Source organism: Propionibacterium acidifaciens DSM 21887, from assembly GCF_000426605.1.
In the GTDB taxonomy this organism is placed as follows: Bacteria; Actinomycetota; Actinomycetes; order Propionibacteriales; family Propionibacteriaceae; genus Propionibacterium; species Propionibacterium acidifaciens.
This window is the reverse complement of the sequence record NZ_AUFR01000015.1, coordinates 1-56,127: the sequence shown is the minus strand read 5'-3', so window position 1 is coordinate 56,127 and position 56,127 is coordinate 1. Positions and strand designations below refer to the sequence as shown.

Here is a 56,127-nt window from a genome sequence, read left to right as displayed (position 1 = left end):
ACATCAAAGTAGCCGAAGTCGTCAATGGTTTGCGGGGCCATTAGGTAGCGGTAGAGTTCGGGTGATTTCGGTGAGATAAAGGGATTTACAAACGGCATGGTAAATCGCTTCTTCGCGCGCCACGCTACTTCCGGGCCCACGTGGTGCTGGGCCGTGAGCCTGAGCAGCACTTTATTTCGGCCTTGGCTGATCTTGGCATGGTCACCCAACAGTGCCGCAAATTCGACCACCTCTCGATCGAGAAAAGGGTACCGTCCCTCAACCGAGGCGCCCGCAAGTACCCGGTCGCCGTGCGGCCCAAGAAGGTAGTTTCCCAGCATGACTTCATAAGATACCGCTAAGGAAGCGTTTAGATGGGACGTTCGGGTGGACAGGCTCCGGTCAAATTCCACCGTGGCGAGCGGAGCATCGGCCTTGAGTAGCGCCCCGGCAGGGCCGACGAGGACCGGGGCGAAAACCTCGCGGTAGAACTCCCACTCGACCGCTTGGGCTGGGATGAAACCGAAGGCATCACGGATCCGACCCAGACGACTGTCGTCCGGGGCTAAGCATTGCGAGGCAAGTCGGCTGTGAAGCAACTGACGGACCAAGGCTCTGATTGGCGATGGCGAATCCCAGATCCACCTGAGTTGTTGGCTCTGTTCGAAGGCCTGGTAACCTGCAAAGGCCTCGTCGGCTCCTTCTCCGGTCAGAACCACCTTACTCAGACCGCTGGCCCGGCGAGCAAGCGTGTGCAGGGCTGCAGACTCGGTTGACAGGGTTGGGGTTTCCAAGTGCCACATCAATGAGGAGAACACGTTGGCGATATCAACGTCAGTCATCACCTCAGTGACCAAGTCGACGTCCAGATGATTAGCAACCTCCGCTGCCAAGCTGGTCTCATCGAACTTGGAAGCAGTAGAGCCCGCAGAAAGTGCGATGAGCCGACCTGGAACATGTCGCCTCGCGAGCGATGTGACCAGAGCAGAGTCCACTCCGCCGCTGAGGTAGGTGACCGGTGGGTACTCACCCTGAATACAACGCCTGACCGCTCTAACCAACAGGTTATTAAGTTCCTCACGGGCCGCCTCCAAATCGAGTCGGCGACCGACATGAGTCTCAGGATAGTACAACCGCCAGTAACGTGTAAGTGTGAGCGACCCGGTCGAGTCGATCACAAGTTGGTGCCCGGCTGGCAACGCGTTGACCCCGGCGAACATAGTGTGTGGCGCGACAGTCGTGCCGAAATAGCAGAGCTGGGCCATCCCCTCTGGATCGGGCCGGGGGTTGAGCACAGTCGCAGCAAAAAGGGCCTTAGCTTCGGATGCGAAACTCAAGGTGATGCCGTTCCAAGTCCAGACCAGAGGGCAAATCCCAAACCGGTCGCGGACTAGAACCAACTTTTTGCTGCGCCGGTCATATAAGGCTATCGCGAACTGCCCCTCCAAGTGCTTGGCGAAGGAAACTCCGAACTCTTCGTAAGCATGGGCGATTACCTCCCCGTCGCAGTGTGAGGCGAGGTGGTGTCCCGACGCGTGAAGCCGCGATGATAGCTCACGATGATTGGTTATCTCGCCGTTGAAGACCACCAAGATCGATCCTGACTCATCGTTAAACGGTTGGCCGCCAAAGGGCACGTCAACGATCGCTAACCGAGCGCTACCAAGTACCGCTCCGTCGCTTCGATTTATGGTCTGCGCGTCAGGACCTCGATGAATTACCATGCCCAACATGCGAGTCGCCAGAAATTCGTCTTTGGCGCCGACACCCTCCGGTCGAAATATTCCTACGATACCGCACATGCCATATCCTTGGCTTAACCGAATATCCTTGGCTTAACTGAAAAGCTCGGTACCCTGAAATGGTCGTCCCGCGAGGGCCTCGCCCAAGTTCTGAGGTGACCGACCATCCACGATCAAAGTCTTGATTCCGGCAGAGGCAGCTCGGGCGGCGGCGTGGAGCTTCGCTGCGATGCCCCCTGTGCAGTCGTCAGCCATGTCAGTTATCCCAGATAACCGCACTAGATCGGTGACGTTGATCGACTCGTGGATTCGGTGATTGGGGGTCGTGTCGTCGTAGACTCCTGAGGCATTGACAGCAAATACAACAGTGCTGGCCTGCAGAGCGAGTGCGGCACCCACCACGATGTCATCGGAGGATAAAACCTCGTACCCGGTGTCAGTGACAACAAATCCGCCACCAACCACTGGGGTGTGACCTCGCATGATGAGCAGTTCCAACTGACGAGTCATTTCGGTATTCGGTGCGCGAGACCACTCCAGCAGTGAGATCCGGAAAGGATTTAGACCATAAAGCTCAAGCTGCCGGTAGACAGCTAACTCCAGTTCTAAGAGTAACTGGTTGACATGCGAGACCACTCTTCCCATATCATCGGACAGCATGCAATCAAGATACCCAAACTCGATTGCCGCCGGTTTGCCGAATGATCCAGTGCCGTGGGCGACGAATACAGGGCGGTCGTGGGGTAACTGAGCGCAGAGTTCAGCTAGGCGCTCCTCAAGTAGGACCGCCGAGCCATCGATCATACGAGATATCAAGCTGCCTCCTAGCTTGACCGCAATTGTCGAGCGCGAAATCATGGCTGCCTAGCTGGATCACGCTGACTTTGGTTCCAGAGGATCAGCATGTAGAAGCCACAGTCATGAACTCGCGGGCCTTCTCACGGTCGATGGTCGTCTTGCGGTCGAGTCCTCCGCAGACAGCGCCACGAACCCCCACGATGTCGGTGCCGATGGACGCCAACTGGTCGAGGTGCTGCTGCCTAATCGACCCTGCCAGTGCGACCGTCAAATCATTTTCGTGGGCTGCCGAAACGAACTCGCCGAGCTCCGCCAGATCGCAGGAGTCAAACAGAGTCTTGCCATCTTTGAAAAGGGTATCCATCATGACTAAATCAGTTTTGGCCTTGGTTGCGATCTCAACCAACTGCAGTGGGTTGAGACCATTGAAACGCCGGTAATCTGCGTAACCCGCGGTGACCACCAAGATCTCGTTATCGTTGACCCCCTTGGCGGCGCGATCCACAGCTGTCATCAACTGCACGCCCTCGTCGACCGTCGCGGGTCCATGGAGGCCAGCCTTGACGTAGGTGACACCGCAAGTCACCGCACCGCGAGCGGCCAGCGCTGCAGTGCCGGGCTTAAAGGGCAAATCTCCCAGTGTAGCACTGAAAGTCACTTCGGGATCACCGACGCGTTCGATGACTTCGCGGATCACCCACGGAAAGCTCGCGCCAAGTGACCCCTCGGCAGTATTCTTGATGTCGATAATGTCAGCGCCGCACTCGTAAGCGATAACTGCTTCGTCAGCGTCGACAGGACTGATGAGTATCCGCATTTAAGATCTCCTAGGGGTGTCGATGATAATGTGGTAATACTTATCGCAACTCTGCGAAAAGCTACCATTAATGTTTATGATAGCAGCGGTCTGACTGTGTACAACAAGGGGATGCACTGATTCGTGGCTCTTCACATTTGGGGGTGTAATCGGGGTTTGAATCTGCTAGCTTTGAGCAGGCTGCAGGTGGTATCTTGAATAAGATTGCGGAGCTCCAAGGCGATGCCTCGTAGGTGTTCTAGTCGTCCGTTGACGGCCTCGGTGGGACCGTTGGAGGTGCCGAGGCGCTCGAAGCAGACCAGGATGTCGGCCCGGCGTCTGGCCAGGGCGGTGACCTCGGTCAGCACGGTGGGGGGCTGCCTGGCTGATGGAGTCGATGAGGCTGGTCATGACCTAGCGGCTCCGGCGCCGGTCGGGGTGGCGGTAGATGCTGATCGTCTTCTGTTGGACAGCTCAGATGGCCTCGACCTCGACGTGCTCGTCGCGACGGCGGTTCCGGCGGGCGATCGGCCCCCTCGGGACGGGAGAGGCCCTGCTGCTCGTGTGTCGCGGCGCATTCGTGCTCGCGCTTGCGGGGCTCATCGGGGCCAGCTTGGCCGTCATCGCCAAGTCGGTGTCCGTCGCGGTCATCATCCTCGCGCTGTGTTTCGGACTGGGCCAGATGCTCGCCATCATGGTCCCGGCGCTGTTCAGCGGCGGTCAGTTCGCCCTCATCGCACCCGACTGGGTGAACGCGATCCTGCCCAGCGCGGTCCTCACCCGGTTGCTGGGCGGTGACTTCGCCTCGGGCACGGGTCTGCTCGACGCCCTACCGCTCACCGTCCTGTTGGCCCTGGCATGGTGCCTGCCCTTCGTCCTGTGGGGGCATCACACATTCGTGCGATCCAGCCTCTGACCAACCAGGGCCGTGGTTTCGGAAGTGGGTTGCGCGAGGAGCGACGAGCCGGAGTCCGAGCCCGCCCTGAGCGGGTGAGCCGGGTGCGACCGGTTCTGCGACGGCCTGCTGCGCTGGCATACTTGGTCGAGTTGCACCGGCATCACCCGATGCCCTCGCAGGCGCCGCGGCCCCGGTCGTCCCCGTCACGGGGCGCCGGTGGACGGCCCGCCGTGCGGCACGGCGGGCCGGTGCCAGGCCCGGTTCGCCGGACAGCAGGCAGTCGACCGCACCGGTCCTCGGCGAGCGGTCACCACACAGACGCGAAGGAAGACCACGCCCTCATGGCTGAATTCATCTACCAGATGCACGACGTGCGCAAGACCGTCGGCGAGAAGCTCATCCTCGACAACGTCACGCTGTCCTTCTTCCCGGATGCGAAGATCGGCGTCGTGGGCCCCAACGGCGCCGGCAAGTCGACCCTCCTCAAGGTGATGGCCGGCCTCGAGCCCATCAACAACGGCGAGGCCTTCCTGGCCAAGGGCGCCACGGTGGGTCTGCTCCAGCAGGAGCCCCCGCTCACCGAGGGCAGGACCGTCCTCGAGAACGTCCAGGAGGCCGTCGCCGACGTCAAGGGCATGCTCGACCGCTACAACGAGATCAGCGCCGCGCTGGCCGATCCCGACGCCGACTACGACGCCCTGCTCACCGAGCTGGGCGAGCTGCAGGAGGCCCTCGACCACCGCAACGCCTGGGACGTGGACTCCCAGCTCGAGCAGGCGATGGACGCCCTCCAGTGCCCGCCCCCCGACACGCCCGTCGACGTCCTGTCCGGCGGCGAGCGGCGCCGCGTCGCCCTGTGCAAACTGCTCCTCGAGCAGCCCGACCTGCTGCTGCTCGACGAGCCCACGAACCACCTCGACGCCGAATCCGTCAACTGGCTCGAGGGCCACCTGAAGAACTACCCGGGCGCCGTCCTGTGCGTGACGCACGACCGGTACTTCCTCGACAACGTCGTGGGCTGGATCTGCGAGGTCGACCGCGGCCGCCTCTACCCCTACGAGGGCAACTACTCGACCTACCTCGAGACCAAGCGCAAGCGCCTGCAGATCGAGGGTCAGAAGGACGCCAAGCGCGCCAAGATCCTCGAGAAGGAGCTCGAGTGGGTGCGCTCCAGCCCGAAGGCCCGCCAGGCCAAGAACAAGGCCCGCCTGGCCCGCTACGAGGAGCTCGCGGCCGAGGCCGAGCGCTTCCGCAAGATCGACACCGGCGAGATCAACATCCCGCCGGGCAAGCGCCTCGGCGCCGAGGTGCTCCGGGCCGTCGACCTGCACAAGGGCTTCGACGACCGTCTGCTCTTCAACGGCCTCGACTTCACCCTGCCACGCGCCGGCATCGTCGGCATCATCGGGCCCAACGGCGTCGGCAAGTCGACCCTGTTCAAGATGATCGTCGGTCAGGAGAGCCCCGACTCCGGCGAGCTGACGGTCGGCCAGACGGTCGAGATCAGCTACGTCGACCAGGGCCGCGCCGGCATCGACCCCGACCGGACCGTGTGGGAGGTCGTCTCCGACGGCCTCGACCACATCAGGGTCGGCGCCTTCGAGATGCCCAGCCGCGCCTACGTCGCCTCCTTCGGCTTCAAGGGCCCCGACCAGCAGAAGCCCGCCGGGGTGCTGTCCGGCGGCGAGCGCAACCGACTCAACCTGGCGCTCACGCTCAAGCAGGGCGGCAACCTGCTGCTGCTCGACGAGCCCACCAACGACCTCGACGTCGAGACCCTTCAGAGCCTCGAGGACGCCCTGCTGGAGTTCCCCGGCTGCGCCGTCGTCATCAGCCACGACCGCTGGTTCCTCGACCGCATCGCCACGCACATCCTCGCCTTCGAGGGCGACGAGGACAACGACCCGAAGTGGTTCTGGTTCGAGGGCAACTTCGCCGACTACGAGAAGAACAAGATCGCTCGGCTCGGCGAGGAGGCCGCCCGGCCCCATGCCAGCCGTCACCGCCGCCTCACCCGCGGCTGAGCTCACCGGCGCCGTCCTCCCGGCGCACCGCGCGGGCCGGCCCCTCGAGGCCGGCCCGCGTTCCGGTCCGGGGCCCAATCCCCCGCGGGCCGGGGCGATTGCTCCAACGTCACACCGTACTTCCCGGCGATGCCGCCCATCCCCCGCGGGTCGGGGCGGTTGCGGACCGATGGCGTCCGCCGCGGGCACGACGGACCCGGTCTCCGCTCCACGGTGTTATCTTGATGCCGAGATGAATGGCCGGGGCGTCGTCCCGCGACCCCCGTGCCCACACATCCCGTCCACATCCCGCGGGGCGCCCGCATCGTGCGGCCCTCCGCAGTCGACACCAGATGCCCGGGAAGAGTCAATGAGTCTGAACAGTTTCGATGCCCGCCACGATCTCGTGGTGGGGGACACCAGCTACGAGGTCTTCCGCGTGAACGCGGTCCCCGGCCACGAGCACCTGCCCTACAGCCTGAAGGTCCTGCTGGAGAACCTGCTGCGCACCGAGGACGGCGTCACGGTGAGCGCCGACGACATCAGGGCCCTGGCCGCCTGGCGGCCCGACGACCAGCCGCACCACGAGATCCAGTACTCGCCGGCCCGCGTCATCATGCAGGACTTCACCGGCGTGCCGTGCATCGTCGACCTCGCCACCATGCGCGAGGCGATGTCCGCACTCGGCGGCGACCCGGCCCGCATCAACCCGCTCAGCACCTCGCAGATGGTCATCGACCACTCGGTCATCGCCGAGCACTTCGGCACCCCGCAGGCCCTGCGGCAGAACACCGACATCGAGTACGGCCGCAACCGGGAGCGCTACCAGTTCCTGCGCTGGGGCCAGGGCGCCTTCGACAACTTCACCGTCGTTCCCCCGGGCACCGGCATCGTCCACCAGGTCAACATCGAGCACCTGGCCCGGGTCGCCTTCACCCGCGAGGTGGACGGCGTCCTGCAGGCCTACCCCGACACCTGCGTCGGCACCGACTCGCACACCACCATGGTCAACGGCCTCGGCGTCATCGGTTGGGGCGTCGGCGGCATCGAGGCCGAGTGCGCCATGCTCGGCCAGCCCGTCTCGATGCTCATCCCGCGCGTCGTCGGCTTCAGACTGAGCGGCGAACTGCCGACCGGCGCCACGGCGACCGACCTCGTGCTCACCATCACCCAGATGCTCCGCGAGCACGGCGTCGTCGGCAAGTTCGTCGAGTTCTTCGGCGAGGGCGTCGCCCGGGTGCCGCTCGCCAACCGAGCCACGATCGGCAACATGAGCCCCGAGTACGGCTCGACCATCGCCGTCTTCCCGATCGACGAGGCCACCCTCGACTATCTGCGCCTGACCGGCCGCGACGAGCAGCAGGTCGCCCTCGTCGAGGCCTACGCCAAGCTGCAGGGCCTGTGGCACGACCCGTCCCGCGAGGCCGAGTACTCCGAATACCTCGAGCTCGACCTGTCGAGCGTCCGCCCCTCGATCGCCGGCCCCAAGCGCCCCCAGGACCGCATCGGCCTCGACGAGGCACAGCGGGTCTTCCGCCGTGATGTCGCGGACCACGTGAGCGAGGCCACCCGGCCCCTCGAGACCGAGATCGACGGCCGGCCGGTGCGCCTCGACAACGGCGCCATCGGCGTGGCGGCCATCACGAGCTGCACCAACACCTCGAACCCCTCGGTCATGATCGCCGCCGGCCTGCTCGCCAAGAGGGCCGTCGAGAAGGGCCTGCGCCGCAAGCCCTGGGTCAAGACGACCCTCGCGCCCGGCTCCCAGGTGGTCACCGACTACCTCACCAAGGCCGGCCTCATCGAGCCCCTGGCCGCCCTCGACTTCGACGTCGTCGGCTACGGCTGCACCACCTGCATCGGCAACTCCGGCCCGGTCCTCCCGCAGGTCAGCACCGCCGCCAACGACAACGGCCTGGCCATCACCTCGGTGCTCTCGGGCAACCGGAACTTCGAGGGCCGCATCAACCCCGACGTCACGATGAACTACCTGGCCAGCCCGCCGCTCGTCGTCGCCTACGCGCTCGTCGGCACGATGGACGCCGACCTCACGAGGGAGCCGCTGGGCATCGGCGCCGACGGCGAGCCCGTCCGCCTGGCCGACATCTGGCCGAGCGAGGACGAGATCGAGCAGGTCGTGAGCAGCTGCATCGACCCCGAGATGTACCGGGCCGACTACGCCGACGTCTTCGCCGGCGACGAGCGCTGGCGCAGCCTCGCCACGCCCACCGGCGATCTCTTCGCCTGGGACCCGGACTCCACCTACGTGCGCCGCCCCCCGTACTTCGAGGGCATGCCCGCCGAGCCCGAACCGGTCGAGGACATCACGGACGCCCGCGCGCTCCTCAAACTCGGCGACTCCGTGACCACCGACCACATCAGCCCCGCCGGCGCCATCAGGTCGGACACCCCGGCCGGCCAGTACCTGCTCGAGCACGGCGTGGCACCGCTCGACTTCAACTCGTACGGCTCGCGCCGCGGCAACCACGAGGTCATGATGCGCGGCACCTTCGCCAACATCCGCCTGCGCAACCAGCTCGCGCCCGGCACCGAGGGCGGTTTCACGAGGGACTTCGCCAGGCCGGAGGCGCCGGTCACGACCGTCTACGAGGCCTCGCTCGACTACCGGGCGGCGGGCGTCCCGCTCATCGTGCTGGCCGGCAAGGAGTACGGCTCGGGCAGCTCGCGCGACTGGGCCGCCAAGGGCACGCTCCTGCTCGGCGTGCGGGCCGTCATCGCCGAGAGCTTCGAGCGCATCCACCGCTCGAACCTCATCGGCATGGGCGTCCTGCCGCTCCAGTTCCCCGCCGGCAGCAGCGCCGACTCGCTCGGTCTCACCGGCGAGGAGACCTTCGCGATCAGGGGCGTCGAGGGGCTCAACGACGGCTCGGTCCCGGAGACGATGACGGTCGTCGCCGCCGGACCCGACGGCTCCGAGGTGAGCTTCGACGCCGTCGTGCGCATCGACACTCCCGGCGAGCGCAACTACTACGTCAACGGCGGCATCATGCAGTTCGTGCTGCGCAACCTCGCGCGCGACTGACCCGTCGGCGCCCGGCGCATCCGGGGCCGAGCCGGGACCCCGACGACGACATCGGAAAGGTTGACACGGCGCCCGGCGCATCCGGAGCCGAGCCCCATGTCGCCGGACTGCGACATCGCCGCGACAGCCCTGCGGCATCGTGTCCGTAGGCTCGACTCAGACGGGATGAACGGGAACGGGCGGACGCTCCCCGGGCCCACTCATCCGGTCCCGCCCAGAAGAGAGATCACCGCCCCGGCGCCGCAGAACCGCGGGCGGGCCGACGAAAGGACCATGATCATGCCCCCGATGAACCGCCGCGCGAAGTCCGTCCTCTCCCTCGCCGGCGTCGTGAGCGCCGCGCTGCTGGCCTGCGGCTGCTCGCTCAGCGTCGACGACTCCTCGTCGTCCGCCACGACCGCCTCGACGTCCCAGACCACTGCGAACGCCCCGGTGTCGTCGGCGTCCACGAGCCCGCGCGACACCACCGCGAGCGGGGCGCCCGGCCAGGACGCCGGCATCACCGACCCCGACTGGCTCGACGCCCTCTCGCGGGCCGAGCTCGAGATCTCGGCCGACGACGCCGACGACATCGTGGGCGACGACCAGCTCCTGCGGGTCGCCGTCGACTGCCCGGAGGTCGAGATCACCGGCAGCAACAACACCGTCGTCGCCCGGACGGCCCCCGAGGTGACGGTGACCGGCGCCAACAACACCGTCTACGTGATGGGCGTCATGGAGGTGACGATCAACGGCGCCGGCAACACCATCGTCTGGAGCGGGGACTCCGCCCCCGAGGTGGAGCAGGTCGGTACGGACAACGTCGTCCGCCGAGCCGGGTGAGAGCCGGCCCGGCGGACCGTCGGGGCGGGCCGCGGGGCACACGACGTCCCGCCGCCCGCCCGCCAGGAGGAGCAGCCATGAGCGATGACCAGTCCAGGCGGACGGTCCTGCTCGTCGACGACGAGCAGGCCATCACCGATGCCCTGGCCCCCTGCCTGCGCCGCTGCGGATTCGTCGTCCACGTCGCCCCGGACGGCGAACGGGCCCTTCTCGTGCACGACCGGGTCCGGCCCGACATCGTCGTGAGCGACGTTCTCATGCCCCGCATGGACGGCCGCGAGCTCGTGCGCCGCATCCGCGCCAGGGGAGGGTGGACGCCGATCATCCTGCTCACCCAGATCGACGTCTCCCACGAGTGCTCGGCGGCACTCGACGAGGGCGCCGACGACTACCTGTCGAAGCCCTTCGACCCGCAGGAGCTCGTCTCCCGCATCCGGGCCGTCCTGCGCCGGGCCTCGGGCGCCCCCAGACCGCTGTCGGCCGCCGACAGGGTGACCTGCGGCGAACTCGTCGTCGACCGCGTCGCCCGCAGGTTCTTCCTCGCCGGCCGCGAGCTGTCCCTGACCCCGAAGGCCGCCATGCTGCTCGACTACCTCGTGACGCACCCCGGGGAGCTCCACACCCGTGAGCGCCTGCTCGCGGCGCTGTGGGGCATCGACTTCGCCACCTCGACCCGGGCCGTCGACCACCGCATCCGCGAGATCCGCCGCGTGCTCGGCGACGACCCGCTGGCCCCGCGGTACGTCGAGACGGTGCCCTCGGTCGGCTACCGCTTCATCGGACGGTCCCGCGCGTGAGCCCCGATCCGCTGAGCCCCGGCCGGGGCGCCGGCCAGGAGAACGTCGGCCGCGGTCGCCGGGGCCTCGTCCTGCGGCTGGTGCCCGTGCTCGTCGCCGCGCCCGCCGCGCTCGGCTGGTGGCTGGCGGGGGAGCGGCGCGCACTGGTGCTGGCGGTCGGGCTGCCGGTCGTGCTGCTCGCCGCCGGCTCGGCGCTCAGCGCCGTGCTGCTCGCCGACCGCCTGCTGCGCGCCCGTTCCGCGACCCGCGCGGAACGGGCGCGTCGCGACGCCGAGGAGGCCGCCCGCCGTGCGCACCGCCAGTTCCTGCGACGTCTCGACCACGAGCTGAAGAACCCGCTGACGGCCATGCGCGCCGCCGCGAACAGTCTCGATGACGACGGGAGCAGGGCCATCATCGACGCCCAGTCCCTGCGCATGGGACGCCTGCTCAAGGACCTGCGCAGGCTCGCCGAGCTCGAGGTCGCGCCCCTCGAGGCGGAGCAGGTCGACCTGGTCGAGACCGCCCGCGACGCGGTGGCCGCCGTCGAGCAGGACCTGGTCGTCTCCGGGCAGGGGCGCTCCTTCGCGCTGAGCTTCCCCGAGGCGCCCTGGCCGCTGCCCCCCGTGCGCGGCGACGCCGACCTGCTCTACTCGGCGGTGCACAACATGGTGTCGAACGCAGCGAAGTACACCGGCCCGGATGCCCTCATCGAGGTGCGGGGCTCCCAGACCGGGGGATTCGTTGCGCTCGAGGTGGCCGACACCGGCATCGGCATCCCGGCCGAGGAGATCGACCAGGTGTGGGGCGAACTGAGCCGGGCGAGCAATGCGCAGGGCCGGCCCGGACAGGGTCTCGGGCTGGCCCTCGTCGCGACGATCGCCGCCCGCCACGGGGGCAGCTGCTCCCTCAGCTCGCGGCTCGGCGTCGGGACGAGCATCACGATGAGCCTGCCGGCCGACGGGTGAGTCCGCCGGCCGGCGGGATCCGGCGGGCGCCGCTGCTGCGGCGTCCCGGTCCCGTGCCGGCCCCGGGGTCAGCCCTGCCCGGTCACCTTGTTCACGTCGGCGATCATCTGGCTCGCGCTCAACGCGCCCGGATGGGCGATCTGCACGACGCCGTCGGCGTCGATGAACACATGGCTGGGAATGCCCATGACGCCGAACGAGGCGGCGATGCGCGAGCCCTCGTCGGGCACCTGGGTGTACGTCAGCCCGAGCGCGTCGACGTAGCGCTGCACGTCGGAGGAGTCCTCCGACAGGTACAGGCCGATGGCCTCCAGCCCGGCCTCCGCGCCGTGCTGGTAGGCCGCCTCGACGTCGGGCGCCTCGGAGCGGCAGGAGGCGCACCAGCTGGCCTCGAAGACGAGCCAGACCGGATGGCCGCGCAGGGCGCTGAGCGTCACGGTCCGCCCGTCGATCGTCGTCGCCGTGAAGTCCGGTGCCGTCTGGCCGGTCTCGACGAGCCGTCCGGTGCCGCCGCTCACCTGCACGGCGGTGATGGCGTCCTCCTGCGCGTCGCCGTGGTGGTTCACCAGCCACACGCCGGCGATGACGACGCCGGCCGTGACCGTCAGGACGAGCAGCGTGAACAGTGGGCTGCGCCGGAACCTCGTCCAGGCGGACCCCTCCGCCCCGGCCCCCGGTCCCGTGTCGCTGTCGTGACGGTCAGGCATAGGAGTGCAGACCTCCGAAGAAGAGATTGCCCAGGAACGTGAAGATCACCGCCGCGAAACCCAGGATGAGCAGCCACGCGGCCCGTTTGCCGCGCCAGTCGCCGACGACCCGCGCGTGCAGATAGGCGCCGTAGAACAGCCAGGTGACCAGCGACGCGGTCTCCTTCGGGTCCCAGCTCCAGTAGCGCCCCCAGGCCACGTTGGCCCAGATGGCGCCCAGGATGATCATGAGCGTGATGAGGGGGTACGCGATGACGACCGCGTGGTAGCCGAGCTCGTCCAGGCGCTCCTTGCCGGGCAGCCGGACGCGCCCCAGATGGCCGTGCAGCAGGTAGAGCACCGCGGCGGCGAACGAGACGGCGGCGGCGCCGTAGCCGAGGGAGGCCGTGATGACGTGCAGGGGCAGCAGGAAGCCGTTCTGCAGGGCCGGCATGAGTTCGGTGGCCTCGTCGTCGAGGGTCAGCGAGTACAGGCTCAGCGCCAGGCACACCGGCAGCACGGCGAGGGCCAGGACGCGCAGCCTCGTGCGCCACTCGACGACCACCATCGCCAGCATGATGCCCCAGGCGAACGAGACGGCGAACTCGTACTGGTTCGACAGCGGCGCCCGGTGCACGACGATCGTGCGCAGCACCAGGCAGGCCGTGAAGCAGAGGAGCGCGAGTTGGCTGAGCACGGTGGCGTAGTGCGCCAGGCCCCTGCTCCTCGGCCTCGCGAGCTCGGCTGCTCCCCCCCTCCCGCGGTGCGCGGTCGTGGTCGTACGGGCGGTCGCGACGACGATCTGGGCGATGAGCGCCAGGGCCACCGCGATCGTGCCCGCGACCAGGCAGTACCGGGAGATCTCAAGCATTGTCGGCGTCCTCCTCGACGGTGTCCCCAAGGCTCGCGGCCATGCGGTCAAGACGGTTCTCGAACGACGTGTCGTGGCGGTCCGGGCAGGCGAACCGCACGAGGGCGCCGCCGGAGGGGTCCTCGCTGATGCGCACCCAGACGCGGCGGTGACGGGCGAACATCGTCGTGCAGATACCGACCAGGAGCAGCCCCGAGCCGACCCACACCCAGGCGGCGCCCGGGTCCCGGGCCACGAGCAGCCCGGCGTAGGCCTTCTCGCGGTTGAAGGTGAACTTCAGCCCGCCGACCGTGCCCTGCGTGCCCTGCTGGACGGTCCCCGAGCCGCGCAGGGTCCGCTCGCCCTCGCCGTAGACCTCGATGCGCACCTGACCGGGCGCCAGCTCGGACGACGTCGCCCCCGAGGCCGCGGCCATCACGTAGACGTCGAGGTGCTGGTCCGGCAGCGTGACCATGCCGTAGGCGTTCTGCTCGTCGTCGGTGGTCCACTGCAGCGGGATCACCTGCGTGGTGATCCCGACGCCATCGGCGTCGGCGATCGTCACGTCGGCGGCCGTGCCGAAGGAGCTCTGGTTGAAGGACACCCCGTCGACGGTGAGCGGGTGGTTGACGCGCACCGACTGGCGGGCCACCTGCTGGTCGCCCCGGTAGACGGCCAGATCGCTGACGTAGTCCTTGGGGGAGCCGTCGTCGTAGTAGCTGTCCTCGAAGGAGATGAGCTCGGCCTGCAGGCCGGTGCCGTGGCCCACGTCGACGCGGCCCTCGAGCGGGATCGTCACGTTCTCGTCGTGGAATCCAGCCGCGCCGGTCAGGGTGAAGCCGACCAGGATGATGATGAAGGCCGCGTGGGCGAGCACAGTGCCGAAGGGCGCGAAGCGGAAGCGGTCGGCGTAGAGCTGGTCGGGGCGCTCCGGGTCGGTCACCACCCGGAAACGGGCCTTCGACAGCATCGACCGGACCCGGTCGTGGGCCTCGTCGACGCTCAGCGGGGTGACCGCCCGGGAGCGCGTGCGGGCGCGGGCGTAGAAGCCCTCGGTGACACGCGTCTTCGGGTGCACCGCATTGCGCCACAGCACGGGGATGCGGTGCACCGTGCAGGCGATGATCGACAGGGCCAGCAGCACGAGCACCGCGAGGTACAGCGGCGAGCTGAACATGTGGAAGAAGCCGATCGTGTCGAGCACGCTCGTCCAGCCGCCGTACTTCGTCCTCGCCTGCTCCAGCCAGGAGTTGTACATGTCGGCGTCGGCGCGCACCGTCGAGTCCGCCTGGTCGATGAGGATGCCGAGCAGGCTCAGGACGCCCATCGCCAGGATCAGGACCAGACCGACCTTCTTGTTGTGGAAGAAGCGGTAGATCGCCCCGAAGAAGTCGCCGATCCCGATCTGGGGCGCCTCCTCGTCGTACTCATCATTCGCTGTCGCCATTGTCTCCCCACCTCGTCATCAGGGGGCCAGGACCGGCAGGTAGCCGGCCAGACGCCCGAACAGGTTCGTGATGATCAGGAAACCCGTCACCGCCAGCAGCGCGCCGCAGACGCGCGAGACCGCCACGTGGTGGCGCCGGAGCCAGCCGAGCCGGTCGCACAGCTTCGAGGCCCCCGCGGCCACCAGGATGAAGGGTATCCCCAGCCCCAGGCAGTAGACGATCATGAGGAGGGCGCCGCGGCCCGCCGAGGAGCTCATCCGGGCGAGCCCGATGATGCCGCCCAGGACGGGGCCGATGCACGGCGTCCATCCCGCGCCGAAGCCGACGCCCAGCAGGAGCGAGGCGAGTCCGGGGCGGGACGACGAGCGCCCGGCGCGCAGCAGCGGCTGACTGCTCCGGTCCAGCGGACCCAGTGGGACGAGGCCGGCGACGTGCAGGCCCAGGAGGATGAGGATCGCCCCGCCGACGGTCCGCAGCACCGCCCGGTGGCCGGCCAGGAGCTCGCTCAGCGCCCCGAGGGACGCCCACAGCGCCATGAACACCGCCGAGAAGCCCAGGACGAAGAGCAGCGCTCCGGTCACCGCCCGCCGTCGCGAGCCCGTCGCGCCGTCGCGCCCCTGGGCCACGTAGCCGATGTAGACCGGCACGATGGGCAGGAAGCAGGGCGACGCGAACGAGACGATGCCCGCGAGCAGCGCGATGGGAAGGGTGACCGGTTCCATGGTTCCTCATGGCGTCGAGGAGGCGCTGGGCGTGGGGGTCCCGGTCTCGTCGAGGCTGCTCATGTGCGTCCTGACGGTCTCGGCGTACTCGCCGTTGGGCTCCAGCTCGAGGTACTTGTTCCACTCCTGCTTGACCTTGTCGGCGTCGGGCGGGTCGATCGACAGGTAGTAGTAGCCCAGGTCGAAGTGCAGCTCCGCGTTGTCCGGGTCGAGGGTGTTGACGATGTCCCAGTGCTCCTTGGCGCAGTCCAAGTCGTTGCTGTTGAAGCACGAGACGCCGAGGGTCAGCTGGGCCTCGGCGTCGTCGGGTTTGAGCTCGACGACCCGGGCCTGCCACTTCGAGGCGTTCGCGTAGTCCCCAACCTTCGCGTAGAGCGAGGCGAGCCGACCCATCGAGTCGGTGTCCTGCGGGTTGTCCCGGACCTTCTGCTCGAGCTCGGCCACCTGGGCCGCGTCGAGCGTCGGCGTGGCGCTGGCCGAGGCCATCATGGCGGAGGACGACGCGTCCGAGCCCGAGGAGCCCGAGGGCGCCCCGAGCTTGTAGACCGCCAGCACCACCGCCACGACGAGGGCGACGATGACGACCCGCGCCACCCAGGCGGTGGCGTCGGCCCGCTGCCGGCCGGCCCCGCTGCGCCGCTGCGCGGTCGCCGTGGCGCGCTGCTGTCGCGTGGACGGGGCGGGGGAGTCGTCCGCGTCGGCCCCGGTGACGGGTGCTCGCCGGCCGGCCCCGCGGGCCGTCCGGCGGCGGGTCTCGGACGCCTCGTCGATCTCGTCCAGGGCGACCGGGTCATCGGGGTCGGGTTCCTCGTCCGCGTCGGCCTCGATGATCTCCCCCGATGCGTCGAGCGCGGTGATCGCGTCGATCCTCGCGAGCTGCTGCTCGATCCATTTCCGGCGGGCCTGCGGCGCGGTGTCCAGCGATCCGCGCAGCTCCTCCCTTCGGTCGGCCAGCTCCTCGTCGCTCGCGTCCGGGGGCATCCCCAAGGAGTCCAGCAGCGTGCGTCTGACCCCTGACAGGCTCGAATGCCGCGTCATCATCATCTCCGGTTCGTCATCGATCCGAATTTCTCGCTGTCCGACAGTGTGACAAGCGCGAACCCGGTGCGGTATCCACCGTCGGATATGTGCTGGGCACAGGAGGTGCGGCGCCGGTACACGTACCGGTGCCGCACCTCCTGGCTCGTGGCCGACCGTCACCGCCTCACGACGGGGAGTCCGATGGGGTCGGGGCGGCCGCCGTGGCGGTGTTGATCGGGGTCGAGCCGGCCGGCTGCGGGGCGGCCTCGTCATGGGGCCGGCCGGGTTCGGGCGTGCTCGGGACATCGGCCCCGGCCAGTGCGAGCTGGCCCTGCCGTGCCGTGTCGGTCACGTCGTTGAGGATCCGCAGCGAGTACTCCGGGGCGTGGAAGCCGTGGGAGTTCTCGGATTCCACGTAATCCATGTAGAAGTTCGCCTTGCGCTGGTAGTTGCGCGCCGCGTCGATGCGATCCTGCGGGGTGCCGTTGGTCTGGGCCGCCTCGATGTCGTCGATGAGGTCGACGAGGGCGTCGAAGGAGACGTCGCGGGCCTGGTAGAACCGGGTCTGGATCGTCGCCACGCGCGCCTTCATCTCGTCGTCGGAGGCCTTGTGGCAGGTGCCGCAGGTTCCGTTGACGTCGGCCATCGGCGAGGTGACGTGGTGATTGCTGACCTTCTTCGCGCCGGCGCTCTGGTAAGCCATGTGGCAGTCCGCGCAGGTGACGCCGGCCTGGGCGTGGGGCCCGTTCGACCAGGTCTCGAAATCAGGGTGCTGGGCCTTGATGATCGAGGCGCCGGTCAGCTTGTGCGTGAAGTCCGTGAAGTTGATCTGCTGGTAGTAGTTGTACTCGTCGTCGATCGTCAGACCGTTGTTCCACGGGAATGTGAGGTTCTTGTCGGTCGGCGACTGGTAGTACTCGACGTGGCACTGGGCGCAGACGTAGGTGCGCATCTCCTGGGTGGAGGCGTCGCTGTTCACGTCGTAGTCCTTGACGCCCTGCGAGGCCTTGTAGGCCGCGATGCCCTTGATGAAGGCCGGACGGGTGACGCGCAGCTTCATCGTCGCGGGGTCGTGGCAGTCGATGCAGGACAGCGCGCCGTAGTGCTCGGCGATCGGGTAGGCCTCATCGTAGGTCATCGAGTTCATCTTCGACCAGCCGGCCTCGGCGTCGCCGTTGCCCAGGTCGGTGAACAGCTTCGGCACGCTCACGTGGCAGTTGAGGCAGTAGCCGGGCTGCTTCACCTGGGTCGTGCGCTTGGTGTGGCGCTGGTCGACGAGCATCCAGTTGTGCCCGCGGGGCTCGGTGTAGTCGAGCGAGAACGCGTAGCCGGCCCACATGGTCACGAGCCGCTGGTCATGCGCCAGGTTGTCATAGCTGGTCCACTCGCGGGGGTCGTCGGCCGTCGGGGTGCGCGGGAAGTAGTTCCCCGGGTCCGGGTCGCTGGTCTTCATGTACGACTCGTACTCCTCGGGGAAGTTCTGCCCCCAGACGGCGGGATCGATCGTCGTCTCGTCGAGCGCCACCACCTCGGTGAACTGCTCCTTGCCCTCCTCCTTGTGGTTGAAGATGCTCATGAGCAGTGCGGCGATCCCGATGATGATCAGGGCGCCGGCGACGAGGAACACGATGAACATGGCGGTCCTGTTCATGCGCGAGATCCGCGGCACGTGCCGCGACTGGTTCGATCCGCTCATCCTCTTCTCACCTCCTGTGCCTGTGCTCGTGGCGCCGACCGGCCGGGTTGGCCGGATCGGACCCCTCCTGTGGGACGGCCGCGGCCGTCGGTGATCCCGTGCGCTCACTTGTCATGGCCCACGCCCTCGTGGCAGCGGATGCACATGATCTGCTCGTCGTCCTTCTGGCTGGCGAGCACGTCGTGGGTGAATCCGCCGTGGCAGCGGATGCAGTTCTCGTTGACGATCCGCAGCGAGACGTCGCGCGCCCGGATGTTCTGCGGGTAGTTGCCCGTGGTGAACGCGATCGAGTGGTGCAGGCCGTTCTCGGCCTTGACGGCGTACTTCCCGATGAGGTCGTGCGGCGTGTGGCAGTCATTGCACTCCGCCACGTGGTGGTGCGGGCCGGCGGTGTAGGCGTCGTAGTAGTCCTGCATCACGTGGCAGCTGGCGCAGGCCTTCGGGTCGTGGCCGAGGTAGGACATCCCGTTGGCGTAGACGAAGGTGAAGGCCGCCAGCCCCACCAGGACTCCGACGAGCAGCCCGCAGATCCCGGGAAGCCAACGGCGCGCAACGGCCAGCGCGCCCTGCGTTCGACGGCGCCCGCTCGTCATGATCGTCCTCCTCCGCCGTGATGCGGATCTCACACTCCCATCATGATGGGGACGGGTTGTCGCGTCCATGGGGACGAGGGCACAACAAGGGCACAGAACGGATAGAAAAATTCCCGGCGCGGGGTTGTGCCCGGCTCAGGTCCGGGCGGCGAGGCCGTTCCGGACGAGGTACGCGGCGGCCTGGCCGCGGGTGCTCATGCCGAGCTTGCGCAGCGCATTGTGCACGTGGTTCTTGACCGTCCCCTCGGTGATGGTCAGATGAGTGGCGATCTCGCGGTTCGACATGCCCTTGGCCACGAGGGCCATGATCTCGAGCTCGCGTCGGCTCAGGCCGTGCGCGGCGTCGAGTCGGGGCCCGATGATCCGGTGCCCGTCCAGGCCGTTGCGCAGCTGCTCGAGCAGCCCGCCGACCAGCCGCGGCGACAGCGGGGACTGGTCGGCCATGACGCCGCGGATCATCCGGAGCAGCTCGGCGGGTTCGAGGTCCTTGAGCAGATAGCCGTCGGCCCCGGCGCGGATCGCCTCGGCCAGCAGTTCGTTCTCGTCGTGGACGGTGAGCATGACGATCTTCAGGCCCGGGTGGCACTCGCGCAGGATCGCGGCGGCGCGGGCCCCGCCCATGACCGGCATCTCCAGGTCGAGGATCACCACGTCGGGATCGCTGGAGTCGATCGTCTCGAGCGCCTCCAGCCCGTTCGAGGCCTCGCCGACGACCGTCATGTCGTCCTCGCGGTCGATGAGGGCTCCGACGGAGCGGCGGAAGAGCGTCTGGTCGTCGGCGATGACGACGCGGATCGGATTCCCGCGCTCCTGCTCCGGCGGGATCGTGCTCATGCATGCATCCTTTCGCCGTGGTTCTCGTCGCGCAGGGCGAGGGGCACGACGGCGCTCACGCACGTACCCGCCCCGGGGATGCTCATGATGCTCAGACGCCCGCCGATCCCCTCGATGCGTTCGCGCATCGACAGCAGCCCGAAGCGGCCGGGGTCGGCGGGCGAGCTCTCGAAGCCCACCCCGTCATCGCTGATGTTGACGGTGGTGCCGCCCGGCCCGGTGCGCACCGTCACGTCCACGCAGCTCGCCTTCGCGTGCTTGCGCACATTGGTGAGCGCCTCCTGCACGACGCGCAGCAGCTGCAGGCGCGTCCCGGCGGGCAGGGGGGCGTCCGGGCCGGTCAGCTCGACCCGGCAGGTGATGCCGGTGCGGCGCTCGAAGGCGCTCGTCGCCGAACGGATGCACGAGGCCAGCGGACCGGTCGCCTCCTCGGGCAGGTGCAGGTCCCAGATGGCTTCACGGACGTCGGAGTAGGCCAACGCGCAGTCCTCGCCGATCCGGGCGAGCTCGGCGGCCGTCCCCTCGTCGAGCTCCTCGCGTTCGGCCAGGGCCGACAGCCTCAGGTGGGTGGCGCCGAGGACCTGCGCGACGCCGTCGTGCAGCTCCCGCGAGATCCGTTCGCGCTCGCCGGCGATCGTGCGGGCCTCAGAGTCGTCGGCCCGCACCGCCCTGGCCATGAGCCGCTCGGCCATGCCGGCCAGCGCCGTCAGGACGAGCTCGGCTGCCAGGCGCCGATCGGGGTCCGTGCTGCGCGGGTCGACGTGCCACAGCCAGCCGAATCCCTCATCGGGGTCGCCGAGCTGCACCCCGACGACCTCCTCCTCGGCCATCGTGCGCGGACAGCTCGGCTGCGAGCCGGTGAGGATGCAGGTGCTTTCCGGGTCGAACAGGCAGGCCATCGGGGTCAGCTCCCAGTCCGAGCGCACTCCGGCCTGCATCTGGACCGTCCGGCAGCACGTGGTGTTCAGACGGCGGCGCACGCACAGGCCGCTGAGTCTCGGGCCGAGAGTGGCGTGGACCTGCGCGACGACGTCGGTGAGCGCGGCCACCAGCTCGGCGACGGGCAGCGCGAGACCCCCGCGCTGCTGGTCGTCGTCGCCTGCCGGCGTGCGTCGTGAGGTCATCAGGGGCTGCCCGTCCTCTTCGTCAAGCCCGTCCTCCTCCCGAGGAGGTCGCGGCGTCCGCTTCGGCCCCACCATAGCGGGAATCGCCCCGCAAATGTTGGGGCGCGGCCGTGGATAATCTCCCGCTGTGGAACGGTACCGGCTCCGTCCGGTTCGGCGACCGGCCCTAGACTGACGCACATGGCGCTGCTGGACCGTATTCGCAAGCCCTCCGACCTGCGCACCCTCACCGCGGGGGAGCTCCGGTCGTTGGCGCAGGAGATCCGTCAGTTCCTCGTGACGAACGTTGCGCGCACCGGCGGCCACCTCGGTCCGAACCTGGGCGTCGTCGAGCTCACGATGGCGATCCATCTCGTCTTCGACTCGCCGAAGGATCCCATCGTCTTCGACGTCGGGCACCAGAGCTACGTCCACAAGATCCTCACGGGGCGCGCCGACGGATTCGACCGGCTGCGCCAGAAGGGCGGGCTGTCCGGCTACCCGAACCGGGGCGAGTCGGAGCATGACTGGTTCGAGAACTCCCACGCCTCGGCTGGCCTCAGCTGGTCCGAGGGCATGGCGCGCGCCTTCGCCCTGACCGGTCAGCGCGACCGCACCGTCGTGACGGTCGTCGGGGACGGCGCGCTCACCGGCGGCATGGCCTGGGAGGCGCTCAACAACATCGCGGACGAGCCCGAGCTGCCCATGGTCATCGTCGTCAACGACAACGGGCGCTCCTACTCGCCGACTGTCGGCGGCCTGTCCCGGCAGCTGTCCGGGCTGCGCACCGATCCGCGCTACGAGAGGGCCATGGAGAGCCTCAAGGCCAACGTCTCGCACACCCCGCTGGTCGGCAGGCCCGCCTACGACCTGCTGCACGGCCTCAAGATCGGCCTCAAGGACGTCCTCGCCCCGCAGGGGCTGTTCAGCGACCTCGGGCTGAAGTACATCGGTCCGATCGACGGCCATGACCTCGAGGCGCTCACCGTCGCCATGCGCCAGGCCAAGGGCTTCGGCGGGCCGGTCATCGTCCACGCCATCACCCGCAAGGGCAAGGGCTTCGTGCCGGCGGAAAACCACGAGCGCGATCGCTTCCACGCCATCGGGAGGATCGACGAGTGCACCGGCGAGCCGCTCACGCCCTCGGTCGAGGCCACCTGGACCGACGCCTTCGGAGCCGAGCTCGTCGCGCTGGGCGCCGAGCGCGAGGACCTCGTGGCGCTCACTGCGGCGATGCTCCACCCGGTGGGCCTGGGGCGCTTCGCCGCCGCCCATCCCGACCGGGTCTTCGACGTCGGCATCGCCGAGCAGCACGCCATGGGTGCGGCCGCAGGCATGGCCCGGGCCGGGCTGCACCCGATCGTGGCCGTCTACTCCTCCTTCCTCAACAGGGCCTTCGACCAGCTGCTCCTCGACGTGGGCATGCACCATCTGGGCGTCACCGTCGTCCTCGACCGCGCCGGCGTGACCGGCTCGGACGGTGCGAGCCACGACGGCGTCTGGGACTGCTCGATCGCGGGCCTCGTGCCGGGCATCCACCTGGCCTGTCCGCGCGACGCGACGCGGCTGCGCGCCGCGCTGCGCGAGGCCGTCGACATCGACGACGCTCCGAGTCTCATCCGCTACTCCAAGGACAAGCTCCCCGACCCGATCGAGGCCGTGGACAGGCGCGACGGCGTCGACGTCCTGGCCCGCGGCGAGCGTCCGGAGGTGCTCCTCATCGGCTTCGGCCAGCTGACCGGCACGGCGCTGGGCGTCGCGCGGATCCTCGCGGCCCGGGGCCTGTCGGTCACCGTCGTCGACCCGCTGTGGGCGCTGCCGATGGCCGAGCCGCTGCTCGCAATGGCGGCCGAGCACGCCCTCGTCGTGACGATCGAGGACAACCAGGTCGTCGGCGGTCTCGGCTCGCAGCTCGAACTCGCCCTCGACGCGGCGAGCGTCGAGGTGCCGATGCGCCAGTTCGGCATCCCGCAGGAGTACCTGCCCGTCGCCACGCGCGCCGAGGTGCTGTCCGATCTCGGTCTCACCGCCGAACCGATCGCCGAGTCCGTCGCCGCGACCTGGAGCCGCCTGGCCCGCTAGCGGTCGGGCGCCGGACCGCCCGGTCTCAGTCCCGGTCCGCGGGCGGCGTCGCGCCCAGCGCGGCGACGAGCACCGGCGCGCACAGCCGGCACTGCCATTCGCGGGCGCCGTGGGCGGCCAGCCTCGCCGCGGCGTGCTCCGCGTCGACGGCCTCGAGCGGCTCCCAGGCGAGCCAGCGCAGCGTCTCGGGGGCGATGAGGTTCTCCGGCGGCACCTGGAGCGCCTTGGCCAGGCGGTTCATCGCCGGGCGCACACGTTGCCAGCGGCGCCAGGCGTCGGGGTTGGTGCGTTGCCAGTTGCGCGGCTGGTGCGAGGGGCCCTCGTGGGGCACCCGCAGGCGGGGCAGCTCGGACTCGGGCATTCGTGCGACGCGCGTCGCCGCGGCGACCCAGCGCCCCCGGTAACGGCGGGCGTTGCGACGCTTGAAGCCCACGATGGTGTCCATCTGCGTCATGCCCGGCACCTCGGGGCTCTCCTTGGTGATCCGCCCGGCCAGTTCGCTGATCGCCTTGTCAGGGAGGATCTTGCCGGGGGCCCGGTCGAGGTCGTGGGCCAGCCGGTCGCGTTCGCCCCAGATCTCGCGCACCAGCGCCAGGCCGCGGCGGCTGTGCACCGTGTGGAGACCGTTGACGTGGCGCCACGGCTCGGCGGGCGGGTCCGGCGGGGTGCGGTGGGAGTCGATCATGTGCGCGAACTCCTGCTGCGCCCAGGCCCACTTGCCCTCCTCGTGCAGCTGGCGCCACAGCAGGGCGCGCAGCTCGATGAGCAGTTCGACGTCGAGGGCCGCGTAGGCGACCCAGTCGGCGGGCAGGGGGCGCTTGGACCAGTCGGCGGCCGAGTGCTCCTTGAGCAGATGGACACCGAAGTAGCTCTCCGTCATCGGGCCGAGCCCGACGCGCGGCAGCCCGAGCAGGCGCCCGGCGAGCTCGGTGTCGAAGAGCCGCTCGGGGAGCAGGCCGAGCTCCACGAGGCAGGGCAGGTCGGAGCTGGCTGCGTGGATGATCCACTCGGCGTCGATGATCGCCTCGCGCAGCGCGCCGAGGTCGGCCACCGAGCCGTCCCCGGGCTCGAAGGCCTGCGGGTCGATGAGCCAGGTGCCCGCGCCGGAGCGGCGCAGCTGGAGGAGATAAGCACGGCCGCTGTAGCGGAAGCTCTGGGCCCGCTCCGTGTCGATGGCCACCGGGCCGGTGCCCGAGCCGAGCGCCTCGATGCACTCGGCGAGCAGCGCGTCGTCGTCGACCAGGGGCGGCATGCCCTCCCGGGGCATCGCGAGGATGGGCAGTCCGGACTCGGGGTCGATCCGGCCGTCGAGCTCCGTCTCGGTCTGCGTGCCGTCAGCCGGATCCTTCATCGTGTTCCTGTCGCGAGGGGAGCGGTGCGGAGAGGGGTGATTTTCTCGGGCAGGGGAGGCAGGCCCGCCGCCTGGCACATGAGCTGCTGCCATGCGCGCAGATGGGCGGTGATGCCCGGGGGATCGTCGAGCAGGGGGGTCCAGCTCGCCCGGATCTCGATCTCGGCGCGATCGGGTTCGGCGCCCAGCGATCCGAACGAGCGGCTCGTCACGGTGGTCACCGTGCCGGCCGGGGCGGTGAGGGCCGCACCGTGCTCGTCGAGCGCCTCGACGAGCCAGCTCCAGGCGACCTCCCCGATGAGGGAGTCGGCGACCATGTCCGCGTCGGTGTCGGCCCGTACGAGGGTGACGAGCCGCCAGTCGCCGTCCCAGGCGTCGTTGCCGGCCGGGTCGTGCAGCAGGATGAGTCGTCCGAGGCCCTGGTCCTCGTCGCCGGCCCCCAGCCCGGCCTCCATCGCGTGCCCGTACGGCGCGATGCGCTGCGGGGCGCCGATCGTCTCGACGTCGATGCCCGGCCTCCAGCGGAACGCCTCGAGCTCGGCGACGACGCGGTCGAAGTCGTCGCGCCCGGGGCGAGCGCGCAGGTCGGTGGACATGCCTCGACCCTATGGTTCACCCGCTCGCCGGGCCGGGTGCCACGCCGCGGCCCCCGGTGACCGGCCCGCCCGCCGGGCGGTTCCGTCCCCCCGCCGGCCGAGGCCCTCGGCTCCGCGACCGTCCGGTGGACGGACGGCCCTCGGTGCTCGTCCACGCGACGAGCACCGACGCTCCCTCGACAAACCGCCGGTGGGCGCCTCAGTGCTCGTCCGCGGGGACGAAGCTCAGGCAGATCGAGTTGATGCAGTAGCGCTGGTCGGTGGGGGTGCCGTAGCCCTCGCCCTCGAAGACGTGGCCCAGGTGGGAGTCGCAGCGGGCGCAGCGCACCTCGGTGCGCGGGCGTCCGGGGATCGAGGCGTCGGGCAGGTAGCGCACCCGGTCGGCGGCCAGCGGCGAGTAGAAGCTAGGCCAGCCGCAGTGGGAGGCGAACTTGGTCTCGGAGCGGAAGAGCTCGGCGCCGCAGGCGCGGCAGCGGTAGACGCCCTCGGCAACGAGGTCGGTGTACTCGCCGGTGAAGGGGGCCTCGGTGCCGCCCCTGCGCAGCACCTGGAACTCCTGCGGGCTCAGCTGCGCGCGCCACTGCTCGTCGGTCCACTCGTCGCGGTGCTCGTCCATGGGTCCTCCGAATCCTCCGTCCGCCGCCCCGGGCCGGTCCCATCCGGCCCGCGCCCATGAGCGATGACAGGGTCCCGGGCGGCGCTGCAGGGGCCGCCGCGGGCCCGCCCCGGTGGAGCGCCCGGCGGTGCGGGCCCGCGGGGGACCCGCGTTCCCGCGTCAGCCCGTCGCCCGGCGGATCACAGGGCGATGAGCTCCGGGGAGCTCGTGATGACGTCGTCGCCCAAGTGCTCGTCGGCCGGGACGTCGTCGAGCATGTCCATGGTGGTGAACGCGTAGCGGCTCATGACGAGCTCGATGATCCGCTCGTCGGCGCCCAGCGGGGCGCTCACCGTGAGCGCCCCGGCGGCCAGGGCCTGCTCGGCGGCCGCCATGAAGCGGTCGGAGGCGGTGAGAAAGAGCGAGCCGACAGCGATGCTCCGGCGGCCTTGGTCGCGCAGCAGGCCGATCGCGGCGGCGATGGACGAGCCGGAGCCGTCGACGCAGGCCATGGCGACCGGCAGGCGGTGGTGCGAGCTCCACTGACGGGCGCGGCGGGCGATGAGGCTCTGACCCCGGACGTCACCGGTGTCCGGGGTGGCCAGCACGAGCCCGTCCAGCTCGAGCGCGTGGCAGCTCGACAGGGCGTTGCGCAGCCGGATGTCGAGAATGTTGAGCAGTTCGGTGGCCGGGCCGATCGGGCGGGCCATGGCGAGGTTCATGTCGGGATGGGTCGTGCGGACGAGCTTGAACATGTCGACGGCGGCCTGACCGGCGTCGACCGCCTGGGTCAGGGACATGGGGACGAACACGGCCTCCCGCGTCCCGTGGGAGGCAAGGGCGCTGATGACCTGCAGACCGCTCGGCGGGCAGTGATCGAGGAAGGCGAGATGGACGGGGAGCTCGGGGCGCTGGATCTGCATCTGCTTGCGGAGCAGCCGAATCTCCTCGGCGCCGTCAGCCAACAGGATCAATGCCGGTGCAGTCATCTGCGTGCCCTTGTCTCTTGTAGTGTCAGGGCGGCGCCATTGCCGTTGTCTTGTCTCAAGCTTCGGACATCTCGGAGGGATTGGCAAATCGTCTGTCCACGATGTGACACGAAAAATTCATGTCACCCTTCGGTGCGTCTCCGTCCTGTGGGCTGCGGGGCTGCTCGCGAACAGAAGAATCTTCTGCTCAGGCCGGGGTCGGAGGGCTTTTCCCCAGATTCGCCCAGAGCGTGCCGGTCGGGTGCGCGGAGGCGTGCTGCGCGGAGCGCTCGTCTCGCATGGTGAATGGATGGCCGGTCGGAAGGACGGCCGGGGAAGCGTCGGCGCATCGCCGACGGCTCGGTGGGGTGGGCGATACTGGGTTCGAACCAGTGACCTCTTCGGTGTGAACGAAGCGCGCTACCGCTGCGCCAATCGCCCGGGGCGGAACAAAGCTAGCGCACCGTCGCGCGCCGGGACAAACCGGACACGGCGGACGGGCCCGGTGCCGGCGTCCTGTGCCGGGTGTTCCCGCGGGCCCGACGGGGCCGGTGCGCCCGGCGGTCACTCGGGAGGGGGCGCTCCCGCGACTGCGGGCCCGACGTACGCCGGTTGCGCGGCCGCGGGCTGGTCCCAGGGCACTTCCGCGGGCCGCGGGTCCTGCCGGTGCCGAGGCCGCTTCCGGCTCATCATCGAACCGCACTTCCGGAGGCCGACGGCTTCCAAGGGACCTCGTCCGGAGGGCCCTCGCGGGGTCCACTGGCGGGTCCCGGGGGGCGTCGGGGCGTGAGGCGTCGCGACGACCCGGGCATCTCGGGGAAGGAGAACTTTTCGGTGTGACATACCTGTGACATACCTGGTCGGAGTCGTGTCGGCACGGTCGGGCCGGATCCTGCGGGAGCGCCCGAGTTGTGCCGTCAGGGTGAGTTCGCTAATGTGGTCCCCGCACTTCGGCGAGGTGAGCCGGCGAGGCGGCCTGCCGAGAAGCGCTGCGGACGTGGCTCAGTTGGTAGAGCATCACCTTGCCAAGGTGAGGGTCGCGGGTTCGAGTCCCGTCGTCCGCTCGGAGAGGTCTTGGCCCCATCCACTGACCACGAGACTCCGTGGTGGAGGCAGGCTCTTCACCCGGTGGAGTGGCCGAGAGGCGAGGCAGCGGACTGCAAATCCGTATACACGGGTTCAAATCCCGTCTCCACCTCGGGCGGCTGGCGCAGTGGTAGCGCGCTTCCCTGACACGGAAGAGGTCACTGGTTCGAACCCAGTGTCGCCCACCAGAACGATCCCCCGGCACCCGCCGGGGATCGTCGTTCTCCGGGCGCTTGCTCCTTCCGTGCGTCGGCCGACCGTCTCTCATGGATGGGGGGTGGACGCCCGGTCCTCCCGGGCGCGCTCGCCCCTTCCTGTTCCCGCCCGACCCCTGCCCGGCCCGCAACGTCTCGTCCGGTCCGCCGCCCCTCCTCCCGAGTGGTCGTCGCCCGCGCCGGCCCGGCCCCCTCCCGTCGTCCGAGCCGCCTCGTGGCCCCGGCCTCGTGCCCCCGTGTCCGGCTGGACGGACTGGGGGAGAGGACGGCTGCGGGTGGCGGACCGCAGTCCGCCACCCGCAGGATGGTCGTCGTCGGGACGGGACGTCACGACGGAGTCGTCGGCCGTCGGCTCACTCCGGCTGCGAGATGCAGTAGGTGCGGGCCGGCGTGTCGTAGGTGAGACCGCCCGTCGAGGTGTCGGGGCAGGTGGCGTCGTACTCCTCGATGATCTGGTCGACGCGGATGTAGGCGTGGGGATCGCTGCAGTCGATGCTCTGGTACGTCAGGTCGTTCAGGTCCTCGGCGTAGCAGCTGCCCTCGACGAGCTGGGGAACCAGGCACATCTTGGCCGACGAGCCGGACCTCTGGACGGTGATCTCGTCGTAGGTGCCGCCGTAGTTCTTGTCCGTGTCGGTCACGTCCGTGCAGGTCTCGGCGGCGCCGGCCTTGGCGACGTAGTAGGAGCCGGCGGTGCTGCAGTCGACGCGCTTGGTCTTCACGTCGTCCTTGCTGCCGGACAGGGTCACGCACTTGCCGACGTCCTTCGTCGCGTCGTGCGAGGTGCGCAGGTGGTTGATGACCAGACCGGCCGCCGCGAGAAGGACGACCACCAGGATCGCCGAGACGATGGCGACGGCCCGGGACCTGCCCTTCTCGGCCGGGACGCTGCCGCCCATGAGGGCATCGCCGCCGGGGACGGGGCCGCCCGGGGGGATCTGACCGGCCGGCGGGACGGGGCCGCCGGGAGGAATCTGACCGCCCTGCGGGGGCTGGGCCCCGGTGGGGGCGAACTGCTGGGGCTGAGGAGGCTGTTGGGGCTGACCGGCCCGCTGGGGCTGGCCGTACGCCTGGTTGAGGGCGTCCTGGCCGGTGAGGGGCTGACCCTGCGCCCTGGTGGGCGCGTCGGGTCCGGTCGAGGGCTGCGGGGCCCCGGCGTCCTCGGCGGGACCGGTTCCGTTCGGGCTCGGGTTCTGCGGATCACTCATAGTGCGTGAGTATCGCACACCGGGCATGTCGGCGACAGGGGCCGGACGGGACCGGGGCGCAGGCGACATGACCGTCGACGGTCGAATACGCCGTCGCTCCTGACGGATGGGGCAGAATGTTACGAGGCTCCCCGCATCGGGGCCCGCTCCCGTCCGCGCGGGGGCGTCATCACGAGCGGCCCGGTTCGCCGCCGAAAGGAACAGAAGTGTCGGTGTCAGTCGTCATCGTCAGCGATCCCGGGGAGGAGTCCAGGGCGGTCGACAGGGGGACCACGGGTCTGGACCTCTTCGGCGACGACACGTCCGTCGTCGCCATGCGAGTCAACGGCACCACCGTCGACCTGGCCACCGAGCTCGCCGACGGCGACCGGGTCGAGCCCGTCCTCGCCACGAGCGGCGAGGGCCTGGCGATCATCCGGCACTCCGCCGCGCACGTGACCGCCCAGGCGCTCCAGGAGCTCTTCCCACAGGCCCGGCTCGGCATCGGCCCGCCCATCACCGACGGCTTCTACTACGACTTCAAGACCGACCCGCTGGGCCCCGAGGACCTCAAGGCGATCGAGAAGCGGATGCAGGCGATCATCAAGCAGCGCCAGCGCTTCGTCCGCCGCGTCGTCACCGAGGAGCAGGCCCTGGCCGAGGAGGCCGACGAGCCGTTCAAGCTCGAACTGATCGCCGACAAGGGACGACCCGGTGCCGACGACGGCTCCCGGGTCGAGGTGGGTGGCGCCGAGCTGACCGTCTACGACAACGTCCGCCGCGACGGGACGGTGGCCTGGAAGGACCTGTGCCGGGGCCCCCACGTGCCGAACACCGGCTACCTCAAGGCGGTCGCCCTCACGAGGACCAGCGCCGCCTACTGGCGCGGCGACCAGAGCAGGGACACCCTCCAGCGCGTCTACGGCACCGCTTGGGCCAGCCGCGAGGACCTCAAGGCCCACCAGGAGCGTCTGGCCGAGGCCGCCCGGCGCGACCACCGCACGCTGGGAGCCGAGCTCGACCTGTTCAGCTTCCCCGAGGAGATCGGTCCCGGCCTGGTGCTCTTCCACCCCAGGGGCGGCATCCTGCGCCACGAGATCGAGTCCTACGTCATCGACCGCCACCTCGAGGCCGGCTTCGACATCGTCCACACGCCCGAGATCAGCAAGGGCGGCCTGTTCCGCACCTCGGGCCACCTGCCGTACTACGCCGACACGATGTTCCCGCCCATGGCCGTCGACGAGGGGCACGACGCCGACGGCGCGCTCACCCGGGCCGGCCAGGAGTACTACCTCAAGGCCATGAACTGCCCGATGCACAACCTCATCTTCCGGTCCCGCGGGCGCTCCTACCGCGAGCTGCCGCTGCGCCTGTTCGAGATGGGGCACGACTACCGCTACGAGAAGTCGGGCGTCGTCCACGGCCTGACCCGCATGCGCGGCTTCACGCAGGACGACTCGCACACCTACTGCACGCCCGAGCAGGCGGGGCGGGAGATCACCGACCAGATCGCCTTCTTCCTGTCGATCCTCGAGGCGTTCGGCCTCGACGACTTCCACCTCGAGCTGTCCACGCGCGACGAGGAGGGCCCCCGCAAGGACAAGTTCATCGGCTCGGACGAGGACTGGGCCGACGCCACCCGGACGCTCGAGCGGGCCTGCCGGGCCACCGGCCTCCAGCTCGTGCCCGACCCGGGGGGCGCGGCCTTCTACGGCCCCAAGGTCTCGGTCCAGGTCAGGGACGCCATCGGTCGCACCTGGCAGATGTCGACCATCCAGTACGACTTCAACCAGCCCGAGCGCTTCGGCCTGGAGTACACCGCCCCCGACGGCTCGCACCGGCGGCCCGTGATGATCCACTCGGCCAAGCTCGGCTCGGTGGAGCGCTTCATCGGCGTGCTCACCGAGCACTACGCCGGGGCCTTCCCGGCCTGGCTGAGCCCGGTCCAGGTCGTCGGCATCCCGGTCGCCGGCGAGTTCAACGACTACCTGGCCGGGGTGGCCGCCCGGCTCAGGGCCCGGGGCGTGCGCGTCGAGATCGACGACTCCGACGACCGCATGCAGAAGAAGATCCGCAACGCCACCCGCCAGAAGGCGCCGTTCATGCTCATCGCGGGGCAGACCGACCGCGCGGCCGGCGCCGTGAGCTTCCGCTTCCGCGACGGCAGCCAGTTCAACGGCGTGCCCGTCGACGAGGCGGTCGAGCGGATCGTCTCGCACATCGCCTCGCGCGCCAACGAGGACCCGACCGCGGCCGAGCAGGCGGGTACGGGTGAGTAGCGGTCCGGGGGGTGCGGACTCCGCCGGGGACGTCGAGTGGGTCGAGGACCTGCCCGGCGTGCCCGACGCCCTCCAACGGCTGTGGACACCGCACCGCGCCGTCTACATCGGCGGCCAGGGCAAGCCGGCCGACTCCGGGGCGGGCCCCCAGTGCCCGTTCTGCCGGGCGCCGAGCACCGGCGACGACGAGGCCTCGCTCATCGTGCGCCGCGGAGCGACGGCCTTCGTCGTCCTCAACCTGTACCCGTACAACCCGGGTCACCTGCTTGTGTGCCCCTACCGGCACGTGGCGGGCTACGTGGACACCACCGAGGACGAGGCCGTCGAGATCGCCCGGCTGACCAAGCAGGCCGTCGCCGTGCTGGGCGGCGTCTCGGCGCCCGCGGGGTTCAACATCGGGATGAACCAGGGCGACGTCGCCGGCGCCGGCATCGCCGCCCACCTCCACCAGCACGTCGTGCCCCGCTGGCTCGGCGACGCGAACTTCCTGCCCATCATCGGACGAACCAAGGCCGTCCCCCAGCTCCTGTCCGACACGCGCAGGCTCCTCGCCGACGCGTGGATCGAGCTCTACGGCCCGCACCAGGAGGTCACGAATGCTTGAGCATCTTCGCTCCCGCTGGACGAAGGTCATGGCGCCGATCGCGCGCGCCCTTCTCTCGGCCCACGTCACGCCGGACATGGTCACCTGGGCCGGCACCATCGGCGTCGTGGCGGTCTCGCTCATCTGCTTCCCCCACGGCTGGCTGTGGCAGGGCGTCCTCCTGCTGCTCGTGTTCATCTTCTCGGACTCGCTGGACGGCATCATGGCCCGCACCAGCGGCCGCAGTTCCGATTGGGGCGCCTTCCTCGACAGCACCCTCGACCGCATCGCCGACGGCGCCGTCATGGGCGGTCTGGCCCTCTACTACGTGGACGCCGGGAACAACGCCTGGTGGGCCGGCCTGGCCATCGTCACCCTCGTGCTCGGCCAGGTCACCAGCTACACGAAGGCCCGCGGCGAGTCCCTCGGCTACGAGGTCAACGGCGGCCTGGCCGGACGCGCCGACCGGCTGCTCGTGAGCCTGCTCGGCGCCATGCTCACCGGCCTCGGCCTCGACTGGGGCCTTCCGGTCTGCCTCGTCGTCCTGACCGTCGCCGGCGTCATCACCGTCGCCCAGCGCATGACACTCGTGCGCCACGCCACCACCGTGGCCAGGGGGCGGGCCGCCGGGGAGTCGCAGGCGTGAGCCCTCGTCGTCACCACCGCCCGGGCGCGCTCGCACTCCTCAGACTCGGGGCCCACCTGCCCTGGTGGCTCTGGCGCCCCGTGAGCGTCCTCGGCACGGTCGTCCTCGCGACGGCGCCCGGGGGCTTCACGCCGGTGCGCCAGTGGCGGCTCAACTACGAGCGCGTCCAGGGCCGGCCCGCCGGCTGGACCACCACCTACCGGGCCTTCATCGGCTGGATGGAGAACACGATGATCTCGCTCCAGCTCGCAGGCTGGAGCGAGGCCCGCATCCGCCGTCGGATCGTCATGGAGGACTCCGACGCGTGGGCGCGCCTTGAGGCGGCCCACGCCGAGGGCGGCGTCGTCGCCGCCCTGCCGCACATGGGCAGCTGGGACCTCGTCGGCGCCTACGCCTGCCTGGAGGGACTGCCGGTCACCTCTGTGGCGGAGGGCCTGCCGGACGGCCAGTTCGAGTACTTCCGCGATCTGCGCGCCCGGCTCGGGTTCCGCATCTACGACGTGCGGGACCGGGCCGTCTTCACACGCCTGCGCGACGACCTCGACGAGGGCCGCGTCGTCTGCCTCGTCGCGGACCGCGACTTCAGCCGCCGGGGAGTGCCGGTCACCTGGCACCTGCCCGCCGGCGACGCCCGCATCACGATGCCCCCCGGGCCCGGGCTGCTCGCCCAGCAGACCGGCCGCCCGCTGTTCGGCGCGGTGACCTGGTTCGGGCGCGCCGGGCGGCTCCACGTGCTCGTCCGCGGGCCGATGGACGTCGCCCGAGGGGCTGACGGGCTGGAGGCCGGCGTGCAAGAATTAGCCGATTTCTTCTGCGCGCAGATCAGCGAGCGCACCGTGAACTGGCACATGATGCAGAGGTTCTTCAAGGGGGTCGTGGCATGAGGGTGGGAATCGTCTGCCCCTACTCCTTCACGCACCCCGGCGGTGTGCAGAACCACGTCCTGGGGCTGGGCGGCTGGCTCAAGCAGCACGGCCACGACGTCTCGATCCTGGCCCCCGGCCAGGCGAGCCCCGCGCTGCTCGCCGAGACGGGTCTGCGGCCGGAGGAGTTCACCAGTGCCGGCCACGCCGTGCCCATCAACTTCAACGGCTCGGTGGCCCGCATCAACTTCGGGCCCGGCCCCGCCGCCAAGGTCAAGGGATGGCTCGACACCGGCCGCTTCGATGTCGTGCACCTGCACGAGCCCATCGGCCCGAACATCGGCCTCGTGGCGCTCTACCTGACCGATCGTCCGGTCACCGCCACCTTCCACACGTCGATGCCGACGATGCGGGCCATCAAGGTGCTCAACTCGGCGCTGCCGAGCGTCGTGAGCCGCATCGACTCCTCGATCGCCGTCTCCGAGGCGGCCGCTCGGGTCGCCCACGAGCACTCCGGCGTCAACCCGGTGATCATCGGCAACGGCATCCACGTGGACGACTACCCGCTCGAGCGCGTCCGGGGCCGCTGGCGCGGGGGCGAGGTGCCGCGTCTGACCTTCCTGGGCCGCTACGACGAGCCCCGCAAGGGCTTCGAGGTGCTCACGCCCGCGCTCCCGCTGGTGCGCTCCCAGTTCCCCGACCTGGACGTCGTCGTCATCGGTTCCGGCTCGGCGCGTTCGGAGCAGGGCGTGCGCTTCCTCGGCGGGCTCGACGACGAGGCCCGCAACTACTGGCTGGGACGCTCCGACGTCTACATCGCCCCGCAGACCGGCCGCGAGAGCTTCGGCATCGTGCTGCTCGAGGCGATGGCCTGCGGCGCCCCCGTCGTCGCCTCCGACCTGCCGGCCTTCGTCGACGTCCTCACCGACGACGAGGGCCTCATCGGGCACGTCTTCCGCAACGGCAACTCGGCAAGCGCCTCGCGGGCGATCACCCGCAGCCTGTCCGAGCCGCGCGACCTGCGCCTGGAGCGCGGCCGGGCCCAGGCTGCCCGCTTCGACTGGTCGCAGATCGGGCCCCAGGTCGTCCAGATGTACCGCACCGCGCGGCGCAACTCGGCGCGCATGCGCCTGAGCGGGCGCCGGAGCCGGCGGCGCCAGCATCGCTCCGTCGAGGCGTGAGCACCGGGCCTGCCTTCCTGTGCGCTTCGTGTGCACTGCGACGGCCCCGCGCGCCCGGGTGGACCCGATGGCATCCGCCGCGACAGCCGGGCCCGCGACGGCCCCGCGCGCCCGGGTGGACCGGTCCCGCGGCGGATGATTGACTTGACATCAGGCCGGGTGCTGCCCGGCCCGCTCCGTGCCCCGGTGCCGTGCCAGGAGGCGGAGGCCTTCGCGTTCCCCGAGGGGTGAGGACATGGCGCAGTTCCCGGCCGGACTCCGGCGCGGCGGCGAGCACGAATGGGTGCGCTCCGGTGAGGGCGGCGCCACCGCCCGCATCGGCATCACGGCCGCCGCAGCCGCCGACCTAGGCGACGTCGTCCGCGTCGAGCTGCCCACCGTCGGCAGCGAGGTCGTCGCCGGGGACGCCTGCGGCGAGCCGGAGTCGACGAGCACGGCGCTCGAGGTCCACTCGCCGCTCACCGGCGTGGTGAGCGCGGTCAACGAGGCCGCCGCGGCGGCGCCGGAGACCATCTGCTCCTCGCCGTACGACGAGGGCTGGCTGTTCGAGGTCGAGTCCGATGAGGCCCAGGGGTCCGACGGACCGCCCGACCACGCCGGCCCCACGGGGTCTCAATCAGTCGCAACCGGCCCGCTACGATAGGGACAGGGCCTAGCCACAGTGTCCCGACGGGGGAGTCACATCATGATGATCTGCGCCAAATGCGGCCACGAGAATGCCGATGGCAGCAATTTCTGCGCCCAGTGCGGGGAGCGGCTGTCCACCGCGTCCGACACCACGTCGGTCATCCCCGCCATCGACGAGGACTCCGCGCCCCACGCCGAGATCAGCGCCGAGGACTCCGCCGCGGTGCACGCCCTGCCCGCCGGGCACGCGCTGCTCGTCGTCACCCGCGGCCCGGACGTCGGTGCCCGCTATCTGCTCGACCAGCCCGTGACGCTGGCCGGGCGCAGCCCCGACTGCGACATCTTCCTCGACGACATCACGGTCTCGCGCCACCATGCGAAGTTCACCATGGGCGAGGAGGGCGTGACGATCACGGACCTGGGCAGCCTCAACGGCACCTACGTCAACCGCACCCTCGTCGACGGCTCGGCCCTGCTGCGGCCCGGCGAGGAGGTGCAGATCGGGAAGTTCCGCATGGTCTTCTTCGTGAGTGAGCTCGGACTTCGCTGATGCCCCCGGCTCAGCTCGTCGGTATCGGCCGCGTGGTCGAGACCCTCAAGACCGAGTTCCCCGACATCACGATCTCGAAGATCCGCTTCCTCGAGACGGAGGGCCTCGTCCTGCCCGAGCGCGCACCCTCCGGATACCGCAAGTACTCGCCCGCCGACGTCGACCGGCTGCGCTACATCCTGCGCGTCCAGCGCGACCAGTACCTTCCGCTCAAGGTCATCCGCGAGCACCTGGAGATGATGGACGCCGGCCAGCAGCCCCCCGCCGCCGACGCCCCGCCGCCGCCCCCGGCCGCCACCCACGCCCCGGTCGACCCCCCCGACCCGCCCTCCGGGCCCGCCCCGCGCAGTCCCCGGACGGTGCGCCTGACCCGCCGCGAGCTCATCCGCGAGTCGGGGCTTCCCGAGGCCACCCTCATCGAGCTGGAGCGTCAGCAGATGGTGCTGCCGCGGCGCAACTCCATGTACTACGGGCGCGACGCCCTCATGATCTGCGTGGTGGCCCGCCGCCTCCAGGACTACGGGATGGACACCCGCCACATGCGCGCCATCAGGCAGTCCGCCGAGCATGAGGCCGGTCTCATCGAGCAGGGCGCCCAGCCGCTGCGCCGCGGCGGCAACGGCAATCAGGTGGTCGCCGAGCTCGCCAACCTCGTCGTCCACGCCCACGCCGCCCTCGTCCAGACGATCCTGGAGCACTGAGTCATGGCCACCATGTCGATCGTCGGGGTGCAGATGCTGGAGTCCAGCGACCAGCCCGTGCTCATGCTCGGTCAGGCCTGGACCACACGCTTCCTGCTGGTCTGGGTGGACGCCCAGGTCGCTGCGGCGCTGTTCTCAGCGGCCGACCCCGACAGCCAGGACGACCCGAGCCTGCGCGCCTACGAGCTCTTCGCCAGGGCGCTCGCCGCGACCGGCGAGCACGAGCTGAGCGGCCGCATCACCGGCTGGTCCGACGGGGTCTTCAGCGCCGAGCTCGTCATCGACGGGGAACCGGTGCCCGGCAGGCTCTCGGACATCGCCGTCCTGTCGCACACGATGGGCTTCCCGCTCGAGTGCCCCGACGAGCTCATGGCTCAACTGGCCGTTGAGGCTTTCGAGGACGAGAACGACGTCGTCGAGGAGTTCAGGAGCTTCCTCGACGAGGTCGAGGCCGACGACTTCGGCGAGGAGAATCCCTAGTCAGCGCGATGAGTTGGCGGGTTGCGGCGACTCCTGGGCCGCGCCGGGCAGGTCCGGCCGGAACCGACACGCCGGGATCGGGAAGATTGCACGGGTGCGGGCCGGGCGCTTACCGTCAGTGGTGCAGCCGCACGCGCGAGGCTGCTCGGGCTGGCCTCGACTGGCTTGGGAACGTGTTCACGATGCAGCCGCACGCGCGAGGCCGCTCGTTCGACGAAAGAGGCACCGTGACCCACCCCGCCCCCGAGGCCGCAGCGCTCACCGCCGCCCAGGACGCGCTCTTCGAGGGCGACTTCTCGGCGGTCCCCGAGGACGCGGGCTTCCGCGGCCCGGTCGCCTGCTCCGCGGCGGGCATCACCTACCGTCAGCTCGACTACTGGGCCCGTACCGGGCTCGTGACCCCCGGGATCCGGTCCGCCGGCGGCTCGGGCACCCAGCGCCTCTACTCGTTCCGCGACATCCTCATGCTGCGCGTGGTCAAGAACCTCCTCGACGCGGGCATCTCGCTCCAGCAGATCCGCCGGGCCATCGACCACCTGCGCTCCCGCGGCGACGAGAACCTCACCGGCATCACGCTCATGAGCGACGGCGTCTCCGTCTACGAGTGCACCAGCGAGCACGAGGTGCTCGATCTGCTGCGCGGCGGCCAGGGCATGTTCGCCATCACCCTCGACGGCGTCGTGCGCGACCTCGAGGGCTCGCTCACCGAGCTTCCCACCGAGCGCACCGACCTGACCAGCGGTGACGACGAGCTCGCCCGCCGCCGGCGCCGCGCCGCCACCTGAGGACCCGCGCCGGCCCCCGGACGCCCCGTCGTCAGACTCGTGCGTCGTTAGACTCGTGCCCATGGTTCCTGCTGCAGCCGAGGGGGCGCACCCGCGGCCCGTTGCCGGGCCCGCAGCGGGCCCGCGCACCGGTGGTGGGCGATGAGCAGGCTCTACCACGAGCCGCCCGCGCCGGCCCCCGCGAGGAACGAGCCCCGCGGGGCGATCGGCCGCATCAACCGCGTCCTGTCCTGGGCCTCGCGCAATCCCGTCGCCGCCCATCTGTGGCGCACCAACGACCGCTTCAACAACCGCCTCGGCAACCAGTTCGCCGGCGGCATCACCTACTTCAGCGTCCTGGCCGTCGTGCCGGTGCTCATGTTCGCGTTCAGCGCCCTGGGCTTCGTCCTCACGCGCATCCGCCCCGCCTGGCTCGCCCAAGTGAAGTCCGTCATCACCCGCAACGTCTACGCGGGCCCGCTGCGCGACACGATCCTCACCTACGTCGACCAGTACCTCTACAACTGGCAGGCCGTCGGTCTCGTCGCCCTCGTCGTGGCCCTGTGGGCCGGCGGCGGCTGGGTGGGCAACATCAAGAGCGCCATCCGCGCCATGTGGCGGCCCGAGTTCGACATGGACGAGAACAAGCACTTCTTCTTCGTCGAGGTGCTCATCAACATGGGCCAGCTGATCGGCTTCATCGTGCTCATCCTGCTGGCCTTCGCGGCGAACACCGTCTTCATCACCTGGGGCGAGGATCTCGTGAGACTGCTGCCGTTCGACGCCCTCGGTCTGTCGAACTGGCTCGTCCGGCTCGTGTCGGCATCGGTCTCGCTGGCCTCCGGCTGGCTGCTCTTCTACGCCTTCTTCACCGTCCTGCCCGCCGACAACAAGGCCCCGCGCCGTTCGGTGCGCCGAGGCTCCCTCATGGCCGCCGTCATGTTCTGGATCCTCCAGGCCGGCGCCGGCACCCTCGCGAGGATGTTCGCCCGGAATCGCAGCGCGGCCCTGTGGGGCGCCTCCTTCGTCGTGGCGCTGCTGTTCCTCAACCTCTTCGCCCGGCTGATCCTCTACGTCGCGTGCTGGATCGCGACGGCCAACCAGCCGGCGGTCGCCCGGCGCTGGAGCGACTTCGACCAGCCGCTGCGCCACCGCGACGACGCCGTCACCGTGCCCGGCCACTGGGACGCCGCCGACGAGGACCACGCCCGCCGCATGGCCGAGGAGGGCGCCGATCCGGACGTCGCCGCCCGCCGCACCACCGCCCAGGCGCTCGACACCGTCATGGGCAGCCTCATGTCGGGGCTGGGCGGTCCGCCCGCCGACGCGTCGACCCGCCGCACCCCGCTCGTCATCCGCCAGACGCGGCGCGGCGCGGTGCGGCGCCGGAGCGGCCGGCGGGGCCCGGTCGAGCCTCCCTGGACCGTGCCCGAGCCGGCCCGGCGCCGGCGGGTCCCCGGCCGCCACTGGCTGAGCGGGTTGGCGGCCGGCCTGGGCGCCGGGACGCTCCTGTCCCGGCTCGCCGACCGGCTCCTGGCGCGTCACCGGGGCGGGGGAGCGAGCAGCGGCGCGGACCGCGCCGCGCAGGGGCGCGAGGTCGATCGTGCCGCGCCGGGGCGCGGGGCCGACGGGCCCCGGGACGCTCAGACGGCGAGCGCGAGGACGAGCAGATAACCCAGCCCCGTCAGCTCGATGAGCGAGCCGAAGGTGTCGCCGGTCATCCCGCCCAGACGGGTCAGCAGATGGCGCTGCCACAGCGCCTCGACGAGCCATGCGAACGCGCAGGCGGCGACGGCCGCGAGCCCGGTCCGGGCGCCGAACAGCAGCCAGCCCCCGGCGGCCGAGACGACGAGCACGCCGGCCAGGTCCAGGACCACCGCGACGGGCGTCATGAGATCGGCGAAGAGCCGGCCGAGACTGCTCGTCGGGGCGCACGGGACGCCGCGCCTGGTGGCCAGGACGGCGGCCGTGCGGCCCACCATCGGCATCGTCGCGAGTGCCCAGAGGCAGCGCGGGCCCGCCAGGCGCGGCGAGGCCGCGGCCGCGATCTCCAGGACCAGCACGAGGATGATCGCGACGACGCCCATCGGACCGATGTCGGAGCGCTTCATGATGCGCAGCGCCTCCTCGGGGGGTCTGCGCGAGCCCAGCCCGTCGGCCGTGTCCGCCAAGCCGTCCAGGTGGAAGCAGCCGTTGGCCGCCGCGAGCACCGCCAGGGCGCCCGCCGTGGCGAGCAGCCTGCCGCCGCCGAGCAACTCGACGAGGGCGGCCGTGGCCGCGGCCAGCACGCCCAGGCACAGCCCGATGAGGGGGATCATCCGCATCGCCCGGGCGCAGGCGGGACGGCTGAAGTCGTCCACCCGGGGCGCGGGGACGATGGTGAACATCGCCCAGGCGGTGACGAAGCCCCCGGACATCAGGCAGGCCCCCCGCCCGCCAGGCCGTGCGCGGTCGTCGTGGCCGGCAGGTCGAGGGCGCGCCCGGCCACGCACAGGACGACCCGCTCGCAGGCGTCGGCGACGGTCGCGTTGAGGACGCCCAGCCAGTCGCGGAAGCCGCGGCCGCCGGCGTCGGCGGGGACGATCCCCGCCCCGACCTCGTTGGTGACGAGCACGACGGTGCGCCGGCTGGCGGCCAGGGCGGCGGTCAGCGCGTCGACGCGCTCCCGCACGAGGGGCCCGGCCGCGTCGCGGTCGGCCCAGAAACCGGTCCCGTCGAGGACGCGGGTCAGCCACACGCCGAGACAGTCCACGAGGACCGGAGGGCCGTCGGCGGCCAGCACCCCGGCCACGTCCATCGTCTCGACCGTGCGCCAGTGGGCGGGCCGACGGGCCACGTGGGCGGCGATGCGGGCCATCCACTCGGGGTCGCCCTCGTCGCGCTCGCTCGTGGCCACGTAGTCGACCGCCGGCGCGCCGGCCAGCAGCGACTCGGCGTAGCTCGACTTCCCCGAGCGGGCCCCGCCCGTGACGAGGGTGCGCCGACCTCCGACCGGCTCGTGGACGACCCGGGCGCCGAACGCCTCCAGCGCTTCGACGAGGGCCGCCGTGCGCGGGTCGTCGTCGGGCAGCTCGACGGCGAGGCGGCTCATGACTCCTGCTCCGCGCTCACCCGGCCGTCCGAGAAGTGTGACATCTCCCGCATGATCCGGGCCGCTGCGGTGAGCACGGGCAGGGCCAGGGCGGCGCCGGAGCCCTCGCCCAGACGCATGCCGAGCCGGATGATCGGGCTCAGCCCGAGCCGCTCGATGGCGACCGCCAGGCCGGGCTCGGCGCCGAGGTGCCCGGCGAACAGATAGCCCCCGGCCTCGGGGGCGAGCGCGACGGCCGCCAGCGCGGAGGAGACGGCGATGACGCCGTCGAGGACGACGGGCACCCGCGCGGCGGCGCCGCCCAGGACGAAGCCCGCCATCGCCGCGTGCTCGAGGCCGCCGACGGCCGCGAGCACGCCGAGGGCGTCCAGGGAGGCGACGTCGTTGACGGCCAGGCCCTGCGCGACGGCCCGCGTCTTGCGGGCAAGCATCTCGTCGTTCGCGCCGGCGCCGCGGCCGGTGACGGTCTCGGGCGAGCCGCCGGTGTAGGCGGCGATGAGGGCCGCCGCCGGGGTGGTGTTGCCGATGCCCAGCTCGCCGGGGGCGAGTGCCCGCGCCCCGCCGTCGACGGCGTCCAGGGCCGCCCGGACGCCGATCTCGAGGGCGCTCGTGGCCTGCTCGCGCGTCATCGCCGGGCCCCGGCTCAGGTCGGCGGTGCCCGCTGCGACGCGACAGTTGACGATGCGCTCGCCCTCGGGCAGCTCCTTGAGGCCGCCCACGTTGTAGAGACGGTAGTCGGCGCCGGCGTGGCGGGCCAGGACGCTCACCGAGGCGCCGCCTCCGGCCAGGTTCACGCCCATCGAGTAGGTGATCTCCTGGGGCCACGGCGAGACGTGATGGGCCTGCACGCCGTGGTCGCCCTCGAAGACGCCGACGAAGCCGGGGGAGGGCAGCGGCGGCGGGCACTGGCCGGAGATGGCGCACAGCTGCACTCCGAAGGCCTCGAGGTCGCCGAGCGAGCCGGGCACCTTGGTCAGGTCGTCCTGCCAGGCCAGGGCCCGCTCCCGGGCGTCCTCGTCGACCGGGACGATCCGTCCGATCGTGCCCTCCAGCAGTTCACCGCTCATGATGCGCTCCATCCGATTCGTGGTTGTGTCCGTGGTCGTGGTCCCCGCCGCGGCGGGCGGCGAGATGCTCGTCGAGGGCCGTGACGAAGGCCCGGCTCGTCCCGGGCCCGCGCACGGCCAGGCGCAGCCAGCCGGGCCCCAGTCCCGGGAAGGACTCGCCGCCGCGCACCGCGAACCCGGCGGCCCGGAGGTGCGCGCGCAGCGGCTGGGGCTCGTAGTCGCGCAGATCGGCCAGGACGAAGGGCCCGGCCGGCTCCGGCACGGTGCGCACCCCGATCGAGGCGAGCCCGTCGACGAGGACCCGCCGGTCGGCGGCCGTGGCCCGGGCCTGGGCGTCGGCGAGCGCGACGGCCCGCGGCCCGCTCGTGGCCAGCGCCGCGTCGAGGGCGGGCGCCGAGACGGGCCAGGCGTGCTGGTGGGCGGCCAGGGCGGCGATCAGCACGGGGTCGCCGACGACGTAGCCGATCCGCACGCCGGGGATCGACCAGGTCTTCGTCAGCGAGCGCACGACGAGCACGCCGTCCATGTCGGGGCCGATGAGAGAGGCCGGTTCGCCGGGCACGGCGTCCATGAAGGCCTCGTCGACGACGAGGATGCGCCCGGGCCGGCGCAGGGAGCGCAGCGCCTCGGCCGGGTGCAGGACGCTGGTCGGGTTCGTCGGGTTGCCGACGACGACGAGGTCGCTGCGCGGGTGGACGCGCTCCGGGTCGAGGGTGAATCCCTCGCCTGCGTGCAGGACGACGCGCCCGACCGGGTGGCCCCGGGCGCGCAGCGCCACCTCGGGCTCGGTGAACTGGGGGTGCACGACGGCCGCCCAGCGCGGTGCGAAGGCGGCCGCGATGAGGGAGAAGGCCTGCGAGCCGCCGGCCGTGACGAGCACCTGCTCCGGCGCCACGGCATGCCGGGCGGCGAGGGCCAGGCGGGCCGGCCCGGCATCCGGGTAGCGGGCCCAGCCGTCGGTGCGGGCGGTGAGCTCGCGCACGAGCCAGTCCGGCGGGGCCGGGGCGTGGACGTTGACGGCCAGGTCGGTCGCGCCCGGCACGTGGTCCCGGTCGCCGTGGTGGCCCAGGTCGGTCACGCCGGGCAGCGTGCCGCGCCGGGCGCCGACGGCCCGCCCGACGGGACGGCCGGAGAACGCCGCGGCGGCCGCGGCGAAGCGCTCGGCGAGCCGGGGACAGCCCGCCCAGTGCAGGTGCTGGTAACTGGCGTGGACACTGGCCTCCCCGCCCGCCGGGGCGGCGACGACGCCCTCGCGGCGCTGCCCGCCGACGGTCCAGGCCGGTGTCAGAGGCCCGGCGCTCCCGCCGGGCTCGACGTCGGTGCGGTGGAACTCGTGGGCGCGGACGGTCTCGCCGGCGCGCAGCAGGAAGCTGTCGGCCGCGGCCGTCGCCTCGTGGTAGCCCATCGTCAGGCGCGGGGTCATCGCCGCGTCGAGGTCGAGGGCCCCGGTCATCGCCAGGCCGTCGAGGCTGCGGCACAGGTACAGCAGGCCGGCGCACTCGGCGACGACGGGCATGCCCCGGTCGACCGCCGCCGCGATCCGGGCTCGCAGGGGGCCGTTGGCGGCCAGCGCCGTGGCGTGGATCTCGGGAAAGCCTCCCCCCAGGTAGATGCCGGCCGTGCCCGGCGGCAGCTGCTCGTCGTGCAGCGGGTCGAAGGGGACCACCGTGCAGCCCGCCGCCTCGAGCAGTTCGGCGGTCTCGGCGTAGCGGAAGGTGAAGGCCCGGCCGGCGGCCATGGCGATGACCGCGCCGGCGCCGACCCGGGCGAGCTGCTCGGCCGGGTCCCACGGCGCGTACGGCAGTGCGGGGGCGGTCGACGCCAGCCCCAGCACGGCGTCCAGGTCGACGTGCTCGGCGACGAGCTCGCCGGCCCGCTCGACGAGGGCCCCGGCCCGTTCGCCCTGCTCGTCGGCGGTGACCAGGCCCAGATGGCGAGAGCCGACCCGGACCCGGTCCCGGGCGGGGATGCGTCCGAGGACGGGCAGCCCGAAGCGGGCGCAGCCGGCCTCGATCTCGTCGGCGACGCGCGGGCTCATCACCCGGTTGAGGATGACCCCGCCCACCGTGACGCGCTCGTCGAAGGCGGCCATGCCGGCGCAGACCGCGGCGCTCGTGCGCGAGGCGTGCGAGGTGTCGACGACGAGGACCACCGGGGCGCCGAGCTCGCGCGCCACGTGGGCGGTGGAGCCGAAGCCCACCGGGTCGTCGGTGCCGTCCGGCCAGGGGCCGAGCCTGCCGTCGAACATGCCCATGACCCCCTCGACGACCGCCGCGTCGGCCGGGGCCGGGGTCAGCGCGCCGTGCTCGAACAGTGGGACGATCCGCTCGGTGCCGCACAGCCAGGGGTCGAGGTTGCGGCCGGGGCGCCCGCAGGCCAGTGCGTGGTAGCCGGGGTCGATGTAGTCCGGGCCCACCTTGAAGCCGGCCACCGCCGTCCCGCGTGCGGCCAGCGCGGCCATGAGGCCGATCGCCACGGTCGTCTTGCCGGTGCTCGAGGCGGGCGCGCCGATGACGACGCGGGGGATCGCGAGGGTTTCGGGCCGGTTCACCATTCGATGCCCGCCTGGCCTCGTTCACCCTTGTCGTAGGGGTGCTTGAGCTTGTCCATCGAGGTGACCAGGTCGGCCGCGTCGATGATCTGCCGGGGGCAGCGGCGTCCGGTGATGACGACGTGCTGGACGCCCGGGCGCCCGGCGAGGAGGCGCGCGGCCTTGTCCGGGTCGACCCAGCCCTTGTCCAGCACGTGGGCGAACTCGTCGAGGATGTACAGGTCGTGGGCCTGCGCCCCGAGGAGGGCGCGCACGTGCTCCCAGCCGGCGCGCGCCATGGCGGCGTTGTCGGCCGGGTCGGCGCCCCGCAGCCAGCTGCGGCCGCGCCCGAAGCACTCCCATGTGACGGGCCCGCCGACGCCCTCGGCGTCGTGGAGGGCGCCGAGCCGCTCGTAGGCGAGCCGTTCTCCGGTGGGCCACCTGCCGGACTTGATGAACTGGAAGACCCCGATCGACCAGCCGCGCGCCCAGCCCCGCAGGCCCATGCCGAAGGCCGCCGTGGACTTGCCCTTGCCGTCGCCGGTGTTGACGATGAGGCGGGCCCTGCGGCGCAGCTGCGCGGTGCTCGGCCGGGCTGCGGCGCCGGTCCCGGTCGTCGCGTCGCCGGTCGTCGGGCCACCGGTGCCGGTCATCGGGCGCTCTCCTTCGCCAGCGCGAGCAGGGCGTCGACGTCGAGGTGCTCGGTCATCGCGTCGGCGAGCGTCTCGATCATCCGCTCGCGGCGCTGCGCGTAGCCGTCGGCCCGCTCGTCGGGGCTCCAGCCGGAGCCGGTGAGGGCCGCCACCTCGGACAGGAGGGCCCGGCGGAAGTCGTCGTTCTCGAGGCAGCCGTGCAGCATCGTGCCCCACGTGTTGGCGCTGCGCACGCCGTCGAGGAAGGGCTCGCCGCCGTCGATCCGGCACCGGCCGTGGTGGATCTCGTAGCCGGTGACGGCCGTCCCCCGATGGTCGTGGGTGGCCACCCGGACGGTCTTGTCGTCGTCGAAGAGCACCCGCACCGGCAGCAGGCCCAGGCCCGGGACGAGGCCGGAGCGGGACTCGACCCCGTCGTCCAGCTGCTCGGCGAGCATCTCGTAGCCGCCGCAGATGCCCAGCACCGGTCGGCCCTGCGCGTGGCGGCGGACGACGACCTCCCCGAGGCCGCGCCCGGCCAGCCAGGCGAGGTCGTCGACGGCGGCGCGGGAGCCCGGCAGGACGAGCAGATCGGCCCGTTCGGCCACCCGCGGGTCGTCGGTCACCTGCACGTCGACGCCGGGCTCGGCGGCCAGGGCCTCGACGTCGGTGGCGTTGGAGATGCGGGGCAGGCGGACGACCGCCACGTGGAGGGCGCTCCGCCCGGGGTCCTCGTCGCGGGCCCAGCGGTCGACCCGGAGGGAGTCCTCGCCGTCGATCCACACGTCGGGCAGCCAGGGCAGCACGCCGTAGTCCCTCATGCCGGTGCGCCGGTCGATCTCGTCGAGGCCGGGGTCCAGGATCGAGGCGTCGCCGCGGAACTTGTTGATGACGTAGCCGCGCAGCAGGGCCCGGTCGGCCTCCTCGAGCAGGGCCCAGGTGCCGTACAGGCAGGCCAGGACGCCGCCGCGGTCGATGTCCCCGATGATGACGGTGGGCAGGGTGAAGCGCCTCGCCAACCCCATGTTGACGTAGTCCCCGGAGCGCAGGTTGATCTCGGCCGGGCTGCCGGCGCCCTCGCAGAGGACGAGTTCGTGGCGGGCGGCCAGGTCGGCGTAGGCGTCGAAGGCGGCCTCGGCCAGGCGGCGGCGCCCGGTCGCGTACTCGCCGGCGTCGAGCTCGCCGGCGGGCGAGCCCATGAGCACGATGAAACTGCGCCGGTCGGTGCCGGGCTTGAGGAGCACCGGATTCATCCGTGCCTCGGGGACGACGCCCGCGGCGGTCGCCTGCAGGTACTGGGCGCGGCCGATCTCGGCGCCGTCGGGGCAGACCATCGAGTTGTTCGACATGTTCTGCGACTTGAAGGGCACGACGTCGATGCCGCGCCGGGCGGCCACCCGGCACAGGCCCGTGACGAGGGCGGACTTGCCCGCATCCGAGCTCGTCCCGGTCATGAGGAGACCACTCATGGCTGTCCTTTCCGATGACGTGCGCGCCGACGCCGGGTCCGGCCGGAGGCGACGGCACCGAGGCCGGCCAGCGCGCCGGCGGTGCCGCTGACCAGGTGGACGAGCCGGGCGGCGGCGCGCACGGCCGCACCGTCGGGACGGGGCCCGTCGCCGAGCAGGCCGCGGTGCTCGACGCGCCCGCCGGGGTAGACGTTGCGTCCGCCGAGCCGGACGCCGAGCGCGCCGGCCCAGGCCGCCTCGCACCAGCCGCCGTTCGGGCTGGGGTGGTCGGAGGCGTCCCGGACCATGACGCGTCCCGCCCGGCGGGGGTCGCCGCCGACGGCAGGGGCGAGCAGACAGGCCAGGGCCCCGGTGAGACGGGCGGGGACCAGGTCGAGGGCGTCGTCGAGGCGGGCCGAGGCGGTGCCGAAGCGGGCGTGGCGCTCGTCGCGGTGACCGACCATGGCGTCCAGCGTGTTGACGGCGCGGTGGACGAACATCGCGGGGACGCCGCCGACGGCCCCCCAGAACAGCGAGGCGACGGCGGAGTCCGCGGTGTTCTCGGCCATCGACTCGACGGCGGCGCGGGCCAGCTCGGGCCCGTCCAGCGCGCTCGCGAGGCGCCCGCACAGGTGCGGGAGCTGCGCACGGGCCCCCACCAGGTCGTCGTCCTCGAGCCGCTCTGCCATCGTCCGGCCCTCGCGGGCCAGGGAGTCCGCGCCGACGACCGTCCACGTCGCGAGGCCGGTGACGGCGGCGCGCGCGAGGACGCCGCGGCGACCGAGCGCCTCCAGGGCGAGGCCGGCCGCCGCGGCGGGCGCGCAGGAGACGAGGCAGTAGGCGGCGCCGCGGGCCCGGGAGTCGGCCCACATGCGGCGCTCCAGCCAGCCGGCCCAGCGCCCGAACCAGGCCACCGGGTGGCGGGCGTCCGGCGGGTCGGGGACGAGACGGTCGGCGACGACGCCGGCGACCAGCCCCAGCCCCCGGCCCGGACCGCCGAGCGGCGGGGGGAGTTCTCGACGCATCCGCCCGGTCATGGCCGCCACGCTCCGGTTAGGCTGCCGGCATGAGGCGTGGGCGTGTGGAGTTCGCACTGGTGCGGCACGGCGAGTCCGAGGGCAATCTCGGCGGACGCGTGCTCGGCGGGCAGCTGGGGCCCGACCTCACGGCCCGCGGCCGGACCCAGGCGCGTGCGGCGGCGCGGGAGCTCGCCGACTGGGGAGCCGACGCCCTGTGGAGCTCCGACATGGTGCGCGCCCGTCGGACAGCCGAGCAGATCGCCCTGCGGACGGGGCTGCCGGTGAGGACGACGGGGCTGCTGCGCGAGCAGAACCACGGGCGCTTCGACGGCGCCGAGCCCGGGACGCTCGTCGCCGAGAAGACACCGCCGGGCCTGGACGTCACGGAGGTGCGCTGGGGCGGAGGGGAGTCGATCGTCGACGTGTACGCGAGGCTGCGCGTCTTCTGCGAGCAGATCGCCGCGGGGGCCGCCGAGCGCGTCATCGTGGTAGGCCACTCCGACATGGGCTGCTGCTTCACCTCGATGCTCGCCGGCCTCGACCACCGCCGGGTGCGCTGGAACCGCCTGCACCACGGCCAGGTGGCCTATCTGAGCTGGGTGCCCGGGCAGCAGGCGCTGCCCGTCTGAGAGGGCCGGCGGCCGCCCGCCCGGGGGCGGGACCGACGGGGGCGCGGGCCGCCTGCGCAGGGCGCCCGCGCATCGGGTGCGATCGTCGATCACCGGGCCGTCCTTCGCACAGCGGGGTCGGGAGGAACGGCTCGGGCCGCTCTCCTCGACCGGGAGTCGATTGCCGCCGCGTTCAGGCGACCGGGCTCGGGGCCCGGGGGCCCCATCACCGTTGCGGGACAGCGCCGGATTCGCACCGGCTTCGCTGGGAACGCGGCATCAGCCGTCGCCGGCTGACCAGACAGACCTTAGTACACCGCGGGCGGGCCACAAGGGCCCGGTCATCCGAGCGGTGCCGGCGGTCTGCGGGCCGTCCCGGGTTGCTCAGGCGCGCTCGGTGGTGACGCCCAGGTCGCGCAGGAAGTTCGAGGCCCACTCCTCGATGTCGTGCGTGAAGACCTGCTTGCGCATCGCCCGCATGCGGCGTGCGTGGTTGGCGAGGTCGTCGCCGCTGGCGCGCAGCAGCTGGTTCTTCATGCCGTTGAGGTCGTAGGGGTTGACGAGATAGGCCTGCTTGAGCTGGATGGCCGCGCCCGCGAACTCGCTGAGCACGAGGGCCCCGGCGTCGGAGTCGTGCGCGGCGATGTACTCCTTGGCCACGAGGTTCATGCCGTCGCGCAGCGGGGTGACGACGGCGACGTCGGCCGCGCGGTACATGGCGGCGAGGGTCGTCTTCGGGTAGCTGGAGTGGCGGTACTCGATGGGGCTGCGGCCGATGCGTCCCACTGAGGAGTTGATGCGCCCGACCATCTCGTCCAGCTGGGAGCGCAGCGCCTTGTACTGCGCGACTTTCTCGCGGGTCGGCGTGGCCACCTGGAGGTAGACGTTGCGCTCGGGGTCGAGCTGGCCGGAGGTGAACAGCTCGCCGAAGGCGCGCACCCTCCGGCGCAGGCCCTTGGTGTAGTCGAGCCGGTCGACGCCGAGGAAGATGTGCTCGGGGTCGCCCAGGTCGGCGCGCAGCTGGGCCGCCTCCTCGCGCACCTGCGGGCTGCGCGACAGGTTGAGCATCTCCTGCGCGTCGATGGAGATCGGGTAGTCGCGGGCGATGACCATGCGCCCGTCGGGCAGGTGGATCTCGCCGCGGCGCGGCCGCCCGCTCGTGATCATGCGGGACAGGCTCGTGAAGTTGTGGGCGGAGTTGGCCTCTTGGAAGCCGATGAGGTCGGCGCCGAGCAGGCCCTGGATCACCTGGGCGCGCCAGGGGAGCTGCCGGAACAGCTCGGACGGCGGGAACGGGATGTGGAGGAAGAAGCCGATGCGCAGGTCGGGGCGCATCTCGCGCAGCAGCTCGGGGACGTTCTGCAGCTGGTAGTCCTGGACCCACACGGTGGCGCCGGGGGCGGCCACCTCGGCGGCCGCGGCGGCGAAGCGCTCGTTGACCCGTATGTACGACTCCCACCACTCGCGGTGGTACTCGGGGTGCGCGACGCAGTCGTGGTAGAGCGGCCAGAAGGTGGTGTTCGACATGCCCTCGTAGTACTCGGCGACCTCCTCGGCGCTCAGCGGCACGGGGTGGACGCCGAAACCGTCGAAGGCGAAGGGCTCGATGGTCTCGTCGGCCGAGCCACCCCAGCCCACCCAGGTGCCGCCGTGCTCCTTCATGACGGGGATGAGGGCGGTCACGAGGCCGCCGGGGGAGGCCGCCCAGCCCTGCGAGCCGTCGTCGTTCGTCCGGCGGTCGACCGGCAGGCGGTTGGCGACGACGACGAACCGGGCGTCACCCCGAACCCCCATGTCGGCCGGACCCGCCGTGGCCGGAGCCGGGGCGCTGCTCACAGGGCTGCTCGTCGGGCCGATTGTCATTGCGAAGACCTCCCTGGCTTCAACCGCTTGGGCCCAGGATACAAGTCCCTCGCCAGATCCCGTTCCCCCGAAGCCCGGACGGACCGGCCGGCGGCGCGTCGGCGCCCTCTCTGGCACAGTGGTGCCATGAGCGCTCAGCAGTTCCCGAATCCCCTTGTTCAGCCTCGGACCGACTGGGCGCGGCGAACTCGGGCGGAGATTCTCGCCTCACCAGGGCGTTCGGTGCTCTGCCTCGACTTCGACGGCACGCTCGCTCCGATCGTCGAGCATCCCGAGGACGCCCGGCCGCTTCCGGCCGCACTGGACGCCGTCGACGCGCTGGCCGCCCGGCTCGGCTGCATCGCCGTCGTCACCGGCCGTCCCGTGCGCACGGTCCTGGAGCTGGGCGGCCTCGACCGCCTCACGAATGCGCGGGGGCTGCGCGTCTACGGCCAGTACGGCGCCGAGCGCTGGGACGGCGCGAGCGGCCGGGTCGTCGCGCCGGATCGGCCGGCGAGCATCGGGCTGGCCGTCGAGCGGATCGGCGCCCTCGTCGAGGGGGCGGCCGCCGCCGGCGAGCCGGTCGAGGGCGCGCGCCTGGAGGACAAGGGCCTCGCCGTGGGCGTTCACACCCGCTCGTGCGCCGATCCGGCCGCCGCCCTGGGGGCGCTCGAGCCGGGGCTGCGGGCCCTGGCCGACGAGCTGGGGCTCGTCGTCGAGCCCGGCCGCAACGTCGTCGAGCTGCGCTCCAGCGCCCTGACCAAGGGCGACGCGGTGCGCGGGCTCGTCGGCGAGTTCGAGCCTGCGGCGCTGGCCTTCTGCGGCGACGACGCCGGCGACATCGCGGGCTTCGACGCGGTGCGCGCCTGGCGCGGCGAGGGTCGTCCTGGGGCGGTGGTGGTCTCGGGCTCGGTCGAGGTGCCCGCCCTGGCCGAGCGGGCCGACGTGCTGTGCGCCGGGCCGGCCGGGATCGCCGCCTGGCTCGGTTCCCTGGCCGACCGGCTGGCGGCCGGCGGGCCGTCGTCGATCGGCTAGCCTGTGAACCGCCCGGCCGGGCAGGGGGCGTTAGCTCAGCAGGTCAGAGCAGGGGACTCATAATCCCTGGGTCGTGGGTTCGAGCCCCACACGCCCCACCGCCGCGCGGTCGGTCCGTTCCACGTGCCGTGCCCGCCGGCTCGACCGTCCCCGTGGCGGCAGGTGCCGAGTGACAGCAGGTGCCGGCCGCCGGGGCGGCGTTCGGAGGCGGCCCTCCGGAGAGCGCCCGGCACCCCGGTTCGTCCCCTGAATCCTTCCGGGGCGCCGAGCTCTCCTTAACACGGGGCCCTCCACTGGGTCATGATGGGGCCCGACGATGCACGATCCGATCCCCGGTCGGCCGGTCGGTCCGCGGCGATGCCGCCGCGGGCGGCGTTCGGTCGGGGTCGGGATCCCGGGCACCGCCGCCCGGGCCGGATCCACCAGCACCAGGAGGCTCCGATGAGCAGTGGCACGTACGTCCTCGGCATCGACTTCGGCACCCTGTCCGGGCGCGCCGTCGTCGTGGACGCCGCGACCGGCGAACAGCTCGGCACCCACGTCACCGAGTACCCGCACGGTGTCATGGACACCGCTCTCACGGCGGGCGACGGCCGCTCGCTGCCGCCCGAGTTCGCGCTCCAGGACCCCCGCGATTACGTCGAGGTGCTGCGCCGGTCCGTCCCCGCGGCCGTCGGGACGGCCGGCGTCGAGGCGTCCGACATCGTCGGGATCGGCATCGACGCCACCTCGGCGACCGTGCTCCTCACCGACCGGCACGGCACGCCGCTGTGCGAGAAGCCCGGCTTCGAGAATGACATCCACGCCTACGTCAAGCTGTGGAAGCACCACGGCGCCCAGAACCAGGCCACGCGGCTGGTGAAGATCGCCGAGGCCCGCCGCGAGCCGTGGCTCGCCCGCTACGGCGGCGTGCTCTCCTCCGAACTGCTCCTGCCGAAGGTGCTCGAGGTCTTCGAGATGGCTCCGCGGACCTACGCCGCCGCCGACGTCGTCGTCGACCTCGTCGACTGGCTCACTTGGCGCCTGACGGGCACGCTCACGGCAGCCGCCGGCGACTCCGGATACAAACGGATGCTCCAGGACGGCTCGTACCCCTCACGCGAGTACCTCGAGGCGGTCCGACCCGGCTTCGGCTCCGTCTACGAGGACAGGATGGACTACCCGGTCATCCCGCTCGGCGGGCGGGTCGGCGGCCTCACGGCCGAGTTCGCCGAACTCATGGGCCTGCCCGAGGGCATCTCCGTGGCCGCCGGGAACATCGACGCCCATGTCGTCGTGGCCGGCGCCAACGCCGTCCGCCCGGGTCAGCTCACGGCGATCCTCGGCACCTCCTCCTGCTACGTCCTCAACGACCGGCAGTACCACGACTGCCCGGGCGTCTTCGGGATCGTCGACGGCGGCGCCGTCGACGGCTCATGGGGCTTCGAGGCGGGCCAGACGGCCGTCGGCGACATCTTCGCCTGGTTCGTCGACCACTGCGTGCCCGCCGAGTACGAGCGCGAGGCCGCCGCCCGGGGGCTGTCGGCGCACGAGCTCCTCGTCGAGAAGGCGAGCGGCCAGGAGATCGGCGAGCACGGCCTCGTCGCGCTCGACTGGCACAACGGCAACCGGTCGATCCTCGCCGACGCACGGCTGTCGGGCCTCGTCCTGGGCCAGACGCTCGCGACCCGCCCCGAGGACGTCTACCGGGCGCTGCTGGAGGCCACCGCCTTCGGCTGCCGCGTCATCATCGAGAACTTCGAGGAGCACGGCGTCGGGGTCGACGAGATCGTCGCCGCCGGGGGCCTGCTGAGGAACACCACCTACATGCAGCTGCTGGCCGACATCACCCGCCGGCCCATCTCCCTCTCGCTCGCCGAGCAGACCGGCGCCCTCGGGGCGGCCGTCTTCGCCGCGGTGGCGGCTGGCGTCCACCCCGACGTGTTCGTCGCGGCCGACGCCATGGCCTCCGTCGAGCGCAACGCCTACGTGCCCCGCGAGACGGTCTCGGAGCAGTACGACGCCCTCTACGACATCTACAAGGAGCTGCACGACCTCTTCGGGCGCTACAACGGAGTCAGCCCGATGCACCGTCTCAAGGAGATCCGCGCCCGCATCTTCCGGGACCGCGCACCGGCCGGCGCATGAGAGCCGCCGCACACGATCGACCACCGCACCCGACACGAGAACGACACGACGCGAAGGGACACCACTGACATGGCAAGGATCGCCGCACTGGGCTCGGGAGTCATGGCCACCGCCCTGTCCTTCCCCATCTCCGAGAACGGCCACGACGTCCGTCTCGTCGGGACCTTCCTGGACCGCGAGATCATCGACTCGATCCAGCGGACCGGGGTGCACCCCGACCTGGGGCTCAGGGTCAACGACGGCGTCCGCGCCTTCCAGCTCGAGAACGCCGACGAGGCCATCGCCGACGCCGACGTCGTCCTGTGCGGCGTGAACTCCTTCGGCGTCGAGTGGGCCGGCGAACAGCTGGCACGGCTCATGCGGCCCGGGCAGAAGCTCCTGTGCGTCACGAAGGGCATGCGCGCCGACGAGGACGGCACGCTGCACATCCTGCCCGACGTGCTGCGCTCCTACTTCGACCCCCGGTTGGCCGAGCAGGTCTCGTGGAACGCCGTCGTCGGCCCCTCCATCGCCGGCGAGGTGGCCGTCCACCACGACACCTGCGTCGTCTTCTGCGGCCGGGACAGGGCCGATCTCGAGCAGCTCGCGGGGCTCTTCCGCACCGCCCACTACCACGTGTGGACGTCCACGGACTTCGTCGGGCACGAGACCGGCGCGGCGACGAAGAACGTCTACGCCTTCGCCGCCGGCTTCGCGCAGGGGCTGCTGCGCAGGGCCGGCAAGCAGGACGACCGCTACGTCATGTACAATTACGGCGCCGCCGTCTTCGCCCAGGGGCAGAAGGAGCTGCGCTCCTTCATCGCGCTCATGGGCGGCGACCCCGAGACCGGCGACGGTCTGGGCGGGGTGGGCGACATGTTCGTCACCTCGATGGGCGGGCGCAATGTGCGGGCGGGCGCCTTCGTCGGCGAGGGCATCCCGTTCTCCGAGGTGCGGGAGCAGCGCATGAAGGGCGTGACCCTCGAGGGCGTCGCCGCCATCGGGGTCATCGGCGGGGCCCTCGGGCCGTTGACCGAGCGCGGGGTCATCGGGGCGGACGAGTATCCGCTGTGCCGCTTCCTCCATTCGGTGGTGGCCCGGGACGCGCCGCTGGAGATGCCCTGGGACGAGTTCTTCCGCGACCTGAGGTAGCCGCGGTCCCGGTGCCGCCCCCGCTCTCGGCCGCGGAGCGCGGAGGACACGGGGCAGTGACGAGGACGAGCGGGCGCGCTCAGGGGGCCCTTCGTGCACGGGTGCGACGGGTCCCTCGTGCTGCGCGCGGGTGTGAGCCTCAGACCGTGCGCCGGTAGAAATTGCCGTCGAGGTCCGTCCGCGCGCGCGGGTGCAAGATCGGCGACACGGCGATGCCGGGTGGGTGATAGAGGCCCTGGCCGGGCGCCGACGCGCCTGCGGTCCCGGTCTCGGGGCCGCAGGGACTGGCGCCGCCTGCGGTCCGGCTGCGCGTGCGGCCCGGCTGCGGGATCCCGCGGCGCTGGACACAACGTCGTCCCGTCCTCCTGCGCGCATGATCGGTGCCGTCGAGCCGAGTGTCCAGGCCGGGAACCGGGGCGATCCCCGTGCGTGCGCGCGGACGGATGGATCGACCTCGGCGCGTCGAGCAGGAGAACGGTGTGCCGCGCGGGGAGTTCGCGGCCGTCCGGTTCCAAGGATGATCACAGCTTCAGTCGGCCGTCCACAGCGAAGTCCTGGTCGCCCACAGCTTCCCCTAGAGGTAGAACGATAGGTTCCCCTAGGGGTAAAGGTGTACCCCCGGTCGTCTACTCGCCCGATCGCAGCGCCAAGCAGCACTAAGGAGTGTGCGCAATGACCGTCAACCAGGGGCCTCAGGACGGGAGCCAGACTCCCGGCAACGGAGATCATTCGGCCCAGCCCGGCGGTATTCCCCCTCAGCCCGGCGGGGTCCCCGCCTACGCCAACGCCTTCCCGGCGCAGGGCGGCGGGGTTCCGCCCTGCAACGGCGGGTATTCGGGTGGGGTTCCGCCGTACCCGCCTCAGCAGGGCGGTTTCTCTCCCCAGCCCCCGCAGAAGAGGCCCGTCTACAAGCGGGTGTGGTTCTGGATCGTCATCGCCGCCGTTGTTCTCGCGCTGATCGGGGCGTTCATGAACGGGCCGGGCTCGGGTTCGAGCAGTAGTGGTACGGTCACCGCCGGTTCGGGTTCCCAGCCCCGTGAGCAGGGCAGGAATGACATTCAGCCTCTGACGGTGGTGGACTCCAACTACTCCCTCTCCAGCGGGTATGTGAAGTACGTGCTTGAGATCCAGAACACCAACACTGACTACAAGGCGCTCTTCGCCCATGTCAACATCGTGGGCAAGACCACCGATGGCTCCATCCGGTTCTCGGACGACTGGACGATCGGTGACATCGAGCCGGGGACCACCACCTTCTGGGCGAGTCAGGCGGGCAACGGGGATTCACTGGAGACGGACACCGTCGAGATCACGGTGAGCGTTGACGACAGCGACTGGATCAAGAGCGATGGTGTGCCCGAGAACCTCTACACGATCACGAACACGACCGTGAACACCAACCCGTACGGCATGATCACCGCCACCGGGGAGATCACTCTCAATGAGGAGGGCGACACCTATCGCATGCCGATGATCGTCGTCGTGCTCAAGGATGCCGATGGCAAACTCGTCGGCGGGTTCGACGGATTCATCGACTCCGATTTGACCGTGGGTACGCAATCGACGTTCGAGGTCAATGATTTTGCGATGCATGCTGACTACGCCAGCTATGGCTGTCATGAAACAAAATCGTTTCTGGTTTCGCGGAGTGGGAGGTGTTCGAAGTCGTAGTCGACGGTGCGTCCGGTGATGTATGAGGCGAATGCGCCGAAGGTTTCTTCGGGGGTCTCGCGCTGGATGTTCGCGATGTTGTTCTTGGCCGCGTTCCAGACGTGCTCGACCGGATTGTGGTCGGGCGCGTACGGTGGCAGATGGATCGGCGTGATGCGCTCCAACAGCTGACCCGGCTCGTACAGGTCGGTCAACGCTTTCGCGTGGTGGAAGCGGGCGTTGTCCAGGACGACCGCGATCTTCTCTGTCTCGGTTTCTCGTTGGAGCCGGTCCAGGGAGAGGATCGTCTGCCAGGTGTTCTGGTTGCCCTCGATCGGGTACAGTTTGACTTTTTTGCTGGTCAGCGAGAGGGCGCCGAAGAAGGACTGGGACGTCTTCTGCCGGTCCACGGACAG

The 56,127-nt window shown here is 71.0% G+C and carries 49 protein-coding genes, 5 tRNA genes, 1 pseudogene and 1 riboswitch (1 of these 56 only partly in view); of the genes and pseudogenes, 27 read left to right on the top strand and 28 right to left on the bottom strand.

What is annotated here, in order from left to right:
* The 4 genes and pseudogenes from asnB to K336_RS18545 form a co-directional block, all read right to left on the bottom strand.
* Nucleotides 1-1,781, bottom strand: partial view of an asparagine synthase (glutamine-hydrolyzing) gene (gene asnB, locus K336_RS17655; protein WP_081660652.1) — the 5' portion only. It extends 205 nt beyond the left edge of the window; 1,781 of the gene's 1,986 nt are visible here — the first part of the coding sequence; it begins with the start codon at nt 1,779-1,781; its stop codon lies beyond the left edge, outside the window.
* Nucleotides 1,782-1,814: 33 nt separating this feature from the next.
* Nucleotides 1,815-2,579 carry an amino acid kinase family protein gene (locus K336_RS17650; protein ID WP_081660651.1) on the bottom strand — a complete coding sequence of 255 codons (765 nt, stop codon included), beginning with the start codon at nt 2,577-2,579 and terminating at the stop codon, nt 1,815-1,817.
* 40 nt (nt 2,580-2,619) lie between these two features.
* A complete protein-coding gene (locus K336_RS0106920) occupies nt 2,620-3,336 on the bottom strand; it encodes a (5-formylfuran-3-yl)methyl phosphate synthase (protein WP_028706625.1) in 717 nt (238 codons plus the stop codon).
* A 131-nt stretch (nt 3,337-3,467) separates the two neighbouring features.
* Nucleotides 3,468-3,662, bottom strand: a pseudogene (locus K336_RS18545) (ISL3 family transposase); the annotation flags it as partial.
* A 233-nt stretch (nt 3,663-3,895) separates the two neighbouring features.
* On the opposite strand from K336_RS18545, the gene K336_RS0106915 reads away from it, so the two are divergent.
* From K336_RS0106915 to K336_RS0106890, 6 genes are all read left to right on the top strand, one after another.
* On the top strand, nt 3,896-4,231 hold the full coding sequence (locus K336_RS0106915) for a hypothetical protein (protein WP_155945018.1): 336 nt from the start codon (nt 3,896-3,898) through the stop codon (nt 4,229-4,231).
* A 323-nt stretch (nt 4,232-4,554) separates the two neighbouring features.
* Complete coding sequence (gene ettA / locus K336_RS0106910) at nt 4,555-6,237, top strand: energy-dependent translational throttle protein EttA (protein WP_028706623.1); 1,683 nt, start codon at nt 4,555-4,557, stop codon at nt 6,235-6,237.
* Between the two features lie 349 nt (nt 6,238-6,586).
* Entirely contained in the window at nt 6,587-9,259 is a 2,673-nt protein-coding gene (acnA, locus tag K336_RS0106905; RefSeq protein ID WP_028706622.1) for an aconitate hydratase AcnA, read from the top strand.
* A gap of 279 nt (nt 9,260-9,538) precedes the next feature.
* Nucleotides 9,539-10,081: a DUF3060 domain-containing protein gene (locus tag K336_RS0106900; RefSeq protein WP_162142574.1), complete on the top strand. Its 543-nt coding sequence runs from the start codon at nt 9,539-9,541 to the stop codon at nt 10,079-10,081.
* 77 nt (nt 10,082-10,158) lie between these two features.
* Nucleotides 10,159-10,878 carry a response regulator transcription factor gene (locus K336_RS0106895; protein WP_021796918.1) on the top strand — a complete coding sequence of 240 codons (720 nt, stop codon included), beginning with the start codon at nt 10,159-10,161 and terminating at the stop codon, nt 10,876-10,878.
* A complete protein-coding gene (locus tag K336_RS0106890; RefSeq protein WP_211223463.1) occupies nt 10,875-11,825 on the top strand; it encodes a sensor histidine kinase in 951 nt (316 codons plus the stop codon). Before K336_RS0106895 ends, K336_RS0106890 begins: the two co-directional genes overlap by 4 nt.
* Nucleotides 11,826-11,893: 68 nt before the next feature.
* On the opposite strand, the gene K336_RS15105 is transcribed toward K336_RS0106890, so the two are convergent.
* The 9 genes from K336_RS15105 to K336_RS16955 all read right to left on the bottom strand — a co-directional run bounded on the left by K336_RS15105 (nt 11,894) and on the right by K336_RS16955 (nt 20,798).
* Entirely contained in the window at nt 11,894-12,532 is a 639-nt protein-coding gene (locus K336_RS15105) for a TlpA family protein disulfide reductase (RefSeq protein WP_028706619.1), read from the bottom strand.
* Nucleotides 12,525-13,382: a c-type cytochrome biogenesis protein CcsB gene (gene ccsB, locus K336_RS0106880; RefSeq protein ID WP_028706618.1), complete on the bottom strand. Its 858-nt coding sequence runs from the start codon at nt 13,380-13,382 to the stop codon at nt 12,525-12,527. Before ccsB ends, K336_RS15105 begins: the two co-directional genes overlap by 8 nt.
* Nucleotides 13,375-14,808: a cytochrome c biogenesis protein ResB gene (locus K336_RS15100; protein WP_021797968.1), complete on the bottom strand. Its 1,434-nt coding sequence runs from the start codon at nt 14,806-14,808 to the stop codon at nt 13,375-13,377. Before K336_RS15100 ends, ccsB begins: the two co-directional genes overlap by 8 nt.
* An 18-nt stretch (nt 14,809-14,826) precedes the next feature.
* Nucleotides 14,827-15,531 (bottom strand): cytochrome c biogenesis CcdA family protein, encoded by a 705-nt coding sequence (locus tag K336_RS0106870; protein WP_021797979.1) that lies wholly within the window; start codon nt 15,529-15,531, stop codon nt 14,827-14,829.
* A 6-nt stretch (nt 15,532-15,537) separates the two neighbouring features.
* Nucleotides 15,538-16,512 (bottom strand): tetratricopeptide repeat protein, encoded by a 975-nt coding sequence (locus K336_RS15095; protein ID WP_155945017.1) that lies wholly within the window; start codon nt 16,510-16,512, stop codon nt 15,538-15,540.
* A 223-nt stretch (nt 16,513-16,735) separates the two neighbouring features.
* Complete coding sequence (locus K336_RS15090; RefSeq protein WP_081660649.1) at nt 16,736-18,247, bottom strand: ammonia-forming cytochrome c nitrite reductase subunit c552; 1,512 nt, start codon at nt 18,245-18,247, stop codon at nt 16,736-16,738.
* Between the two features lie 104 nt (nt 18,248-18,351).
* The gene (gene nrfH, locus K336_RS0106855; protein WP_028706617.1) at nt 18,352-18,840 is read right to left on the bottom strand and encodes a cytochrome c nitrite reductase small subunit; all 489 of its coding nucleotides are present in this window, start codon (nt 18,838-18,840) and stop codon (nt 18,352-18,354) included.
* Between the two features lie 135 nt (nt 18,841-18,975).
* Nucleotides 18,976-19,674, bottom strand: a complete 699-nt coding sequence (locus K336_RS0106850) for a response regulator (protein ID WP_021797970.1) — start codon at nt 19,672-19,674, stop codon at nt 18,976-18,978.
* Nucleotides 19,671-20,798 carry a sensor histidine kinase gene (locus tag K336_RS16955; RefSeq protein WP_021797972.1) on the bottom strand — a complete coding sequence of 376 codons (1,128 nt, stop codon included), beginning with the start codon at nt 20,796-20,798 and terminating at the stop codon, nt 19,671-19,673. Before K336_RS16955 ends, K336_RS0106850 begins: the two co-directional genes overlap by 4 nt.
* Before the next feature lie 180 nt (nt 20,799-20,978).
* Here K336_RS16955 and dxs point away from each other — a divergent pair, with 180 nt between their 5' ends.
* Nucleotides 20,979-22,859, top strand: coding sequence for a 1-deoxy-D-xylulose-5-phosphate synthase (gene dxs, locus K336_RS15080; RefSeq protein ID WP_043150479.1), 1,881 nt, complete (start codon nt 20,979-20,981; stop codon nt 22,857-22,859).
* A gap of 25 nt (nt 22,860-22,884) precedes the next feature.
* Here dxs and K336_RS0106835 read toward each other — a convergent pair whose 3' ends face one another.
* From K336_RS0106835 to K336_RS0106815, 5 genes are all read right to left on the bottom strand, one after another.
* A complete protein-coding gene (locus K336_RS0106835) occupies nt 22,885-24,210 on the bottom strand; it encodes a ribonuclease D (RefSeq protein WP_028706616.1) in 1,326 nt (441 codons plus the stop codon).
* Complete coding sequence (locus K336_RS0106830; RefSeq protein ID WP_021797976.1) at nt 24,207-24,806, bottom strand: DUF3000 domain-containing protein; 600 nt, start codon at nt 24,804-24,806, stop codon at nt 24,207-24,209. Before K336_RS0106830 ends, K336_RS0106835 begins: the two co-directional genes overlap by 4 nt.
* Before the next feature lie 199 nt (nt 24,807-25,005).
* A complete protein-coding gene (gene msrB / locus K336_RS0106825) occupies nt 25,006-25,422 on the bottom strand; it encodes a peptide-methionine (R)-S-oxide reductase MsrB (protein ID WP_021797967.1) in 417 nt (138 codons plus the stop codon).
* Between the two features lie 179 nt (nt 25,423-25,601).
* The gene (locus tag K336_RS0106820; RefSeq protein WP_028706615.1) at nt 25,602-26,390 is read right to left on the bottom strand and encodes a sirohydrochlorin chelatase; all 789 of its coding nucleotides are present in this window, start codon (nt 26,388-26,390) and stop codon (nt 25,602-25,604) included.
* A gap of 348 nt (nt 26,391-26,738) precedes the next feature.
* Nucleotides 26,739-26,810 (bottom strand) — tRNA-Val (locus K336_RS0106815).
* A 550-nt stretch (nt 26,811-27,360) separates the two neighbouring features.
* Here K336_RS0106815 and K336_RS0106810 point away from each other — a divergent pair.
* The 3 genes from K336_RS0106810 to K336_RS0106800 all read left to right on the top strand — a co-directional run bounded on the left by K336_RS0106810 (nt 27,361) and on the right by K336_RS0106800 (nt 27,643).
* Nucleotides 27,361-27,433: transfer RNA gene (locus K336_RS0106810), tRNA-Gly, on the top strand.
* 63 nt (nt 27,434-27,496) lie between these two features.
* Nucleotides 27,497-27,567, top strand: a tRNA-Cys gene (locus tag K336_RS0106805).
* A 1-nt stretch (nt 27,568) separates the two neighbouring features.
* Nucleotides 27,569-27,643: transfer RNA gene (locus tag K336_RS0106800), tRNA-Val, on the top strand.
* 380 nt (nt 27,644-28,023) lie between these two features.
* Here K336_RS0106800 and K336_RS0106795 read toward each other — a convergent pair.
* Nucleotides 28,024-28,878: an LppU/SCO3897 family protein gene (locus K336_RS0106795; protein ID WP_028706614.1), complete on the bottom strand. Its 855-nt coding sequence runs from the start codon at nt 28,876-28,878 to the stop codon at nt 28,024-28,026.
* Nucleotides 28,879-29,084: 206 nt separating this feature from the next.
* On the opposite strand from K336_RS0106795, the gene thrS reads away from it, so the two are divergent.
* From thrS to K336_RS0106740, 11 genes are all read left to right on the top strand, one after another.
* Nucleotides 29,085-31,136 carry a threonine--tRNA ligase gene (gene thrS, locus K336_RS0106790; RefSeq protein WP_021798870.1) on the top strand — a complete coding sequence of 684 codons (2,052 nt, stop codon included), beginning with the start codon at nt 29,085-29,087 and terminating at the stop codon, nt 31,134-31,136.
* Nucleotides 31,129-31,740: an HIT family protein gene (locus K336_RS15075; protein WP_021798871.1), complete on the top strand. Its 612-nt coding sequence runs from the start codon at nt 31,129-31,131 to the stop codon at nt 31,738-31,740. The genes thrS and K336_RS15075 overlap by 8 nt, the downstream gene beginning before the upstream one ends.
* Nucleotides 31,733-32,365 (top strand): phosphatidylinositol phosphate synthase, encoded by a 633-nt coding sequence (gene pgsA, locus K336_RS0106780; protein WP_021798869.1) that lies wholly within the window; start codon nt 31,733-31,735, stop codon nt 32,363-32,365. The genes K336_RS15075 and pgsA overlap by 8 nt, the downstream gene beginning before the upstream one ends.
* The gene (locus K336_RS15070) at nt 32,362-33,249 is read left to right on the top strand and encodes an LpxL/LpxP family acyltransferase (protein ID WP_021798876.1); all 888 of its coding nucleotides are present in this window, start codon (nt 32,362-32,364) and stop codon (nt 33,247-33,249) included. The genes pgsA and K336_RS15070 overlap by 4 nt, the downstream gene beginning before the upstream one ends.
* Nucleotides 33,246-34,409, top strand: a complete 1,164-nt coding sequence (locus tag K336_RS0106770) for a glycosyltransferase family 4 protein (protein WP_028706613.1) — start codon at nt 33,246-33,248, stop codon at nt 34,407-34,409. Before K336_RS15070 ends, K336_RS0106770 begins: the two co-directional genes overlap by 4 nt.
* A gap of 235 nt (nt 34,410-34,644) precedes the next feature.
* Complete coding sequence (locus tag K336_RS15065) at nt 34,645-35,052, top strand: glycine cleavage system protein H (RefSeq protein WP_021798879.1); 408 nt, start codon at nt 34,645-34,647, stop codon at nt 35,050-35,052.
* Between the two features lie 42 nt (nt 35,053-35,094).
* Nucleotides 35,095-35,586 (top strand): FHA domain-containing protein, encoded by a 492-nt coding sequence (locus K336_RS0106760; protein ID WP_021798873.1) that lies wholly within the window; start codon nt 35,095-35,097, stop codon nt 35,584-35,586.
* Nucleotides 35,586-36,287, top strand: a complete 702-nt coding sequence (ftsR, locus tag K336_RS0106755) for a transcriptional regulator FtsR (protein ID WP_028706612.1) — start codon at nt 35,586-35,588, stop codon at nt 36,285-36,287. The genes K336_RS0106760 and ftsR overlap by 1 nt, the downstream gene beginning before the upstream one ends.
* A gap of 3 nt (nt 36,288-36,290) precedes the next feature.
* Nucleotides 36,291-36,767, top strand: coding sequence for a bifunctional nuclease domain-containing protein (locus K336_RS0106750; protein ID WP_028706611.1), 477 nt, complete (start codon nt 36,291-36,293; stop codon nt 36,765-36,767).
* Between the two features lie 227 nt (nt 36,768-36,994).
* Nucleotides 36,995-37,552: a MerR family transcriptional regulator gene (locus K336_RS15060; RefSeq protein ID WP_021797148.1), complete on the top strand. Its 558-nt coding sequence runs from the start codon at nt 36,995-36,997 to the stop codon at nt 37,550-37,552.
* A 141-nt stretch (nt 37,553-37,693) separates the two neighbouring features.
* Nucleotides 37,694-39,205 (top strand): YihY/virulence factor BrkB family protein, encoded by a 1,512-nt coding sequence (locus tag K336_RS0106740; protein WP_028706610.1) that lies wholly within the window; start codon nt 37,694-37,696, stop codon nt 39,203-39,205.
* On the opposite strand, the gene K336_RS0106735 is transcribed toward K336_RS0106740, so the two are convergent.
* The 7 genes from K336_RS0106735 to cbiB are packed head-to-tail and all read right to left on the bottom strand — an operon-like array spanning nt 39,175 to nt 47,324.
* Nucleotides 39,175-39,948: an adenosylcobinamide-GDP ribazoletransferase gene (locus tag K336_RS0106735; RefSeq protein ID WP_021796916.1), complete on the bottom strand. Its 774-nt coding sequence runs from the start codon at nt 39,946-39,948 to the stop codon at nt 39,175-39,177. The two genes, K336_RS0106740 and K336_RS0106735, sit on opposite strands and share 31 nt — an antisense overlap.
* Nucleotides 39,948-40,622, bottom strand: a complete 675-nt coding sequence (locus tag K336_RS15055) for a bifunctional adenosylcobinamide kinase/adenosylcobinamide-phosphate guanylyltransferase (protein WP_021796915.1) — start codon at nt 40,620-40,622, stop codon at nt 39,948-39,950. The genes K336_RS0106735 and K336_RS15055 overlap by 1 nt, the downstream gene beginning before the upstream one ends.
* Entirely contained in the window at nt 40,619-41,689 is a 1,071-nt protein-coding gene (cobT, locus tag K336_RS15050) for a nicotinate-nucleotide--dimethylbenzimidazole phosphoribosyltransferase (protein WP_021796914.1), read from the bottom strand. The genes K336_RS15055 and cobT overlap by 4 nt, the downstream gene beginning before the upstream one ends.
* Complete coding sequence (locus K336_RS15045; RefSeq protein ID WP_081660647.1) at nt 41,679-44,243, bottom strand: cobyrinate a,c-diamide synthase; 2,565 nt, start codon at nt 44,241-44,243, stop codon at nt 41,679-41,681. Before K336_RS15045 ends, cobT begins: the two co-directional genes overlap by 11 nt.
* Nucleotides 44,237-44,872 (bottom strand): cob(I)yrinic acid a,c-diamide adenosyltransferase, encoded by a 636-nt coding sequence (gene cobO / locus K336_RS0106715; RefSeq protein WP_081660646.1) that lies wholly within the window; start codon nt 44,870-44,872, stop codon nt 44,237-44,239. Before cobO ends, K336_RS15045 begins: the two co-directional genes overlap by 7 nt.
* Nucleotides 44,869-46,320 (bottom strand): cobyric acid synthase, encoded by a 1,452-nt coding sequence (locus K336_RS0106710; RefSeq protein ID WP_028706607.1) that lies wholly within the window; start codon nt 46,318-46,320, stop codon nt 44,869-44,871. Before K336_RS0106710 ends, cobO begins: the two co-directional genes overlap by 4 nt.
* Nucleotides 46,317-47,324 (bottom strand): adenosylcobinamide-phosphate synthase CbiB, encoded by a 1,008-nt coding sequence (cbiB, locus tag K336_RS15040; RefSeq protein ID WP_051245487.1) that lies wholly within the window; start codon nt 47,322-47,324, stop codon nt 46,317-46,319. Before cbiB ends, K336_RS0106710 begins: the two co-directional genes overlap by 4 nt.
* A 41-nt stretch (nt 47,325-47,365) precedes the next feature.
* Between cbiB and K336_RS15035 the strand changes: the two genes are divergently transcribed.
* Nucleotides 47,366-47,947: a histidine phosphatase family protein gene (locus tag K336_RS15035; protein WP_081660645.1), complete on the top strand. Its 582-nt coding sequence runs from the start codon at nt 47,366-47,368 to the stop codon at nt 47,945-47,947.
* A gap of 117 nt (nt 47,948-48,064) precedes the next feature.
* Nucleotides 48,065-48,242, bottom strand: a riboswitch (cobalamin riboswitch).
* 68 nt (nt 48,243-48,310) lie between these two features.
* Here the strand turns inward: K336_RS15035 and K336_RS0106695 are convergent.
* The gene (locus K336_RS0106695; RefSeq protein ID WP_028706606.1) at nt 48,311-49,720 is read right to left on the bottom strand and encodes an alpha,alpha-trehalose-phosphate synthase (UDP-forming); all 1,410 of its coding nucleotides are present in this window, start codon (nt 49,718-49,720) and stop codon (nt 48,311-48,313) included.
* 195 nt (nt 49,721-49,915) lie between these two features.
* Between K336_RS0106695 and otsB the strand changes: the two genes are divergently transcribed.
* From otsB to K336_RS16950, 5 genes are all read left to right on the top strand, one after another.
* A complete protein-coding gene (otsB, locus tag K336_RS15030; protein ID WP_051245485.1) occupies nt 49,916-50,803 on the top strand; it encodes a trehalose-phosphatase in 888 nt (295 codons plus the stop codon).
* Between the two features lie 24 nt (nt 50,804-50,827).
* Nucleotides 50,828-50,901, top strand: a tRNA-Ile gene (locus tag K336_RS0106685).
* 343 nt (nt 50,902-51,244) lie between these two features.
* The gene (locus K336_RS0106680; protein ID WP_028706605.1) at nt 51,245-52,930 is read left to right on the top strand and encodes a ribulokinase; all 1,686 of its coding nucleotides are present in this window, start codon (nt 51,245-51,247) and stop codon (nt 52,928-52,930) included.
* A gap of 69 nt (nt 52,931-52,999) precedes the next feature.
* The gene (locus tag K336_RS0106675) at nt 53,000-54,061 is read left to right on the top strand and encodes an NAD(P)H-dependent glycerol-3-phosphate dehydrogenase (protein WP_028706604.1); all 1,062 of its coding nucleotides are present in this window, start codon (nt 53,000-53,002) and stop codon (nt 54,059-54,061) included.
* A gap of 672 nt (nt 54,062-54,733) precedes the next feature.
* A complete protein-coding gene (locus K336_RS16950) occupies nt 54,734-55,732 on the top strand; it encodes a hypothetical protein (protein ID WP_028706603.1) in 999 nt (332 codons plus the stop codon).
* Here K336_RS16950 and K336_RS17645 read toward each other — a convergent pair.
* A partial coding sequence (locus K336_RS17645; protein ID WP_043150477.1) for a transposase occupies nt 55,678-56,127 on the bottom strand: 450 nt, incomplete at its 5' end. The two genes, K336_RS16950 and K336_RS17645, sit on opposite strands and share 55 nt — an antisense overlap.

What these genes read in the sequence shown, in the direction of transcription:
- ftsR (WP_028706612.1), top strand. Translation starts at nt 35,586, where the DNA reads ATGCCCCCGGCTCAGCTCGTCGGTATCGGCCGCGTGGTCGAGACCCTC.
- ettA (WP_028706623.1), top strand. Translation starts at nt 4,555, where the DNA reads ATGGCTGAATTCATCTACCAGATGCACGACGTGCGCAAGACCGTCGGC.
- K336_RS0106710 (WP_028706607.1), bottom strand. Translation starts at nt 46,320, where the DNA reads ATGAGTGGTCTCCTCATGACCGGGACGAGCTCGGATGCGGGCAAGTCC.
- K336_RS15045 (WP_081660647.1), bottom strand. Translation starts at nt 44,243, where the DNA reads ATGGTGAACCGGCCCGAAACCCTCGCGATCCCCCGCGTCGTCATCGGC.
- cbiB (WP_051245487.1), bottom strand. Translation starts at nt 47,324, where the DNA reads ATGCGTCGAGAACTCCCCCCGCCGCTCGGCGGTCCGGGCCGGGGGCTG.
- K336_RS15035 (WP_081660645.1), top strand. Translation starts at nt 47,366, where the DNA reads ATGAGGCGTGGGCGTGTGGAGTTCGCACTGGTGCGGCACGGCGAGTCC.
- K336_RS15105 (WP_028706619.1), bottom strand. Translation starts at nt 12,532, where the DNA reads ATGCCTGACCGTCACGACAGCGACACGGGACCGGGGGCCGGGGCGGAG.
- K336_RS0106835 (WP_028706616.1), bottom strand. Translation starts at nt 24,210, where the DNA reads ATGAAGGATCCGGCTGACGGCACGCAGACCGAGACGGAGCTCGACGGC.
- K336_RS0106750 (WP_028706611.1), top strand. Translation starts at nt 36,291, where the DNA reads ATGGCCACCATGTCGATCGTCGGGGTGCAGATGCTGGAGTCCAGCGAC.
- ccsB (WP_028706618.1), bottom strand. Translation starts at nt 13,382, where the DNA reads ATGCTTGAGATCTCCCGGTACTGCCTGGTCGCGGGCACGATCGCGGTG.
- K336_RS0106870 (WP_021797979.1), bottom strand. Translation starts at nt 15,531, where the DNA reads ATGGAACCGGTCACCCTTCCCATCGCGCTGCTCGCGGGCATCGTCTCG.
- K336_RS16955 (WP_021797972.1), bottom strand. Translation starts at nt 20,798, where the DNA reads ATGACCTCACGACGCACGCCGGCAGGCGACGACGACCAGCAGCGCGGG.
- K336_RS0106795 (WP_028706614.1), bottom strand. Translation starts at nt 28,878, where the DNA reads ATGAGTGATCCGCAGAACCCGAGCCCGAACGGAACCGGTCCCGCCGAG.
- K336_RS0106695 (WP_028706606.1), bottom strand. Translation starts at nt 49,720, where the DNA reads ATGGGGGTTCGGGGTGACGCCCGGTTCGTCGTCGTCGCCAACCGCCTG.
- K336_RS15095 (WP_155945017.1), bottom strand. Translation starts at nt 16,512, where the DNA reads ATGCCCCCGGACGCGAGCGACGAGGAGCTGGCCGACCGAAGGGAGGAG.
- msrB (WP_021797967.1), bottom strand. Translation starts at nt 25,422, where the DNA reads ATGGACGAGCACCGCGACGAGTGGACCGACGAGCAGTGGCGCGCGCAG.
- pgsA (WP_021798869.1), top strand. Translation starts at nt 31,733, where the DNA reads ATGCTTGAGCATCTTCGCTCCCGCTGGACGAAGGTCATGGCGCCGATC.
- K336_RS0106820 (WP_028706615.1), bottom strand. Translation starts at nt 26,390, where the DNA reads ATGACTGCACCGGCATTGATCCTGTTGGCTGACGGCGCCGAGGAGATT.
- cobO (WP_081660646.1), bottom strand. Translation starts at nt 44,872, where the DNA reads ATGACCGGCACCGGTGGCCCGACGACCGGCGACGCGACGACCGGGACC.
- otsB (WP_051245485.1), top strand. Translation starts at nt 49,916, where the DNA reads ATGAGCGCTCAGCAGTTCCCGAATCCCCTTGTTCAGCCTCGGACCGAC.
- K336_RS0106900 (WP_162142574.1), top strand. Translation starts at nt 9,539, where the DNA reads ATGCCCCCGATGAACCGCCGCGCGAAGTCCGTCCTCTCCCTCGCCGGC.
- cobT (WP_021796914.1), bottom strand. Translation starts at nt 41,689, where the DNA reads ATGAGCGGTGAACTGCTGGAGGGCACGATCGGACGGATCGTCCCGGTC.
- K336_RS15055 (WP_021796915.1), bottom strand. Translation starts at nt 40,622, where the DNA reads ATGAGCCGCCTCGCCGTCGAGCTGCCCGACGACGACCCGCGCACGGCG.
- K336_RS0106680 (WP_028706605.1), top strand. Translation starts at nt 51,245, where the DNA reads ATGAGCAGTGGCACGTACGTCCTCGGCATCGACTTCGGCACCCTGTCC.
- K336_RS0106735 (WP_021796916.1), bottom strand. Translation starts at nt 39,948, where the DNA reads ATGTCCGGGGGCTTCGTCACCGCCTGGGCGATGTTCACCATCGTCCCC.
- K336_RS0106920 (WP_028706625.1), bottom strand. Translation starts at nt 3,336, where the DNA reads ATGCGGATACTCATCAGTCCTGTCGACGCTGACGAAGCAGTTATCGCT.
- K336_RS0106830 (WP_021797976.1), bottom strand. Translation starts at nt 24,806, where the DNA reads ATGTCCACCGACCTGCGCGCTCGCCCCGGGCGCGACGACTTCGACCGC.
- K336_RS0106770 (WP_028706613.1), top strand. Translation starts at nt 33,246, where the DNA reads ATGAGGGTGGGAATCGTCTGCCCCTACTCCTTCACGCACCCCGGCGGT.
- nrfH (WP_028706617.1), bottom strand. Translation starts at nt 18,840, where the DNA reads ATGACGAGCGGGCGCCGTCGAACGCAGGGCGCGCTGGCCGTTGCGCGC.
- K336_RS15090 (WP_081660649.1), bottom strand. Translation starts at nt 18,247, where the DNA reads ATGAGCGGATCGAACCAGTCGCGGCACGTGCCGCGGATCTCGCGCATG.
- K336_RS0106675 (WP_028706604.1), top strand. Translation starts at nt 53,000, where the DNA reads ATGGCAAGGATCGCCGCACTGGGCTCGGGAGTCATGGCCACCGCCCTG.
- K336_RS0106760 (WP_021798873.1), top strand. Translation starts at nt 35,095, where the DNA reads ATGATGATCTGCGCCAAATGCGGCCACGAGAATGCCGATGGCAGCAAT.
- K336_RS0106895 (WP_021796918.1), top strand. Translation starts at nt 10,159, where the DNA reads ATGAGCGATGACCAGTCCAGGCGGACGGTCCTGCTCGTCGACGACGAG.
- dxs (WP_043150479.1), top strand. Translation starts at nt 20,979, where the DNA reads ATGGCGCTGCTGGACCGTATTCGCAAGCCCTCCGACCTGCGCACCCTC.
- acnA (WP_028706622.1), top strand. Translation starts at nt 6,587, where the DNA reads ATGAGTCTGAACAGTTTCGATGCCCGCCACGATCTCGTGGTGGGGGAC.
- K336_RS17650 (WP_081660651.1), bottom strand. Translation starts at nt 2,579, where the DNA reads ATGATTTCGCGCTCGACAATTGCGGTCAAGCTAGGAGGCAGCTTGATA.
- K336_RS0106740 (WP_028706610.1), top strand. Translation starts at nt 37,694, where the DNA reads ATGAGCAGGCTCTACCACGAGCCGCCCGCGCCGGCCCCCGCGAGGAAC.
- K336_RS15065 (WP_021798879.1), top strand. Translation starts at nt 34,645, where the DNA reads ATGGCGCAGTTCCCGGCCGGACTCCGGCGCGGCGGCGAGCACGAATGG.
- K336_RS0106850 (WP_021797970.1), bottom strand. Translation starts at nt 19,674, where the DNA reads ATGAGCACGATCCCGCCGGAGCAGGAGCGCGGGAATCCGATCCGCGTC.
- K336_RS16950 (WP_028706603.1), top strand. Translation starts at nt 54,734, where the DNA reads ATGACCGTCAACCAGGGGCCTCAGGACGGGAGCCAGACTCCCGGCAAC.
- K336_RS15100 (WP_021797968.1), bottom strand. Translation starts at nt 14,808, where the DNA reads ATGGCGACAGCGAATGATGAGTACGACGAGGAGGCGCCCCAGATCGGG.